Raw genomic sequence first — 57,671 nt, 5'->3', positions numbered from 1 at the left:
GTGCCTGCCGGGAAGGTAAAGTTGGTCGGATCGTAGAAGGCGCCTTCCTTGAGGCCCGGTTCCATGCCTTCCGGCAGGTTGTGAGCCGTGTAGGCGGCAAGAGCCACCTCGGTGAAGGTCAGCTTCTTGTCGGTACCGGCCACTTTCAGCTCACCGCCCTCAATCTGGATGTCGCCTTCGGAGGCTTCCATCAAATGAGCTGCGATCTTCTTTGCCTTGGCTTCGACCTTGTCGAGCGCCTTCACGATTGCAGACATGCCGACCGCTCCGGAGCGCGAGCCGTAGGTCCCCATGCCGAACTGAACCTTGTCCGTATCGCCATGTACGATGGACACTGCACTGGTATCCAGGCCGAAGCGTTCGCTGATGAGCTGGGCAAAGGTTGTCTCGTGTCCCTGGCCATGGCTGTGCGAACCGGTCAGAACTTCAATCGACCCGACGGGATTGACCCGGACCTCGGCAGATTCCCAAAGTCCGACGCCTGCACCGAGAGAACCAACGGCAGCAGACGGCGCAATGCCGCACGCCTCAATGTAGCAGGACAGACCAATACCGCGAAGTTTGCCGCGGGAGGCTGCTTCAGCCTTGCGCGCGGCAAAGCCATCATAGTCCGCAGCCTTTAGCGCAGCGTCCAGCGTGGCATCATAATCGCCTGCGTCGTAACACATGATCACCGGCGTCTGGTGCGGGAACGTTCGGATGAAGTTCTTGCGGCGGAACTCAGCTGGCGACAAGCCAACTTCGCGAGCCGCCGTTTCCATGATCCGTTCCAGAAGATAGGTCGCCTCCGGCCGGCCAGCGCCGCGATAGGCGTCCACCGGGGTGGTGTTGGTGTAGACCGTCTTCACGTTGGCATGGATCGCAGGAATGTCGTACTGCCCCGACAACAACGTTGCATAGAGGTAAGTCGGCACGGACGACGAGAACAACGACATGTATGCGCCGAGATTGGCAATAGTCTTGACCCTGAGACCCAAGATCTTGTTGTCGGCATCGAGTGCAAGTTCCGCTTCCGACCGGTGGTCACGGCCATGTGCATCCGTCAGGAACGCTTCGGTTCGGTCAGACACCCATTTGACCGGGCGGCCGACCCGCTTGGACGCCCACAGGCAGACCATCTCTTCCGGGTAGATGTAGATCTTGGAACCAAAGCCACCACCGACATCAGGTGCGATCACACGCAGCTTGTTTTCCGGGGCAACGTTATAGAAGGCCGACAAGACAAGCCGGGCCACATGCGGGTTCTGTGATGTGGTGTAGAGCGTGTAGTGCTCTTCAGCCGCATCGTAACCGGCTAGTGCCGCGCGTGGTTCCATCGCGTTCGGGACAAGACGGTTGTTATGGATCTCCATGCGCGTTACATGAGCGGCCTTTTCAAAGGCTGCGTTTGTGGCAGCCTCGTCGCCAATTTCCCAATCGTAGATCAGGTTGCCTTCGGCTTCTGGATGTATTTGCGGGGCACCTGACTCAAGCGCCGCCAGCGGATCTATAACAGCTGGCAGTTCTTCATAGTCGACGACCACCGCATCGGCAGCATCGCGTGCTTGCGCCTGCGTATCGGCCACGACCACCGCAACAGCCTGGCCCACATGGCGGACGATTTCCGGCTCAAGAGCGCGCCAACCACCCATCTTCATCGGCGAGCCATCCTTGGAATGGATCATCCAGCCGCAGATCAGGTTGCCGATACCATCGCCGACGAGTTGATCGCCAGTCAGAACGGCATCCACACCCGGCATTTCCAGCGCAGCACTAGCGTCAATGCTCTTGACCTTCGCATGAGCATGCGGCGAGCGAACGAAGGCGGCATGGCCCATACCCGGCATGGTCATATCGTCGGTGTATCTGCCTTTGCCGGTAATGAAGCGCTTGTCTTCCTTACGCAGGGCACGAGCACCAATCCCCTCAACAGCCATTTTTTCTCTCCCGAATATCTGCTCCGGTTCCGCCTGTACCGGACATCCTCCACACGCCGGACAATCCGGCTGCTGCCTGTCAGGCAACGATCTCTCAAGACCTGGCGGTCAAACCGAAGATGCCCGTTCCTCCCGGCATTGCATTCGGTTGATTGGTCTTGTCGTCCTGCTGCGCGAATTGCTCCGCGCATCATACTTTGGGAGTTCAGCCCTTGCCGTTATTCGGCAGCCTGAGCCATGCCGGCCATTTGATCGGAGGCAGCTTTGATTGCCTTGACGATGTTGTGGTAGCCGGTGCAACGGCAGATGTTGCCTTCCAACTCGTGGCGGATAGTCGTCTCATCGAGATTGCCGGCACCGTAACGATTGATCATGTCCACGGCGGTCATGATCATGCCGGGCGTGCAGAAACCGCACTGAAGTCCATGATGTTCACGGAAGGCGGCCTGAACAGGGTGCAGGCTGTCTGCCGTACCGATCCCTTCCAGCGTCACCACTTCCGCGCCATCAGCCTGGACAGCGAGCATGCTACAGGATTTGACGGCCTTGCCGTCGACATGAACGACGCAGGCCCCGCATTGCGAGGTGTCACAGCCCACGTGCGTGCCGGTCAACCCGCGCACATCCCGGATAAACGATACGAGCAGCGTGCGGTCTTCGACATCAGCCGAAACCGTCTTGCCGTTCAATACCATCGATACTTTCGACATGAATTTCTCTCCCTCATGAAAGTCCCTGGACCATGGCTTTCGAGACAGCCTGTCTGCAAACAATGACAGACAAATCCATCCGAAAATCCGGTCCAGACCAGCGAATGGAAAAACAATCCGATTAGATTGTTTCTCACTGACCCAATTTCCCGGCTTGTCACCGTGTTTTGTGCTGGGGCTCTGGCGCGTCCTGAATTGTCAGAGCCCGATCATTTCAAGTTTTATACGGCCCGGTCAACTTGCAAGTGCAAGCACCACAATCACGGCTGCGAGCAAGACAAGCCCCCAGACCATGGGACCGCCAAAAACGTTACGTCCAGCAGCGGCTTCTATATTCTGTTCCGCTTGATGGATTTTTTCCTCGACCGCATGCTCTGCGTCCTCGATGGCATGCATGACTTCGCCAGGCGTTTCCTCAATCGCGATCCGCTTGGCCTCCTCCGCCACGCCGGGATCCAGATCATCGCTCGCCGCGGCCGCTGTTTCCTGCGGCTCGGCAGGCGTTCCCACCATCTCGGAAAACTTCGTGAAGAACTCCTCCGCCATCTTCTTGGCGGTGGAATCGATCAGCCGGCTGCCGAGCTGGGCAAGCTTGCCGCCGACTTGTGCCTTGGCTTCATAGGCAAGTATGGTCTCGTCGCCCTCTTCCGTCAGCTTCACATCCGCGGAGCCTTTGGCGAAACCGGCAACTCCGCCCTTGCCTTCGCCCACGATCGTGTAACTCTCCGGAGGATTCATGTTCTCAAGGGTAACTTCCCCTTTGAACTTCGCTTTGACAGGCCCGATTTTCGACGTGACCGCAGCGGTCATTTCGGTGTCCGAGGTCTTTTCGAGGCTCTCGCAGCCAGGAATGCAGGCCCGGAGGACGTCCGGATCGTTCAAGGCTTGCCAGACGGTTTCCCGTTTGGCCGGGATCCGGTGGGAGCCGCTCATGTCCATGTATTTTCTCCCCAAGTCGCGCTTTGGCGCATTTTTTCAAAGGTCCAGTCAGCATTCAACGCGATTGGGGCGTTCGCCGCAAACACGTTTTCCCGTATGAGAGCGTGTTTCGTACAAATTTTCAATCGCTTATCTAAACAGAATTGCAGAACACAATCCCTGGAGGCTAGCGTCTGGACCCATCCACGAATGAACCGGCTGGCGCAGTCTACACCGTTCGAACGGTCTCGTCCTGACAGTTCCGGCCAGTATTGTTCAGTTGGACAGACAACCAATTTTATCCGAAGGCGACACCGGGTTCGACGGTTTTCTGAACGAACCCTTCGAGCTCGTCGGCCGGCAGGGGCTTGGCGTAGAGGTATCCTTGCAGATAGTCGCAATGAAGCTCCTGCATGATGTCTCTCTGGGCAACCGTTTCGACACCTTCGGCAGTGACATTCAGGTCCAGAGCCTGCGCAACAGCGATGATCGACTTCACGACTGCGAGCGCATCGGCATCCTGATCCATGTTCATGGTAAAGCTTCGGTCAATCTTGATTCCGTCCACGGGAAGTTTGCGCAGGTAACTGAACGAGGAATACCCCGTACCAAAATCGTCAATAACGACACGCGCACCTTTTTCACGAAGCCAGGTGAGCAAAGCCAGTGTTACCCGATCATTGCTCAAGAACAGCCCTTCCGTCACCTCGAAAACCAGTCGGTCGAGCGGCAACTTGGCTGCAGTCACCGCATCTTCGATATCCTTGTAAAGCCGATTGGTCTGAACCTGCTTGGGAGACAGGTTCACATTCAGCCGAACGTCGTCTGATATCCCGGTCAAGCTGCTGAATTCGGCGAACGATGTCTTGAACATCCATGCACCGATTTCGGTAATGAGACCACTGGCTTCGGCGGCTTCGATCATCCGTGCCGTATTGAGGAAGGTACCGTTCGGCGTGCGGAAACGCATCAGGGCTTCAAAGGATGCCAGACTTTCGTCCCGGGCCCGCATGATGGGCTGATAGCTCAGCGAGAACTTCGTCTGATTGGTGGAGCCGGTCAGGAGCGAGGCGAGCCGCAGACGCTCGAAGGCCGCTTCCTGCATCAGGGGATGAAAGACAGCATGATTCGCAACGCCCTTCTGCCGGACATCGTTGAGAGCGATCGAGGCGAAGCGCACAAGCTGTTCCGCGTTCTGGGCCTCCGCATCGGTCGACGCGAACCCCAACCGAAGCCGCAGGCTGATCTGGTTATCCTCAAGCGTGATCGGTTGCTGAAAGGCATCTTCAACGCGCGCGACCACATCCTGAATTGTGTTTTCCTGCCCGCCCTTCAAAAGGATCAGAAACTCGTCCTTTTCCTTCCGTGCAATGGTAAGCGCGCCTGGAAATGTCTGCGAAAGCCGGTGTCCAGTCCGCTTCAGAACCGCGCCTGCCTTTTCGTCACCAATCCCGTCGACTATGACCCGGAAGCGATAGATGTCGCAGTGAATGACCAGTAGCTCCGGCCCATTGGCTGCATGTCTCTGGAAGGTTTCGAGAAATCCTGAAAAAGTCGACAGGCCGGTGACACGGTCAACGTAAGCCAGGTTGCGGATATGCTCCAACAGACCTGTTTTTTCGTACCCCAGCGCCACATTGGAAACGAACAGCTGCACCACTTCGGAACCAACGAGCTCTTCGAGCAACTCCTCGCTCATGCCAAGATAGAGTGCGCCTGTCATGCCGTTCCGGGTAACAAGCGGCAACGCCACTCCATCGGGAGACGCAATCGTCGCCTGGCTTTCGACACATCTTGATACCGCGTTGCGAATGGCGTCGTCACTGATGACATCCACCGGCAAGTCGATCTTGTCTTCGAAGTTTCCGGTGGCGGCCAACACTCGAATGCTGGACTTGTCGAAAGATCCATAGTCCGGCAGCGTTTCAAGACCGCACAAAAGACTGTCGACAGGTTGCCCGGCCAGAACCGTGAAGTGCTTCAGTACGGCGGCGGCAAATTCACTCAGGGCGTTCTTTTCAACAATCGCAGCAAAATGCTCATTCAACTGTTTGAGTTTCTTGCGATTTGTCTCAAGTGACATGACCAGCTTGTAGCCGCGCAAACCGGTGACAATCGCGGTAATCAGCTTGGTGCGAGATAGCTCGGCTTTTTCCGTATAGCCGTCAATATCGAACTTCATGATCACATCGGTCTGCGGAGCATACCCGGGTTGGCCCGTACGCAGGATCAACCGCGTAAAATGATTGCCGAGTTCCGAACGGATCCAGCTCACAAGCCCAAGCCCTGCCGTGTCGCTCTCCATGACGACGTCGACCAGGGCCACGGCAATATCCGCGTTCTCCAGCAGGATTTGCCGGGCTTCCTGGGCAGAAAGAGCATGCAGCAGTTCAAACGGGCGGTTTTCGAACACACAACCGCCAACCGCTATCTTGGTGACCTCATGCACGTCGGGGTCGTCATCGACGATCAGGATCTTCCACGGCGCCTTGACAGGCTTCTTCACTTCCGGCTCGGAAGGGGCAAGAAAGTCCATTACCATCTCAATGCACCTTCTGTCCGAGCTTCTTCCGGGTGTCCTGAACAACGACCGCGGGGAACTCGATTGTGAATTCTGTTCCGGAGCCGACGTTCGATGACACGGAGATGGTTCCACTCAGGGCTTCCGTGACCAGCTGGTAACAAATCGCCATCCCTAAGCCGGATCCTCCTTTGCCAAACTTCGTTGTGAAGAACGGCTCGAATACCTTTTTCAGATTCTTCTCCGGGATGCCTACACCGAAATCCTGACATTTGAAGATAATCTTGCATTCATTCGAATTGCCATGCCCCGCATCGCTGGAATGGACAACCTGAGAAGACAACTTGATCAATCCGTTGCTCCGCCCTTCGTACCCGTGTTTCATCGCGTTTTCGACGAAATTCGAAACGAGCTGACTAACGGCCCCCGGATAACTGTCGATAGTTTCATCCGCATGGAGATCCAGTTCTATCCTGAAGGGCGTTTTCTTCAGTGTCGGCTGTAATGTCGCCAAGGTCTCGCGAATGATGTGATCAAAATTGAAAGCGCGTTTTTTCTCGCTCTGGCGATCGACAGCAACTTGCCGGAAGTTCCCCACCAACTCGCGAGCCCGCCCAAGTGTTTTCTCGATAATATGGGCCGTATCAGAAATACGCTCGATTTCGCTCTCAAGAGCTTCCTTGCTCAGCTTCTGGTCTTCCAGCTCACTGCGCAGGTAACCGGTTGAATCCTTGATGGTGGTCGCTGCCATCAGGGCATTCCCCAAAGGCGTATTCAATTCATGAGACACGCCGGCGACAAGCGCTCCCAGCGCAGCAAGGTTGTCTGCCTGAATAAGCTCTTCCTGCACCAGCTTGAGCTGTTCCGTCCGATGGGCCACCAAATCCTCGAGGTTCGTCTGATATTCTTGAATTTTTTGCAGGTCGAGATGGCGACGCTGAACCATGGACTGCAGACTGGCCGCAAGTATGCCGATCTCGTCCACGCGGCCAGGCATGAGTTCGGCTTTGGGCGGGTCCTCGATCAGTCGCGGTGTCGACAGGTAGTCCACGATTGCAGACAACGGCTGCCCGATCAGACGGCGAAAGACGGTCCTGATGACAATCGCCAGCAGCAGCAGATAGACGATGATCGCAGTGACGATAAAACCCACAGTGGAGACAATCTCATAGGAGATCGTATTCCTGTCGATCAGAATGAAGACCCGGCCGATTGCATCCTTGTGCAGAATTGTGCTTGGCGAATTGAGAGTATAGGTGAGCGCTTCAGCAGCACGTTCTCCGCTCGCAGGCTCGCCGAAATTGCCTGTGTCGGGCGTCTCGACCCAAACCTTTTCAACCACCTCAAGACTTTCCAGCCCTCGGATGAGCTGCAGGGTCGCGTCGGCGTTCACTGTCCAGATGGCACGCTCGAACGGTCGCTTCGTTGCTTGAAAAAAGGCCTCGGTTACACGAATGGCGCGGGCGTGAGACGCATCCCAGGTTATCTTGGTGAGAATGCCAATGAAAATGATACCAAGTACGGCGAAAAGACCGAGCGTATAGAGAATGAACGTCCGGGACAGGCTGGCCCGGCCCATCTCCTTGGATGAATATGGCAGCGACGTACCGCCGTTAAGTGTCAAGACGCCCACCTCAATTCATGGTGCCCGTTCCAGCTCACATCAATCCGGCAAACCCGGTTCACGTGGCTCCGGTCAAGAACGAAAACCTAACCGCCTTTACGGGCAGTCATTTCAATGCTTGATTCACAGACACATCGATATTGCCCCTCGCCTGATCAACGCCCCTCATTGCGGGTCTCATTCAATCAAAGCGCCAATGTATCTTCCATATTCGCCTGGTTTTCTAAATTTTCCATAAAAATCAATTGTAAATTGAAACAGCCTCCATTCTACGCTGCAACGGTTAGTCTTGAATCTACGAAAATATCAAATACCAATAATTTTAGCGGCAGCGCATAAGGTTTACACTCCGGACAGGCTTGTACGGAGGAAAGACTTCGCGATACTGGCGCTCAATGACTAATCGCGCGCGATCCAATCAGCCATCATCGGCTTTTGCTCCAGACCGATGGAGTGTCCAGAATGCGTAAGGGTCCAGATAGCTGCCTTTTCGACATCGGACTTAGTTGCAGCTTTCCTGGTCTGGCCATGGTGCCAGTCATGAGTCGCAGTCAAGGCGAACTGGGGCTTGCTGATCACTGTCGGAAACGGCCCAGGCTGTTGGCGCGGAAGCCTGGCTTGTTGGCGTTGGCAATGTTCTCGGAGATGGTTGCCTGACGGACAGACTGCAAAGCTTGCCCGAACCTGTTCGACCGAAACGTGCAATCGCCGGCCGCACGCAGCCCCAAAGACCGTCGCTGGGGTTCAGTTCCGCTGGCGAAACGGCCAGCCAACCGGAGTTTTGATCTGGTGCCACCAGCAAGTATACGTGACCTCAGGAACGACGGCATCAGGAAACTGGCGTAAAGGCTATACACTTTCAACGGCCAAATTCTCAGTAATTGTCCTACAAATTTAAAACGATTTGCCTCATTTCATTACGAAACGGCCAATATTTAGCGTCGCAAAAACGTTAATAGCGACGGATTAGCTTACTAGAACGTTATTTTAGATTATTATTTCTAGTATTTTAAAAAATTGCCTTGTAAGACATGCGAAGGATGCAACGCCGGTCTCACCGTTCACAATCCGTATGTGAGACCCGACTGCCCGAGTCTGTTGAATGGATAATAAGAAACGCAATTTCTTCGAACTACCGGACAAAGTCCTCACATCTCTGCCGACCGGAGCGGTCAAAGATACAGTCGAACATCTTGGCAAGAAGATCGCGCATGGTGATTATGCGACGGGCGCGATTCTTCCGCGCGAGGATGAACTCGTCGAGAGTCTCGGCGTTTCTCGGACGGTCGTTCGGGAAGCCATCAAGGTATTGTGTGGCAAGGGGCTGATACGAACGGCCCGCAGATACGGCTCCCGCGTCTGCCCGTTTGACGACTGGAACCTTCTTGATCCGGACGTCATTCGCTGGCACGACCCGGAAAGTCCGCAAACGGCGAGAATATATGCCGAAGCGACAGATCTCAGATTGATATTCGAGCCAGAGGCGGCCGCACTGGCCGCGGTCAATGCAAATCGGAACCAACGCGACACCATTCTGGCGGCCGCACGGGCCATTCACCCCCTGGATGGTCGAGCCAGCATGATTGGTGCCGACTACATGTTCCATGCCACGATCCTTCAGGCCAGTGGCAACCAGATGCTTTCCCAGCTCCAAAACCTTATTTACGCGGTCATGCTGTTTTCCTATGCCACGTCCCTGAAAACACCACCGGAAGAAAAAGTTGCCCGCCGCAATCATGTAGGCGTGGCTGAAGCCATCGATTCCGGCGACGCCGAACTGGCGCGTGGACGCATGAAAGACATGCTGGTTCTGAACAAGGCCATGGCAGACAAACTGGTCGCTTCAATGTTTCAGGAATAACACTGGCACGGGAAGCGTCCTATCGGGTGCACTGAAACCCGCGTTTCCACATTTGTTGGACAAGTGAGAATTTTCCCAGCAGATTAGGGAAAACCAACAATGACGGCCCTGCGGCCAATCAGGAAACGCCATGAGCTTTTATTCAGAAACCGAAATGTCCTCCGGCACTTATCTGGGTCGTGTCTGGCGTCCCGGCGCCAACGGACCTGCTGTCGTTACCCTGCGCGACAACAACGTCATCGACATCACCTCGAAGGCCGCCCCTACCGTAAGAGACATCTGCGAAATGCAGGATCCGGCAGCTTATGTTGACGCGGCAGAAGGCGAGAACCTCGGCCCTCTTGGCACGATTGCCGCAGCATCCTCCGACAATCCCGCCAATATCCATTTTCTTGCCCCATGCGACCTGCAGGCGGTGAAAGCCTGCGGCGTTACCTTCGCCAATTCCATGGTGGAACGCGTTATCGAGGAAAAAGCAGCCGGTGATCCCCAAAAGGCGGAAGCAATCCGTGCGCGGGTGGGCGCAACTATCGGCGACAGCCTGAGAAACCTGCGCGCCGGATCAGAAGAAGCCGCGAAGGTAAAACAGGCGCTGATCTCGGAAGGGCTCTGGAGCCAATATCTGGAAGTCGGAATCGGTCCGGACGCCGAAGTCTTTTCCAAAGCTCAGGTTCTTTCTTCCGTCGGGCCTGGTGCTGACGTCGGTCTGCATCCAGTATCCAGCTGGAACAACCCGGAGCCGGAAGTGGTGCTGACTGTCTCTTCCAAAGGCGTGATTGTCGGCGCGACGCTTGGAAACGATGTCAACCTGCGCGACGTCGAAGGCCGCTCGGCACTGCTCCTGTCCAAAGCCAAGGACAACAATGCATCCTGCTCGATCGGCCCCATGATTCGACTGTTCGATGACACCTTTTCGCTGGATGACGTACGCCAGGCGGAGTTGGATCTGACCGTCGAGGGAACTGACGGATTTGTCCTGAAGGGTCGATCTTCAATGAAGGAGATAAGCCGGGATCCTCAGGATCTGGTCCGGCAGACATTGGGCCGGCACCACCAGTACCCCGACGGCATCATGCTCTTTCTCGGCACCCTCTTTGCCCCAACCCAGGACAGGGATGTTCCGGGTGAAGGCTTTACCCACAAATTGGGCGACGTTGTCACGATCGAAAGCCCGGGCCTGGGCAGCTTGAGCAACACGGTCCGGCTTTCGACGGAATGTCCCGAATGGACTTTCGGAATAAGCTCCCTGATGCGCAACCTTGCAGAGCGTAGCCTTCTGTAGGCGGCTAAAGGTCATCAGCCCAGCGCACGGCGAAGACGCACATCAGGAAGCAGCCGAGCTTGTCAAAGCGATGGCTGGACCATTTTCGCAGGATCGACTGTCTTGTCGAACTCCTCTGCACTGACAAAGCCAAGGTCGAGGCAGGCCTGTTTCAAGGTCATATCATGCTCAAAAGCGTGATGTGCGGCATGACTGGCCTTGTCGTATCCGATGAGTGGACTGAGGGCGGTGACCAGCATCAAGGACTGATCAAGGAATTCCTTGATGCGCTTTTCGTTCGGCTCCATGCCTTCGACCAGAAACCGAGAGAAATTGGTACAGCCGTCGCCCATGATCCTGACCGACTGCATGATCGCATTGATCATCAACGGCTTGTAGACATTCATCTCAAGGTAACCGCTGGCGCCACCTATCCCGGCCACGACATCATTTCCCATAACCTGCGCTGCGATCATCGCGAGCGCCTCGCACTGTGTCGGATTGACCTTGCCCGGCATGATCGAGGACCCGGGTTCATTGGACGGTATTTTTAATTCGAAAAATCCGCACCGCGGTCCGCACGACAAAAGACGAATGTCGTTTGCTATCTTGAACAAGGAGACAGCAAGCGTCTTCAAGGTCCCGCTCAGCATGACAAGCGCATCATGCGCGCCCTGTACGGCGAACTTGTTCCCAGCCGTATAAAACGGCAAGCCGGTCAATTCAGCGATCTTTGCGGCAGACAATTCGGCGAAGCGAGGATGTGTATTGATCCCCGTCCCCACCGCAGTGCCGCCCAGCGCCAGTCCATAGACGTCGTTGAGCGCAAAACGAATACGCTCAATGTCCTGACGCAGCATTTCGGCATACCCGGAAAATTCCTGACCCAGTGTCAGAGGCGTAGCGTCCTGCATGTGGGTTCGGCCGATCTTGATGATACCGTCCCAGGCATCGGCTTTGTCCTGAAGGCTTTTCTGGAGTGTCTGAACCCCTGGCAGCAGCCGGTGTGTCACCTGGAGTGCGGCAGCCATATGCATGGCGGCTGGAAAGCTGTCATTGGACGATTGTGACAGGTTCACATGATCGTTGGGGTGAACCGGATCTTTTGTTCCCATTACGCCGCCTGCCAGTGCGATTGCGCGATTGGAAATCACCTCGTTCACATTCATGTTGGTTTGAGTGCCACTACCAGTCATCCAGACATGCAGCGGGAAGTGGTCGTCCAGTTTTCCATCACTCACTTCATCCGCGGCCCGGACAATCAAGCGCGCAAGGTCTCCAGGCAGCAGGCCCAGCTCTTCGTTTGATAGGGCGGCCGCCTTTTTCAAGATGCCATAGGCGTGCACGAGCTCAATCGGCATCAGGTCACTGCCGATTGAGAAGTACTTCAGGGAACGCTGTGTCTGCGCACCCCAGTATTTGTCTTCCGGCACATCTATCTCACCGATGCTGTCGCTTTCAGTACGCATAAGCGTCTCCTCGTCGGGTGGCTCAAGAAGCCAGCAAGGTTTCAGTCAACTCGCTATCCGGTTTTTGAAGGCCGTCGATGACGTCGAAATGATGCCGGTCTGCGTCTTCCCGATAGGTTGCCGTCGACCAGGCATCGGCAAGCAGTTTCGACTGCCGGAGAAATTCCGGTCGTTCCGAGCCTCCAACCCAGGCAACGACCGGACTGTCAATTGCAGGCTGCATAAGTGCAGCGCTCTCGGCAATCGCATCCTCTTCGCTCAACTGGAACGACTTGTTCATCACGGTGTTTCTAAGCGGACGGAGGTCGTGTAGCCCGCTAATGGATACAACTCTCTCGATCCGAGCCAGTACGTCCTCTGACAGTCGGGTGTCTTCACAAATCGTCCGCGTAACCAGGTGGCCTCCGGCGGAATGTCCGACAAGCCGGATCGGCCCGGCAACGCGAGCTGCCACCTTCGTGACCGCCGAACTGATCTGCCGTGTCATGTCTGCGATTCGCGCATCCGGAGCCAGCTCATAGGATGGCATGCACACCGTCCAGCCTTTTGCCAGGCAACCACTTGAGAAATGCGACCACGAACTTTTGTCGAATCTCAGCCAGTAGCCGCCATGCACGAAGACGACGAGACCTTTGGATTTTCTCTCAGGCCGAAACACATCGAACCGTTGACGTTCCCCCTCCCCGTAAACGACATCCAGATCCTTTTCGACCCAGCTTTTCCGGAAGGCTTCGGCATCTTGTGCCCAACGCACGATAAAATCGTCTGCACCTGCAATATGAGCAGCATTTGAATAGGCATCATCCCAGTCAGTAATCGTCATCTCGCTCATTCGAAATCCTCTAACAACCATCGAAACCGATTAGTGGCATCCTTGCACGATTTGCCTTCAAAGCGGAACGGCCTGAATGCCGTTCGCAACTTGTCAAACAGACTGTGGTCAACCTAACGTCAGAAAAAGCCAGTAACCGGGAGGCAAACTCAGATGGTGGAGCGCTGTTCCAATCGCGTGTCCAATCTTGCGCATTTTCTGACCAGAAACGCAGCACGATGGCCATCTCGACCGGCGGTTGTTCAGGATGGGACCACCTGGTCCTGGTCGCAGGTCGATTCGCGCGTTTCAGCTCTTGCGACAGGCCTCAAGGCGGAGTTTGGAGTTACCAAGGGTGATAGTCTGCTGGTGCAGGCTGAAAACTCGGTTCAGATGATCGAGATCATGCTGGCAGCTTTCCGTCTCGGGGCCATATGGGTTCCCTGCAACTTCCGACAAGCGCCTGGCGAGACCGCTTATGCAGCAGAAAAAGCAAGGGCGACGGTATTCCTGTGTGACTCAAGTTTCAGTGCCCAGGCCGATGCCGTGCGGAACGCAAGACCCCAGCTAGCAGGGTGTGTGACAATAGGGTCGAGCGATTTTGGCACCAACTACGAGGATCTCGTCTCCCGCCACTTGGGACACGCCTTTGCCAACGAGCGCGTAGACTACGACGATCCGTGCTGGTTGTTCTTCACGTCTGGCTCCACAGGTCGCCCCAAGGCTGTCGTCCTCAGTTACGGGCAAATCGGATTCGTCTGCGTCAACTACATGGCGGATCTGTTGCCAGGAACCACGGAACAGGACGCGTCGCTGGTGATAGCGCCGTTGTCGCACGGCGCTGGGCTTCAACTCATCGCACAGTTTGTGGCCGGTTCCGCACATGTGCTTCTGCCGCGAGGTGGTTTCAATCCAGCCACCGCTTTCGAGCTCATCGAAAAACACAAGATCAGCAATCTTTTCACGGTTCCGACAATCGTCAAACGCCTGGTGGAAGATCCTTCGGTCGACCGGTTCGATCACTCGAGCCTTCGCCACGTCATCTATGCGGGCGCCCCCATGTACCGGGAAGACCAGAAACTGGCGCTCCAAAAACTGGGCAACGTTCTGGTTCAATACTACGGACTTGGCGAGGTCACCGGAAACATAACTGTGTTGCGGCCACAGGATCATTTTCTGGAGGACGGGCCCGAGACACGCAGTGGCACCTGCGGCACGGAGCGCACCGGCATAGAGGTGTCGATCCAGGACGAAGACGGCAATCACCTGCCCCCCAATGAAACGGGTGAAGTCTGCGTTATCGGTGCGGCTGTCTGCGCAGGATATCTGGATGACGTCGAAGCCAACAAAAAATCATTCAGAAATGGCTGGTTCCGAACGGGTGACATCGGCCACATGGATGAACAGCGCTACCTTTTCCTGACCGGCCGTGCTTCGGACATGTATATTTCGGGTGGCTCCAACGTCTATCCGAAGGAAGTCGAGGAAATACTGCTCACACATCCGGAAATCTCCGAAGTCGCAATTCTCGGCATTCCAGACAGACAATGGGGCGAAGTCGGACTTGCCGTTTGTGTCGCAGCCCAGGGCAAAGCCCCCGACCCTCAGGCTTTGACAGACTATCTCAACGGCAAGATCGCACGTTACAAGCTGCCGGCACGCTACCTCTTTATTCCCGCGATGCCGACCAGCGCCTATGGCAAGATCACGAAGAAACTGGTGCGAGAGCATCTGACTGAGATGGGCTTGCTGTAAGACGGCAGCCCCCAAGAAAACTTGCCGATATCCAGCGATCAAGTCCCTTTGCCGAAAACCGGCTGCCACACACCAGATGCCGGGCAGTCCTTTAGAGATAGACCTCACGGATCAACTCCCCGTTCTGGAGGTTCTGGGTCGTTACGCCGAGCGGCATGAGCTGACTTCGGCCCTACTCGATCTTTCCGGTCTGACGCGTGAGGCGTTTGACTTCGTGATGCCTGCCTGCGCGATCAAGGACCGCCACGCGGCCTGGTAAAGCGACACGCATTCCTCCAAGGGTGCCATACTTGAAACAGCTATCGCAATTCTTGGCAGGAAGGACGGCGAGAGGTTCGCCCATGTACACGCCTACTGGCACGAGGAAGGCAGAGAGCTTCTTCATCACCTGTTGCCACACACGCTTTAGATAGCGCGCGCTGGCGTTATCAAGGGGTATGGTCTGCAAGGTGCAGCGTTTGAGGCTTCGCGCGCACCGGAGACCGAAATCACGCTGTTTCGCGTACAGCAAGCCGAGACCCACTCCGGCCCCATCAAGGACAACGACCTCATCACGACGCTGGCTCCATTTGCCGACCTGACAAACAGCATCCGCGAACTTGCTCTCCTGCTGGAGGGTTCGCCCTATGAAGTCCACGGCCTTGGCAGCCTTGCCGGAGCCGTCTTTCGCGAAGCAGATGCCATGACAGGTCTGATTTCCGAAAAACTGCTTTCTCCGTATGCCGGGACAACACCAAATCAGGAGCTCTGTGTTCCCATACGAGCCATCGATCAGAATTGAGGATTGCACGAAGTCATTCTTGCTGCCGGTGGAGCACCAACGCTTGTCACCTGCGAATTAGCGATCAAAAGCCGCTTAACGCATGACGACGCAGCGACATCAGCCACGAATTGAACGCGGCGGCTTGCAGAACGCCAAGAACAGTAAGAGAACATTTACCCTTGCAGAACACAATGAGAACAGGTATCATGTTCTTGATTTGTACCAGATGTTTTCTCGGTCAGGGGACGCCTACATGCTGACGCGCAAGCAGTACGAACTGCTCATGTTCATTCACGAAAGACTGAAAGAAACCGGTGTGCCGCCGTCTTTCGACGAAATGAAGGATGCGCTCGATTTGCGCTCCAAGTCAGGCATTCACCGTCTGATCACCGCACTTGAAGAACGTGGCTTCATCCGGCGCTTGCCCAACCGGGCCAGAGCTATGGAGGTCGTGCGCCTCCCCGATTCCATCGCGCCGGGCCTGGGCGCTCCCCGGCCGAGGGGCAGCTTCTCGCCCGAAGTCATAGAAGGCTCACTGGGCAAACCGGAACCTGCGAAAGTGGCGCCGGAACCCGCTATCGGTGTCACGGAAATTCCAGTCATGGGCAGAATTGCAGCCGGCGTTCCGATCGAGGCCATTCAAACCCACAGCCACTCGATCACCGTGCCTCAGGACCTGCTTGGACGCGGAGAGCATTACGCACTGGATGTGCGCGGCGATTCCATGATCGAAGCCGGCATTCTGGATGGTGACACGGTTCTGATCCGCAAGACCGACAGCGCCGACAGTGGAGATATCGTCGTCGCTCTTGTGGACGATGAGGAGGCAACCTTGAAGCGACTGCGCAAGAAAGGTGCCTCAATCGCGCTGGAAGCAGCGAACCCAGCTTATGAGACACGGATCTTCGGGCCTGGTCGTGTCCGTGTTCAGGGACGCCTCGTTGCCCTGTTTCGGCAATATTGATCCTCTACTCGTCCTCGCGCCCTTTTGCATTTGATGCATGGCCGATTTGACGCAACCCCTCCCTTGCGACCGTTCCTGGCTGATGCCAGGGACGCGGCGGATCTGGGATGGCAAACACCAGCTTTTCGATTTTCAGCTTTCCGTCAGGTGGGTTCTCCCGGGCATCGGAAAGCCTATTGGTATCGGTCTCCTGCCGAGTGGCGCTTCTTGACAACCAGATCGAAACCGCGCCGCGTGCGGAGCGCATTTTCTGGTCAAGAACAAATCCTGAGCCGCACCCCTTCGGAGCGACTAGATCGGTCACGATCAAATCGGCATACCTGCAATCCATCTGAAACGCTTCGAACGTCCTGGGCTGAGCTATCGCTAAATACGGCATAGCCTGTTCCAGCGCCTCTGATCCTTCTCCTGGTCCATATGCTCTGACGACGCAGCCATCATCATCGCATTTTCTTTGTGGCGACTTTATCTTGCGCGATAAAATCGCGTCTTCAGGAACGCCTTCGGACTGGAGCCAGAGGTCGGTCGCAAAGGACCGTCCTCTGGCAGCGTACCTCAAGGATCCGGCATCATCCCGAGCAGCTATACGAGAGCCGCTTGCAGCAATCTGGATGTCCGGAGGCCGGTCAGTGATGACAATCAGCAGCCCGGCGAGCAGTGGCAATCCGGCAAACAGACGCTTCCTTCCAGGCAGCAGCAGGCCGGCAAAAAGCGCCGACAACAGCAGACTTGCAGCCATTCCGTCGAGCCTACCCGATGTGCCACCGTCGGCATCTAGAGCGGCGGTAAAAGAGGCCACCTTCAACAGGAGCGAGACACCGAAAGACATCACTGTCAGAGGGAGCGCAGCCAGTCCGAAGGGCATCAGAACGAAGGCCAGCACCCCCATCGGCATGACAAGCAGCGAAAAGACGGGCATCCCCAGCAGGTTGCCCACGACGCCATAAGGCGCAATTCGACTGAAATGATGAGCTCCGATAATGCCGGTCGCCAATCCTGCAACCAGCGCAGTCACAAGCAGACCGGCAACCCACCTGCCAAGAAAAACGCCTGTCGCCATGCCCCATCCTGACACTTTGTCACCGGTAGATCCGAAGCGCTCTCTGTGTCGCCACAAGTCATAAACAGCAACCAGACAGATCACGGCTGCGAATGACATCTGAAAGCCCGGGAAAAACAGTCGCTCGGGTGCAATCAGGAGGAGCAGGAGGCCTGCCAGTGCCACACTGCGCAAAGTCAGACCGCGCCGACCGAACAGAATTCCGACAAAGACAATGGCAATCATCAGAAAGGATCGCTGTGTGGCGACTGCGCCACCGGAGAGGAGCAGATAGACGACCGCAGCACCAAGAGCTGAAAGTGCTGCCCACTTATGCACGGGCCACCTCAACGTCAAAATCGGAACAAGCGACAAAAGAAGCAACACGGCCCCATAGGTGCCCCCGGCGAAGAGCGCCATATGCAGCCCTGAAATTGCTAGGATGTGAGCGAGCCCGGCCGAACGCAAAACGTCTTCCTGCTGCTCACCGATGCCGCTTCGGTCGCCAACCAGCAAGGCGACGATCAACGCGGTCTCGGGTCCATCAGCAAGACTGGCTTTGATCCGTTCCGCGATATCGCTACGCAGTTTCGCAACAGCGACGCTGGGATGAAGCCAAAGTCCGCGACCTGGAACCTTCATGACCTGAGGTGGCCCGAAACTGAAACCCGTCGCACCTATCTGCTGATAAAACGCCCGGAACGAATAGTCATACCCTCCAGGAAAAACAGGGCCAGGCGGCGGAAAGAGGCGCGCATTGACACGAACGGTTTCCCCAACCTGCACCCCACTGTCAGCGGGAACACGCAAGCGCACCTTGGCCGGAAACTCGAGTTCCCTCGCCGGTTGACCATTCACGGCGGTTACCGCAAGCACGAGCCGACTACCCCGCGCCCCTGTATCCACCTCCTCAACAACGCCGGTCACATCGGCGTTTATCGGTTCAGCAAGGCGCGGCGTTGAAACATAAGCAGTGCGAAGACTGGACGTAGCCAGCCCGGCGAAGAAAGCCAGACAGAGCATGGCTGAAACCGCCACCTTTCCGCGTTGTCCTACGCGCAAGACTGCGACCGCTGCGATAATCGTCACAGACATCAACAGCATCCAGGACGGTTCCTCAGGCAACCAGACGTAAGCGCCAATTCCCGCTGCGAACGCGAAGGCAACCCACAAGAGGCCCTGGGCATCCCAAAGACGATCTGTCGCAGAATTTATTATCGAACTGGCATGGCGATTGTCGCCCGACGCCCACAAACGCCGCCTCAAACGCGCGTCAGATCCGGTAGCAGCAGGTGATAAACTTTGCCCCCGATCATCATGCCGTGCCGTTTGCGACCGGCTGTCAGTCGTATCCTGCGGACCGGTCAGTGACGTCACCCCAGCTCCCCGTTTGGTCCAAGAAAGGGCAGAAGCGCCTATTTAGCCTCGCCAAAGCCTGTGCTAAGACCGCGCCACCAACTCGGCGCGCTCCGCGCCGTCATACTGACAGAGACTTTTATAAAGCACCATGGCACAGAACATCGTCACGCGCTTCGCCCCGTCTCCGACCGGGTTCCTGCATATCGGCGGCGCCCGCACCGCGCTTTTCAACTGGCTATTCGCTCGCCATCATGGCGGCAAGATGCTGCTGCGGATCGAAGATACGGATCGGGCCCGCTCCACGCAGGAAGCAGTGGACGCGCTGATCGACGGCCTGTCCTGGCTTGGACTGGACTGGGATGGAGACCCAATCTCCCAGTTTTCCCGCGTTGAGCGCCACAAGGAAGTGGTCGAGCAAATGCTGGCAAACGGCACGGCCTACCGCTGCTACAGTACGCCGGAAGAACTCGACGCAATGCGCGAGAAAGCCCGAGCCGAGGGCAAACCTCCTCGCTATGACGGTACCTGGCGCGAACGCGACACCTCCGAAGCCCCTGCAGGTGTCGACCCTGTCATCCGTATCAAGGCGCCTCAGGACGGTGAGACCGTTGTCGATGATCTCGTGCAGGGGCGAGTCGTGATCCCGAACAAGGATCTCGACGACTTCGTTCTGATGCGGTCGGATGGCACTCCAACCTACATGCATGCCGTCGTGGTGGACGATCATGACATGGGCATCACCCATATCATCCGCGGTGTGGACCACCTGACCAATGCTGCCCGGCAGACGCTTATTTTCCAGGCTCTTGGCTGGGATGTGCCGGCAATGGCGCATATTCCTCTTATTCACGGGCCGGACGGTGCAAAACTGTCCAAGCGGCATGGCGCGACCGGCGCTGAGGCCTATCGCGAGATGGGCTATCTGCCGCAGGCCATGCGAAACTATCTGGCCCGGCTTGGCTGGAGCCACGGCGACGAGGAAATCATCTCTCTGGAAGACATGATCAAGTGGTTTGATTTCGACGCCGTCGGCCAGTCGGCTGCGCGTTTCGATTTCAAGAAACTGGAAAACCTCAACGGGCATTACATGCGTGCGACCGAGGACAGCGATTTGCTGAGCCATTGGAAGGTCTATCTCGCACATGCCGAAGGCGGCGATAAGGTTCTTTCCTGGCTTGCAGACGGCAACAACGAGGCAACTGCTCTCTCTGCGCTTCCGGGACTGAAGGAACGGGCCAAGACTCTGGTGGAGCTGACGGAAAGCGCTTCTTATCTCTGGCGTCAACGCCCGCTAGACACTGATGAAAAGGCCCGGAAAATACTGGACGACGATGCCAGAGCTATCCTGAAAGATCTCCACGGTGTTGTCGCGGGTGTCTCTGACTGGACTGCGGAACCACTGGAAACAGCGGTAAAGGCCTACGCGGAGAGCAAGGAATTGAAACTCGGCAAGGTAGCCCAGCCGTTAAGGGCCGCGTTGACGGGCCGCGGCACGTCACCCGGCATCTATGATGTTCTGATCGCTCTCGGCCGGGAAGAATCTCTGGCCAGAATTCAGGATCAGGCTGCCTGATATCAAGTGCCGCCGGGTGCACCTTACAGCAAAATCCAAGCTTCCGGCGGCTGCACTGGCGGGCGAAATACGTCTTTGACCAAAGCGTTATATCGCCCAGCTTGCGGCAGTGCAGTAAATGGGATACGCAATACGCGAAAAGTCTCCAGTGCTGGTCCGGCAACCGGAAACGGGACCCATCGCCTGAAGGGTCGAACCAGGACGGCACATCCGTTTAACGTAAAGGGGTTTCTGAATGGCCGACAACAACGCCAAGCTCAATGTCGGTGGTAACGACCACGCATTCGACGTTCTTGACGGATCCATCGGACCGTCCGTCGTGAACATCTCGTCCTTGTACAAGGACACCGGAATGTTCACCTACGACCCGGGTTTCACCTCCACCGCGTCGTGCGAATCCAAGATCACCTATATCGATGGTGATGAAGGCACCCTGCTCTATCGCGGATACCCGATCGAGCAGCTCGCAGATCACGGTGACTTTCTGGAGTCCTGCTATCTTCTGCTTTACGGCGAACTGCCGACAAAGACCCAGAAGGAAGACTTCGTCAACCGTGTGACCTATCACACGATGATCCACGAACAGATGAACCGGTTCTTCTCCGGTTTCCGCCGCGACGCTCACCCGATGGCTGTCATGGTTGGCACGGTCGGTGCGCTGTCTGCCTTCTATCACGACTCGACAGACATCACCGATCCGCACCAGCGGATGGTCGCGTCGCTGCGCATGATCGCCAAGATGCCGACCATTGCCGCAATGGCCTACAAGTACCATGTCGGTCAGCCTTTCGTTTATCCGCGCAACGACCTGAGCTATGCAGCCAACTTCCTGCATATGTGCTTTGCCGTGCCTTGCGAGGAATACAAGGTGAACCCGGTTCTGGCCCGCGCCATGGACCGCATCTTCATTCTTCATGCCGACCACGAACAGAACGCTTCGACCTCTACGGTTCGTCTGGCCGGTTCCTCCGGTGCAAATCCGTTTGCCTGCATCGCGGCCGGCATTGCCTGCCTTTGGGGTCCGGCACATGGCGGCGCCAACGAAGCTGCCCTCAACATGCTGTCGGAAATCGGCTCCGTGGATCGTATTCCGGAGTTCGTCGCCCGCGCGAAGGACAAGAACGACCCGTTCCGCCTGATGGGTTTCGGTCACCGTGTCTACAAGAATTATGATCCGCGCGCTCGGATCATGCAAAAAACGACGCACGAGGTTCTTGGCGAACTTGGCATCAAAGACGATCCGCTTCTGGACGTTGCCATGGAACTCGAAAAAATCGCGCTCAACGACGAATACTTCGTCGACAAGAAGCTCTATCCGAACATCGACTTCTACTCTGGCATCACGCTGCGAGCGCTCGGCTTCCCGACAACAATGTTCACCGTTCTGTTCGCTCTGGCCCGTACTGTTGGCTGGATCGCCCAGTGGAAAGAAATGGTGGAAGATCCGTCCCAGCGTATCGGTCGCCCGCGTCAGCTCTACACGGGTGAAAAGCTGCGCGACTACACGCCGATCGAACAGCGCCGTTAAGGCGCACGCCGGCAGTCGCCTGTAATTTTTCGCAGCTTATATCTGCGTACATGCCAAAATGAAGACGCCCTGCTTAACTGCCGGGCGTCTTTTTTGTGCCTAACTGGAACCGTGAAACACGTATAGAACGCACCCGGATTATTTGCATGTATTTGGCTAGACGCAAAGCAGCCTGAAGAAAGCTGATGTTGTTCGGCATGGGAGAAGGAAGGTCTGTTGCGTTGCGCTTCTGCTGGGTGTCTGCCTGGTCAACTGGTCTCAAACACACATGGAGAAACCGTCGATCTTCCCAGCCTCGCAGAGCTATTCCGTCTGCTTGAAGATCCAACTTCTTCCTGTCAGCAGTCAGTCAATTTAGGAAATCGTCAGGCCTTAGCCTTCATAGCCTCAAGCACCACATCTGCAGCAGCACCCCGCTGGCTATGACCATCCGGCAGTCGCATGACATCGTCTAGTCTCTGCAGATTCTCGATCTGCTTCTGACGCTCTGGACCGTTCTTCAGCAGCTCAACAAGATGGCAGGCGAGCACGTCCGGTTGCACTTCCTCATCAAGGAATTCCGGTATCGCTTTTGTCCCGAGGATAATATTCGGCAGCACGAAGGAATCGACGCTGGAAAATTTGAAGATCTGGTTGAGATCCTTGATACGCCTGAAGAACCAGTCGACCTTGTAGGCAACCACCATTGGAACGCCTGAAAGGGCAAGTTCAAGCGAGACAGTACCCGACGCGGCCAAGGCTACGTGCGCTTTCCTGAAGGCTGCCCGCTTTGCCTCAAGTCCCGTGACGATCTCGACCGGGACGGACCAACCGGCAGTTTCCTGGCGGATTTTATCTTCGGCATGCACAACAGCAGGCAAGACCACCTTGAGGCCAGGCACCTTTTTTTCAACGAGTGCAACCGTTGCCCCGAAGTCCGCCAAGAGCCTGTCGATCTCGCTTCGCCGGCTTCCTGGAAGCACGAGCAAGATCTTCTCGTCTGCGTCGACCGATGATCTTTCGCCCGCCGCGGGGCGGAGCTCGTCTGCCTTTTCACTCAAAGGGTGGCCAACGTAGTGCGTACGTGGTCCACCCAGTTTGCGGTGTACGTCTGGCTCAAAAGGCAACAGGGCCAGAAGGTCGTCTACATAGACACTCATCTTGCGGGCGCGGCCTGGACGCCAAGCCCAGACGGACGGCGAAACATAGCCTACGATGGGAATATGCGGTGCCCGTTTGCGCACGCGCTTGGCAACGTTGTGGGTGAAATCCGGACTGTCGACAATCACCAGCACATCTGGATTGGCCGCAACAATCGCATCCACGGTCTGGTAGACACGTTTGATGATCAACGGAAGTCTGGCAAGCACTGCGGTTAGTCCCATGACGGAGACATCGGACATATCGAAGAAACTCTTGAGCCCCAGAGACGTCATCCGTTCGCCGCCAACACCGCAATAACGAACCCCTGTCCCCAAACGCTCGTTGAGTGCCTTCATCAACTCCGAACCAAGCTGGTCTCCGGATTCCTCCCCGGCGACCACGCAGATCGAGGGCACCTGTCCGTTCATCACGAACGCTCGTCCGACTGATCAGGTGAAGCGCCATCGAGTTTCGATTCGTGCTCTATTCCGACAACAAAAAGACCCGCGTCATCAGCCCTTTTGAGGGTAACTTCCTTTTCGGCGATCAGGGCACCGCTCGCCTCAACAGCGATTCCCGCGAGACCTGCGGCCGCCGCCAAATCGATGGTTTTCGGCCCGACAGTAGGCAGATCCACGCGCAAGTCCTGATTTGGTTTGGCCGTCTTCACGAGAACACCGGCGCGACCCTTGGCCCGTATTCGGCCATTGCGCTTCAACTCCGCACACCGCTGCAAGACGGCATCAGTTCCTTCCGCCCCCTCAAGCGCAACAACCCTTCCTCCCACAGCAACGGCTGCCTGGCCGATATCGAGTTCGCCAAGCTTTTCACACGCCCGCAAGGCGAGTTCCGCATCCCGCCAATCCGTCTGGGTTGGCTGCACTTTTCCCAGCACCCCGCTTGAAGCCAGCAGTTGCGGCGCTACATCCTTGATCCCCACAACCCGATACCCCTCGACTTCGAACAGGCGGATCACCTTGGTCAAAAGACTGTCGTCACCACCGGCCAACGCCCTGATAATCGTCGGCAATCGCTTCAATGTACCTAAATCACCAAGGATGGACGTGAAATCGGGGCGTCTGGAAACACCACCGATCAGAAGCACGTCCTGACAGCCCGTTTTTTCCAAAAATTTGTAGAGCCGACCGATTTCGCCCCAACCAAGCTCAGCGTCGGCCTGAACGCGTGTGCGTTCGTCCGCTTCACCCTTGATGGCGATAATCTTGAAGTCACGTCCGGCATTGCTGAGAGCATCCGCGATCTGGCAGGGCAAACTGCCATTCCCCGCAATCAGGGCAAGGCGTGGTCCTGTCGCCGTATCCGCCCCGGCCATCCGTCAGTCGTCGCTGCGCGGCGTGCAGAACCGGCGGTCTTCCTTTTCAAGGATGAAGTCGGTAACCGTCTTGACCAGAGGTTGATCAGTACCTTCAGCGGCCACCGCTTCAGCCCGGCTGCGCAAGGTTCCTTCATTGCTCTCAAACAGTGCCCGATATGCTGCACGCAGGGCGTGGATCTGTTCCCGAGGAAAACCCTTGCGCTTGAGACCGACAAGGTTGAGCCCGGCAAGGCGGGCGCGATCACCGATCACGGAGCCAAAAGGAATGACGTCGAATTCGACACCAGTCATGCCCCCCACGATTGCGCCCGTTCCTATACGCGACCACTGCCTGACAGCACTCAAACCGCCTAGAATGACAAAATCATCAAGTTCGACGTGACCCGCAAGCGTGGCATTGTTGGCCAGAATCGCATGGTCACCGACCTTGCAGTCGTGGCCGACATGCGAGCTCATCATGAAAAGACAGTTATCACCGACCCTGGTATAGCCGCCGCCACCTTCCGTACCCGGGTTCATGGTCACATGTTCACGGATCTGGTTGTTGGCACCGATTTCCAAAAAGCTGACTTCACCAGAAAACTTAAGGTCTTGCGGTTTGTGGCCAATGCTTGCGAAGGGGAAAATATGCGTATTGGCCCCAACGCTTGTGTGACCCGAAACAACGACATGCGATTCCAGGACAACTCCGTCGGCGAGTTTCACGTTCGGGCCGACAATCGAATATGCCCCGATACGAACGCCCTCGCCGATCACGGCCCCGTCTTCGACTATGGCCGTTGGATGGATGTCAGTCATATATCCTCACGCATCTACCAGCATCGCGCTGACTTCTGCTTCTGCAACCTTGTTGCCATCGACTTTGGCGACAGCATCGAATTTCCAGATGTTGGAGCGTTGCTTGATCTTCTTGACGTGGAAATAAACCTGGTCACCAGGTTCCACCGGCCGGCGGAATTTCGCCTTGTCGATGGTCATGAAGTAGACCAACTGCGGCGGAGCATCGTCACCGCGCGCATGCACGCAGAGCGCGCCGGCCGTTTGAGCCATGGCCTCGATCAGAAGAACGCCCGGGAAAACCGGTCTCTCTGGAAAGTGTCCTGTAAAATGCGGTTCGTTGATGGTGACGTTCTTGATGCCGATACAGCTGTCGTCACCGTCCATCTCGATGATCTTGTCGATCAGAAGAAAAGGATACCTGTGCGGCAGGAGCTTCATGATCCTCATGATGTCTGCGCTGGCAAGTGTTTTGTTTTCTGCGTCTACCATATACCACCCCTTGGCGAATGACCGCCGCAAAGTCCTGTTTGTAATCCGTTTACGATCCGCTGCCGCGCTCTGCAAGCTTTCTGACGGCAGCGACCTCGCGGAACCACTGTTTGACCGGCTTAGCCGGTGTGCCGCCGTAGCGCCCGCCGGCAGGCAGGTCATCATTTACAACGCTTACGGCAGCCACCTGAGATCCCATACCGATGGTAACGTGACCGCGCACTCCGCTTTGCCCGCCGATGGCGACAAAATCCTCAAGCGTGCAGCTTCCGGACAAACCAACCTGGGAAACAATAACGCAGTGGCGTCCAACCACCACATTGTGGCCAATCTGAACCTGGTTATCGATCTTCGTGCCCTCGCCGATGATCGTATCCCTGTTTGCCCCACGGTCGATGGTCGTATTGGCACCGATTTCTACGTCGTCCTGAATGATCACCCGGCCGACCTGGGGAACCTTGAGGTGCCCCAGGGGCCCCATTGCATACCCAAAGCCATCCTGGCCGGAGCAAACGCCCGGATGCAGATAAACCCTGTTACCAATAACAGTATGCTGAACCGTAGTATTTGGACCTATTACGCAGTCACGGCCAATCTTCACGCCTTGCCCAATGACAGCATTGGCACGAATGACCGTACCTGCACCGATTTCTGCACCGGCTGCGATCACAACGCCCGCTTCCACGGTGACATTGTCTTCAAGCGAAGCGGCCGGATCAATTACCGCCCGTTCTGAAATCACCGCAGGGCCTGCGTCTACCGGCACCATGGCTGCGGGGTAAAGTTTGGCAAGCACCTTTGCCCAGGAACGGTAGGCATCTGCACAGACAAGAACGGCAACGCCCTCAGGCACCTTGTCCTTGTGCTTCCTGTTAACCAGGCAAGCTGCTGCCGTGGTGCCATCCAGTTTCTTGAGATAAGCAGTGTTGTCGAAAAAGACCAGGGCGCCGGGCGTAGCATCTTCCAGCGGCGCGACACCCGTTATCATCAACTCAGGTTCGCCGCGAGCGATCTCCGCATCCGCCCAGGACGCGATATCTGAAAGAGAGACCGGAGCCGGAGATTCAAAAAAATTTGGCTCGGACATGATATTATCCTTCTTGCCAGCCAACAAAAACGGCCGCCGAACGGATCGGCGGCCGTTTTCTATCCTATGTGACCGCAGTTTAGAAGCGCGTACCGCCGCTCAACCGGAAAATCTGCGTTTTGTCAGAGTCGTTCTTGACAATCGGGTATGCAAAGTCTGCCCGCAGAGGTCCGAACGGAGAGTTCCAGCGGATACCTGCACCAACCGACGCACGGACGTTGAAGTCGTTCGAGTCGATCTGACCACCATTGTTATCCACGAGGCTCACGAGGCTGCTGTCTGCATCCCACAAGGAACCAGCATCGGCAAACACCGCACCACTCAGGCCGAATTCCTTGGGAATGACCGGGAATGGGAACATCGTTTCCGCTGTTGCAGCGAAGTAGAAGCGGCCACCGATTGCATCTTCAGTCGTGGCGTCACGAGGACCGATACCCTGGTTTTCGAAACCACGCACCAGGTTCCCGCCCAGCATGAACTGCTCGGACACACGCAAGCGCTCGTCACCAAGGGCCATGATGTTACCACCACGCACCGACAGGCTTCCGATGAGACCGTAATCAGCCAGGATTTCCTTGTAGGCACGTGCCTGGACTTCGGTCTTGATGTAGAAGCTGTCACCACCCAGACCAGCGATTTCCTGACCGAAGGACGCATAGATACCGTCGGACGGATCCAGGACACGGTCCAGCGTATTGTAACGCAGCTCGTAACCAACCAGGGACGTCAGATAGGTACCGAGGGAGTCACAGACCGCCAGGGAAAGGCTTGCAGTGTCACAGTTGTTGATGTCGGTCGAGTTGTTGTCCGGATCGGAGTTCTGCTCCTGGAAGATGTTGTAGAACAGACGGACAGTCAGCTCATCTTCCCGTAACGGCAACGTGAAGCCGAAACCACCACCGGTCTTCTCCTGATCGAAGGAGCGATAGTCGTTGGCATCATCCACCTTGCGGTAGAGATCAAGATCCAGCGCGACACGACGCCCCATGAAGAACGGCTCCACAAAGCGGAATTCGTAAGACTGCGTGTCCGTGCCGCCACCAACAGCAAGCTTCACGAACTGGCCGCGGCCCAGAAAGTTCTTCTCGGTGAGCGAAATGTCGCCAATGACACCGTCGACGGTCGAATAACCAACACCGAAAGAGATTTCGCCGGTCGGCTTTTCCTCGACACGAACGTTCACAACCACGCGGTCGGGCGCACTGCCCTGCTGTGTGGTGATCGAGACCCTTTCGAAGAAACCAAGGTTACGCAGACGACGTTCAGCCTTATCGATAAGCGCACGGTTGAACGCATCCCCTTCGGCAATGTCGAACTCGCGGCGAATAACATACTCACGTGTGCGGTCATTGCCGATCACGTTGATCCGCTCGATATAGGCGCGCGGACCTTCTTCGATGTAGTAGATCAGCGAAATCGTGTTGTTGTCGTAGTCGCGAGCACCCCGCGGACGGACACGGGCAAAGGCATAGCCTTCTTCCGAGACACGCAGCGTGATGTCTTCGACAGACTGTTCGACACGCAGAGAATTGAAAGTCTGGCCACTCTTGGTACGTACAAGGCGGCGAAGATCTTCAGGATCAACGTCAGGGATCGTGGAAACGATCTCAACGTCACCAATCTCGTATTTCTCACCCTCTTCCACAGTGAAGGTCACGTAGAAGATGTTTTGCTCGCGATCGAGATCCGCACTCGTGGAGACAATACGGAAATCCGCATAGCCTTTCTTGTTGTAATACTGACGCAGCAGCTCCTCATCCGCGGCCAGACGGTCCGGATCGTAGGTGTCCGTGCTGCGAAGCCAGCTCAGAAGGCCGCTTTCCCGGGTACGGATAACATCGCGCAGCCGGCCATCGCTGAATGCGGAGTTGCCAATGAAGCTGATACGCTCAACGCCAGTCTTGGCACCTTCGTTGATCTCGAACACAAGATCGACACGGTTCTGACCACGATCAATGATCTGCGGCTCGACGGACGCGCCATAGCGACCGGAGCGGCGATAAGCTTCAAGAATGTTCTGAACGTCGGCCTGAACCTTCGCACGGGACAGCATCGAACGAGGCTGCGAGCGTACGGCCGTTTCCAACGCACCGTCCTTGATCTTCCGGTTACCTTCGAAAGACACCTGATTGATGATCGGGTTTTCTGTAACCGTCACAACGACAACGCTACCACGCGGGGTGATGTCGACCGTTGCAAAAAGCCCGGTTGCGTAGAGCGCCTTTAGAGACTCATCGACATCGAACGCACTGTACGAACGCCCGGGAACGATGGTCATGTAACTGACAACGGTTTCGTCCTCGACACGGGTATTGCCACGCACGTCAATGCTTCTGGCAACGGCCGCCTGAGCCTGTGAAACCAGGGACACCGGCCCGAAAGCTTTCGGCAAAACAGTCCCGATCGAAAATACGGCCACCGCCAACAGTACGGCCCGTGTAAGTCTCTGCAATCGCTGCATTATTGCGCTATGCCTTTATTTTTAATACCCCTTCCGGGAATCCGCACTCACCCCAGCAGATTCTCGGAACCGACGAGTGTTTTATAGGTTTTTACCGATAACGCAACAGCCCTTCCGGGCGGAAAGCGATTTAGTCTGAAGACGTTGCGTCAATGTCACGGGTGTCATGAATTGGTCCCCACAAGCCGCATGATATCTTTCCAGGTGACGAACACCATCAGCATGAGAACAAGCCCCAGTCCGATCCTGAAACCGACGTCCTGCACCCTGTCGCTAAGCGGTTTGCCACGCAGGGCTTCGGCAGCGAAGTAGACGAGGTGCCCGCCGTCAAGAATCGGCACCGGAGCCAGATTGATCAGACCGATGCTGACGGAGAGAACGGCCGCAAGCGAAATAAGCGGCATGAACCCGAGGTCTGCGACTTGACCAGAGATCTGGGCGACGCGGATCGGGCCGCCGAGCTGATCGGCCGATTGCCGCTGAGAGATGATACCCCCGATATAGCTCACGGTGCTTTCAATAATGCGCCAGGTTTCCGCAGTGCCTTCAACAAGAGCTTCGCCGAGACCGTATTTGATGTGAACGAGATGGGACGGATCGGAAACACCACGGAGACTGATATCGCCGGCCACCTGTCTCTCGCCAAAAAAGACTTCTTTCTCTTTTGCGTCAGGCGTAACCGTCAAGTTGACATCCTTGCCGGCACGCTCGACTTCAAAGACAAGAGGCGTATTGGCATTCATCAGGACGATCTGTCGCATTTCACCGAAAGTCTGAATCGGCCTGCCGTCAATTTCCTTCACGACATCACCAGCAAGAAGGCCATCGCGTTCAGCAGCCCCACCGGGCATCACCTGTTCGACGACAGGTTCGAAGCCCTGTTTGCCCGAAGTGACGAAAAGTGCCGTGAAAATAACGATTGCGAGGAGGAAATTGGCAATGGGACCGGCGGCGACCACAGCCATGCGCTGCCAGACAGGCTTGGCGACAAACGCGGTTTTCCGTTCTTCCTCGCTCATTTGCGCAATGGCTTCCCGGCTTGGAACACTTGCCGCATTGTCGTCGCCGGCAAATTTGACGTAGCCGCCAAGCGGAATCCAGCACAGTTTCCAACGGGTCCCTTTCTGGTCGTTAAAACCGAAAAGCTCCCGCCCGAAGCCGACAGAAAAGGCGTCAACCTTCACATTGCACCAGCGAGCCACTGCGAAATGGCCCAATTCGTGGAAGAAGACCACGATTGTCAGCACGAATAGAAAGGGAATGATCGTGCCGGCTATCAAGGAATAGGCGGAAGCAAGAAGATCCATGAAGTGTGTCCGATCCTGCGCAGCTAGGATTATTTTGAAGCTTTGTACTAAAAAGAAAATTACGGCGTGTTAATGGTCGCAAACCAAATTTCCAGAACCGTCAACACGCCATATGCCGCGCCTCTATCCATTCAGCGGTCTTTCGCCGCACTTCGGTATCGAGAGCAAGAACGTCTTCCACACCGGCGGCCTCGCTCAACAGCCCTCCTGCCCCCATGGCTTCAAGCACCGTCTCGATGGCGGCCGGAATATCCATGAAACCGATGCGTCCGGTCAGAAAAGCCTCCACGGCAATTTCGTCCGCGGCATTGAGGGCCGCCGGCGCCATTCCCCCTGCCCTCATGGCCTCCAGTGCCAGATGCAACGCCGGGAACCGGTCGAGATCGGGAGCTTCAAAAGTAAGTGTGCCAAGTTCGGCAAGGTCCAGACGTTTCACCGGAACGTTCATCCGCCGCGGAAACGCGAGACAATGGGCAATCGGTGTGCGCATGTCCGGACTGCCGAGTTGCGCCAGCAACGAACCGTCTTTGTATTGCACAAGACCGTGAACAGTTGATTGCGGATGGACGAGCACACCGAGCTGATCATGAGAAACCGGAAAAAGATGAGAAGCTTCAATCACCTCGAAGCCTTTGTTCATCATGGTGGCACTATCGATGGTGATGCGCGCGCCCATGTCCCAGTTCGGATGCTTGAGCGCCTGCTGCGGCGTCACCCTTTTCATGCCGTCTTTCGAAAGCGTCCTGAACGGCCCACCCGAGGCTGTGAGAATTACCTTTTCGACCATATCGGCCTTGTCGGTTTCAAACACCTGAAACACAGCGTTGTGTTCGCTGTCGACGGGTAAAAGCTCCGCCCCGGTTGCCCGGATCTTTTTCATGAACAAGTCGCCCGCGCAAACAAGGCATTCCTTGTTGGCAAGTGCAATGCGGCGTCCAGCGCGAATAGCGGCCATGGTCGGCTTTAGTCCAGCCGCGCCCACTATGGCACCGACGACAATATCCGTGTCCCGGTCGACCGCCTCCAGAACGGCAGCCTCCCCGGCTCCGGTCTTGATCCCGCTGCCTGAAAGCCGATCCCTGAGTTCCGGATAGCAAGTTTCGTCAGCAAGGATCGCCGAACTTGCTTTCAGCGTTTTCGCCATGTTGGCGAGAGCCGCGGCATTCCGGTTCGAAACCAGCGCCACAACCTCATAGCTGTCCGGATTTCTTTCAATAAGATCCGCCAGGCTCTGGCCGATGGACCCGGTGGCGCCGAGAACGGTTATCCGGGTTTTCGCGCCAGGGTCGCGTGCTGCTAAGGCAGCTGCCATGCCTGTTACTCCAAATTTAGGTCAGACCGAGACCGGCAAGCGGATCAGCGAGACTGCCCCCTGCCGCCAGGCCAATGAGCACGGCGAAGATCGCAGCAGCGACCAACCCGTCGATCCGGTCCATGATGCCGCCATGTCCTGGAATAAGCCGGCTGGAATCCTTGACGTCGAAACGCCGTTTGATAGCTGATTCCAGAAGATCTCCGGCTTGAGAGACAACCGAAAGACCGGCGGCCAGCAATGCCCACAACACAAGATGCTGTGCATTGGCGACAAGGGCGACACCCGTGCCAAACAGCGTCGCAAGCACCAGTCCGCCAATAGCACCAGACCAGGTCTTTTTAGGTGATACACGCGGCATGAGCTTGGGGCCACCCAATGCACGACCGGTAAAATACGCGAAGATGTCCGTGGCCCAGACCACGAACACCAGGAAAAATGCCACAAGAAGTCCTTCGCTGCCTTCGCGAAGCGCAAGCAGCGAAAACAGGGCAAGCCCGCTATAGACAATCCCCTCTATCGCCCATCGGCCAGTCTTCGAAAAGCCGCTGACGGCATAGGCGATGAAAGCGCCCAGCACCATAGCCACCAGCCCAGGCCCTGGATGTCCGGCGACGCACAGGATTGCAATTGCAAAAAGCGTGACGAACCCGGTCAGGGCCCCTACCGACTTTGCCGGGGTTCCTGTGATCGAAAACCATTCCCAGAGAAACAGACCGGACGCGACCAGCGTCAGTGCAGCGAAGGGAAGACCGCCAAGATACGTTATCAGCAGAACAAGCGGACCCAAAACGAGAGCCGAAAGGAACCTGAGGCGAAGGTCGGATAGTTTTTTCGGGTGCTGGTCGGGTTCTGCCATTGCTCGAGCCGGAGGTCAGTTTGCCTTGGCGTCAAGGCCGCCATACCGGCGCTCGCGGCTGCAGAAGCAGCTCAAAGCCTTGTCGAAGGCCGCTTCATCGAAGTCCGGCCAGTAAAGATCGCAAAAGTAGAATTCCGAATAGGCGGCCTGCCACAGAAGGAAATTGGACAGGCGCATTTCCCCGCTCGTGCGGATGATAAGATCCGGATCCGGCAATCCGGATGTGTCAAGCGCTGCGGTAATCGATTCCTCGGTTATGTCAGCCGGCTGAATTTCGCCCGATTGAACCTTAGCTGCCAGCTCCTGTGCCGCCCGAACGATTTCCGACCGCGAACCATAGTTGAAGGCAACCACAAGGTTCAGACCAGTGTTGTGACGGGTCAGGTCTTCAGCTTCGTTGAGAAGTGCGAGGATGCCCGGCTCCAGGTCGCTACGCCCGCCAATGATACGGATGCGCACATTGGCTTCGTGAAGCTCACTGAGATCACGCTGTACGAACCGGCGAAGCAGCCCCATCAGGAAGGACACTTCGGTCTGCGGGCGGTTCCAGTTTTCAGAGGAAAAGCTGTAGATCGTAATGGTTTCGATGCCGACCTGACCGGCATGACGGATAACCTTGCGCAGCGCGCCAAGTCCCTGCCGGTGCCCCTCAGTTCGCGGCAAACCGCGCGCGGTTGCCCACCGCCCGTTGCCATCCATGATGAAGGCAACATGACGGGGCATTTTCGCACCGGTTTCATCTGCAGCAGGTGCATGCAGGTTGCGGTCCGGGCTGACGCTCATATGCTCCCCCAACTCACCCTTCCCTGGCCGATCAAACCTGGGAAATTTCCTGCTCTTTTTTCTCCAGCATGGTGTCGACTTCCGCGATCATCTGATCGGTCAGCTTCTGCACCTCATCGGAGGCGACGCGGCTGTCGTCCTGAGAAATGTCACCGTCTTTTTCCGCCTTCTTGGCGGTGTCCATGCCATCGCGGCGGACGTGACGGATGGAAACTTTCGCCTGTTCAGCGTATTTGTGAGCCACCTTGATCAATTCCTGGCGGCGTTCCTGGTTCAGCTCGGGAATCGGCAGACGCAGCAGCATGCCGTCCACAACCGGGTTCAGACCCAGATTGGATTCCCGGATCGCCTTTTCGACGGCCGACACCATGCTCTTGTCCCAGACCTGAACTGCAAGCATACGAGGTTCGGGAACGGAAACGGTGGCCACCTGGTTGATCGGCATGGACTGGCCATAGGCTTCAACAGTAATCGGATCCATCATGGACGACGACGCGCGGCCGGTACGCAGTCCTGCAAATTCTGTTTTCAGAACCGACAGCGCTCCCTGCATGCGGCGCTTCAGATCATCAAGGTCCACACCTTCTACCGACATTGTTTCCTCACTGTTGTTTTGTGCTTGGCTGAATAGAGTCTCGGCGCGCGCCAACATGGCATAAACGCACCGAAACACAAGAGCTTGAACCGGGATTGGTTCTTAAAACTTTCAGTCACCCACGACAGTGTAGGTGCCGGTTTCCTGAAGCACGCTGACGAGAGCGCCGGGAGAATGAATGGAAAACACAATGACAGGAATGGAATTGTCACGCGCCAGGGCAATGGCCGTGGTGTCCATGACTTTCAGGTTACGGGTTATGATTTCCTCGTAACCGAGCGTCTCGTAGCGCTCTGCGTTCGGGTTGACCTTCGGGTCATCGGAATAGACGCCATCCACCTGTGTGCCCTTCAGGAAAGCGTCGCATTTCATTTCCGCGGCCCGAAGAGCCGCGCCGCTGTCCGTGGTGAAAAAGGGGTTTCCCGTGCCGCCTGCAAAAATGATCACATCGCCGTCTTCCATGTAGCGGTCGGCGACACGCTGCGAGAAGGTCTCGCAGATCGACGGCACCGAGACGGCAGACAGAACACGCGCGTTGACTTTCAGGCGGCGCAGGGCATCAGCCAGCGTGAGGCTGTTCATGATGGTTGCAAGCATGCCCATGTGGTCGCCGGTCACACGATTGCCGCCCTTGGCGGCAACGGCAACACCGCGGAAGATGTTGCCTCCGCCGACGACAACGCCGACCTGGGCTCCCAGAGCCACTGCGTCGGCGATTTCCTTTGCGATCCTTTGCACAATGGCCGGGTCAATTCCAAACGCCTGCGACCCCATCAGGGCCTCGCCGGAGAGTTTCAGAAGGATCCGTTTCCAGCGCAAGGAATTCGTCATGGGTGCACCCTTTAAAAATTGTCTTTCTAAAAAAAAAGCGCCGGACTTGCCGGCGCTTTTTCTTGAGCTTACTGCCCGGTGGCTGCTGCCACCTCTGCGGCGAAGTCTTGCTCTTCCTTCTCGATCCCTTCGCCTAAGGCGAAGCGGACAAAGCCGGTAAGTTTGACTTCGGCGCCGATTTCTTTCGCGAGCGCCTCTACGGCCTGCTCAACCGTCAGATCCGGGTTGATCACGAAGGCCTGCTTCACGAGGGTAACTTCCTCGTAGAACTTGCGCAAACGGCCTTCCACCATTTTTTCAATGATGTTGTCCGGCTTGCCGGATTCGCGTGCCTGTTCGGAGAAGACGGACTTCTCACGCTCGACAACTGCCGGATCCAGCTGTTCGGTATTCAGCGACAGCGGGCTGGTTGCCGCAACGTGCATGGCAATCTGACGGCCGAGACCATTCAGCTTGTCCTTGTCACCTGCAGATTCCAGAGCCACCAGAACGCCGATCTTGCCGAGACCATCAGCAACGGAACTGTGAACGTAGGTCGCAACAACGCCCTCATTCACGGCCAGAACCGCGGTGCGGCGCAGCGTCATGTTTTCGCCGATCGTGGCGATTGCGTCCGTGATCGCGTCTGCAACCGGCTTACCGCCGAGATTTGCAGTCGAAACGGCTTCAACGGAACCATCGGTGCCGACAGCAACCTTGGCAACGTTCGAGACCAGCTCCTGGAACCCTTCGTTGCGCGCAACGAAGTCGGTTTCGGAGTTCAGCTCGATCACGGCAGCTTTAGTGCCTTCAGAAGCAACACCAACCAGACCTTCAGCGGCCACACGGTCCGCCTTCTTGGCAGCCTTGGCCAGACCTTTGGTACGCAGCCAGTCAACAGCTGCTTCCATATCGCCGCCCGCTTCAGTGAGGGCGGTCTTGCAGTCCATCATGCCAGCGCCGGATTTCTCGCGGAGCTCTTTTACCATCGCAGCGGTAATGCTCATCGATTGCCTCGTGCATGGGGGTTTCAGATAAAACACGGTTTAGCCGATGGCCTTCCGCGTCTTTATGACGAGGCTGCAACAAACTGCAGCCCGCCTTGCGAATTTCAACAGTATTCTGCCGCGGCGAACCGCGGCAGGAGAGGCTTAAGCCTCGGCAGCTGTTGCTTCAGCCGGAGCTTCCTCGGAAGCCGTGGCAAGAACTTCTTCAACCGGAGCTTCTTCCGCTTCGCCGATGTCCATGCCGGAAGCACCCTGTGCACGGGAGATACCGTCGATGGCAGCACGTGCGATCAGGTCGCAGTACAGCGACAGGGCGCGGCCTGCATCGTCGTTACCCGGCACCGGATAGGTAATGCCTTCCGGATTGGAGTTGGAATCGAGGATCGCAGCAACCGGAATACCCAGACGACGGGCTTCCTGAATGGCGATGGCTTCACGGTTGGTGTCGATCACGAAGATCAGATCCGGGATACCGCCCATGTCCTTGATACCGCCAAGGTTCCGCTCGAGCTTTTCACGCTCACGGTCCATGAACAGGCGCTCTTTCTTTGTCAGAGCGTTAGCAGCATCGGAAGACAGGGTTTCTTCCAGCTTGCGCAGGCGCTGGATTGACTGGGAGATGGTCTTCCAGTTCGTCAGCATGCCGCCGAGCCAACGTGCGTTGACATAATACTGAGCGGAGTTGCGCGCTGCAGAAGCAACGGCTTCCTGAGCCTGACGCTTGGTACCTACGATCAGAACGCGACCACCACCGGCAACCGTGTCGGACACGGCCTTGAGTGCCTGGTGAAACAGCGGAACGGTCTGTGACAGGTCCATGATATGAACATCGTTGCGTACACCAAAGATGTACTGACCCATACGCGGGTTCCAACGGTGTTTCTGGTGACCAAAGTGAACGCCAGCTTCCAGCAGCTGACGCATGGTGAAATCGGGCAATGCCATGGCCCTTATCTCCTGAGTTTTCCGGTTTGACCTCCGCAAGAGGATGTGGACCGTAGAGATTTCCCTTCGGCCACCGGAAGGATACCGATAAGCTCGGTTTCCGCCCCTTGCGTGTGGAATGCGCGCCTTATAGTTGGCTGGAAAGTTTATTTCAAGGCCTAAGGGCCGGTTTTCTTGCCGGTTTTGCACCTTTGCAGACCTTTGCCTGCATCGCCTGCATCCTACCTTCGGTTCAGCTCTATTTCTTGACTTCGATTTTCTCCAAAACCGCCTGCGACCACTTTTGCGACCAACCGCCGAACGGCGCCAGCAGTTCAAACAGTTCCAACCCAAGGTCTGTCAACAGGTAGCCACTGCCGTCATGCTTTACCAATGCGCATTCCTTCAGTTCTTTCAATCGCTTATTGAGAACCGTTGGCGACACACCTTCGCAAAGATCCTGCAACTGTCGGAAAGTGAGGCTGCCTTCCGAGAGCTGCCAGATGATTCCCAGTGCCCAGCTGCGCCCGAGCAGATCGAACAACGCCATGATAGGTTTGCCGGACTTTGATCCACGCACCGGCAGCCCAGGCCTGGGTATGGAAGTTGCCATGTATTTTCCTTGCTATTATTTATGTAGCAGTGGTATCGCTACTGAATATGTAGCAAACCAAGGATCACCTGTCATGCTGCTTCTGCCGATCGCTGCCGCCGTCGGCGCTTCAACCGGTTGGGCAACGGGCATTGTTCTTGCCCAGACACCAGCAAGGCTTCTAGGAGCGTTCGAATTCACGCGAATCCAATTGACCGCCTGCGCGGCACTTGTCTCTGCGCTCTGCGCCACCCTTGGAGACTGGTCGTCCATCCCCTGGCAGCACTGGCCCGCTTTCGTTCTGAGCACGACTTTCGGCATCCTCGCCGGAAATCTCGCCATGGTTGAATGCCTGCGCCTGGGAGGACCGAGGCGGACGGAACTGATGTTGTCGCTGAAGGGACCTGTTGTCGCCGTGATGGCATTCTTCTGGTTCGGTGAAACCCTCGGCACTTGGGATATTATTGGTGGTCTTGTCGTTCTTTCCGGTCTGCTGCTGGCAGTCCAGTTTGGCAGCAATGAAAACTCGGACTGCGATCGGCTCAACGGCCAACTCTGGGCCGTTGTTCTGCTGGGTCTTGTTGCGGTTCTGTGTCAGGGGTTCGGTTTTCTGGCGGTAAAGCCCGCTATGGCGGAAGGCATGAGCCCCCCTCGCCGTTTCCGCGGTCCGGCTTCTTGGTGCCGCCTTTATCATATCCGTGATCGCGCTGTGGCCCACCCGGGCTTTCAAACCCAAGAGCCAACTGACCGTTCCGCTTCTTGGACAGACGATCCTTCCTGGCGTCATTGGCTACATCATTTCGACATCGCTGCTGCTTTACGCCTTCAATAATTTCCACGCCGGCCTGGCTGCCATCCTGGGGTCGCTGTCTCCGATCCTTGTCTTGCCGATCCTCTGGCTTAAGGAAAAACAGGCGCCAAAACCTCTGGCCACGCTTGGCGCCTTTGCAGTGATCGGCGGGACGGCAATCATTGCGCTGCTCTGACGGTAAGGACAGAATCAGTCCGCGCATGTATGGATAGGCTTCCGCTACTTTTCACGGAGCCTCGTCTTGACCACCAAAGGCATCAACCACCTCGGCCTCACCGTCCAGGACCTGGACCAGACCACCGCCTTTTTTACCGAGCTGCTCGGCTGGAACCTGCTGGCGCGCGATGACAGCTATCCGCGCACCACCGTCTCGGACGGCACAGCGCGTTTCACTCTCTGGCAAGCCGACCGCTCGCGGCCCACGACGAAGTTCGATCGCAAGACCAATATCGGCCTGCACCACGTGGCGTTGGAAGTTGAAAGCGAGAAAAAGCTTCTTGACCTTGCAGCCAAAATTCGCACGTGGCCGGGCATTACAATTGAATTTGAGCCTGAGCCCCTCGGCGGCGGCCCGCGCAAGCACATGATGTTCACAGAGCCGGGCGGCATCCGGCTGGAGATTATCTGGCCAGCCGGAACTTAGGCGTAAACAAGCCTATGCAACCTGAACGTCGGTGACGCCCGGCACCGCCTTCAACGCCCCGGCGATTTCCGGAGAGAGACGGAAACGTCCTGGAAGCTTGACTTCGACTTCCCGTGCACCGTTTTCAAGAAGAACAATCACCGTCACATCGCCTTCCCCCCTCACCTGCAGCTGCTTGGCAAGGCTCGGGATCGGCCGCTCGTCACGGACGAAGACACGCATGCTTTTCTGAAGACGCGCTGCCATCTGATCAATCGGATCGACCTGCTCGATCCTGAGAGACGGTTCGTCGTCGCGCATGTCAGCCCCGACAAGCACCACCACAGACCGACCCGCCTGCAGGGCGTCGCGGAACTGTTCAAGCTTCTCACGAAAGAGCAGCGCTTCATACTGGCCTGTCGCGTCGGAAAGACGGGCGATCCCCATGCGATTTCCGGTCTTGGTCTTGCGTTCCTGCATGGAAACCACTGTGCCGGCAAGGCGGCCATGGGAAGCCCCCTTCTTGACGGCCTCCGAAAACTGGCTCCAGGGCTGAACCCGCATCTTCTCCAGCACGGATGCATATTCGTCTATCGGGTGGGCAGACAGATAAAAGCCGATGGCGGAATGCTCGCGCTGAAGCTTTTCCTCGTTGGTCCAGCCATGAACATCGTCGAGCTGCAAGGGTTCTTCACTGTCGCTGCTGCCGAAAAGTTCGTCCTGACCGAGCGTCCTGTTTTCTTCCGTACGCTGCGCCAGCCCCATGATCCGGTCCAGACCTTCAAAGACCCGCGCCCGGTTCGGCTCCAACTCGTCAAAGGCGCCGGCCGCCACCAGGTTTTCAAGCGTGCGCTTGTTGAGAGCTTTGGGTGAAATTCGCCGCGCAAAATCACCAAGGCTCTTGAACGGCTTGTCGCCGCGAACCTCAACAATATGCTCTACAGCTTGCTCGCCGACACCCTTGATGGCCCCCATGGCGTAAAGGATCTTGCCATCGGCCACGTCGAAGTAGACCTGCCCCCGGTTGATGGAAGGCGGCTCGATCTCGATCTTCATGCGCCGGGCTTCTTGCCGGTAGTCTCCCAGCTTTTCGGTGTTCCCCAAATCCAGCGTCATGGAAGCTGCCATGAACTCGACCGGGTGGTTCGCCTTCAGCCAGGCGGTATGATAGGAGACCAGCGCATAAGCTGCGGCGTGCGACTTGTTGAAGCCGTAGTTGGCGAACTTCGCCACAAGGTCGAAGATTGTACCGGCATGGCTCTTGTTGATGCCGCGCTCAACTGCACCATCGACAAAGCGCGCCCGTTGAACTTCCATTTCCGCGGCGATCTTCTTACCCATGGCGCGGCGCAGAAGGTCAGCTTCACCGAGAGAGTAGCCGGACAGAACCTGCGCGATCTGCATCACCTGCTCCTGGTAGACGATAATGCCGTTCGTCTCCATCAGGATAGGTTCGAGCAGCGGGTGCAGACAGTCCGCGTCCTGCTCGCCGTGCTTCACCGCGTTGTAGACCGGAATGTTCTCCATGGGTCCGGGGCGATAGAGCGCCACCAACGCAATGATGTCTTCAAACCGGTCCGGCTTCATGCCGGCAATCGCGCGGCGCATGCCCTGACTTTCCAGCTGGAACACGCCGAATGTTTCACCCCGGGCTAGCAGCTGGTAAGTTTTTTCGTCGTCAATCGGCAACGCCGCAACGTCGACGTCGATACCGCGCCGCTCGATCAGCTTCACCGCCGTATCGATAACCGTCAACGTCTTCAGGCCGAGGAAGTCGAACTTAACAAGCCCGGCATCTTCCACCATCTTCATGTTGAACTGGGCGACCGGCATGTCAGAGCGCGGGTCTCGGTAGAGCGGCACCAGCTGTTCCAGAGGTCTGTCGCCAATGACGACCCCCGCGGCGTGCGTCGAGGCGTGCCGGTAAAGGCCCTCGAGCTTCTGAGCCATGCCCAGCAGGCGCTCGACGATTTCCTCTTCCTTCGCCGCTTCGCGCAGACGCGGCTCTTCTTCGATCGCCTGACCGAGCGTTACCGGATTTGCGGGGTTGGCAGGCACGAGCTTGCAGAGGCGGTCAACCTGGCCATAGGGCATCTGCAGAACGCGTCCGACATCGCGCAACACCGCGCGGGCCTGAAGCGACCCGAAGGTGATGATCTGGGCAACCTGCTGGCGGCCATATTTTTCCTGCACATACCGAATCACTTCTTCACGCCGTGTCTGGCAGAAGTCGATGTCGAAGTCAGGCATCGACACGCGTTCAGGATTGAGGAAGCGTTCGAACAGCAGCGAAAACCGCATGGGATCGAGGTCAGTGATGGTCAAGGACCATGCGACCAGCGACCCCGCACCTGAACCACGGCCCGGCCCGACCGGAATGCCCTGCCCCTTGGCCCACTTGATGAAGTCCGCAACGATCAGGAAGTAGCCGGGAAACTTCATGCGCTCGATGATGCCGGTCTCGTAGTCGAGACGATCCCAGTAGTCCTTCTCCTCAAGCCCCGGCGCCAATCCATGTGCATCGAGACGCGCACGCAATCCCTCACGGGCCTGGCGGATCAGTTCCTCTGCTTCTGCCTTTTCAGCTTCTTCCGCATCCGCATCGGCTCCTGCAAAGCGAGGCAGGATTGGCGCGCGCTTCAACGGGCGGAAGCTGCAGCGACGGGCGATCTCGACTGTGGACTCCAACGCTTCCGGCAAATCCGCGAAAAGCGCGCACATTTCCGCACGGCTCTTGAAATAATGCTCAGGCGTCAGGCGTCTGCGGTCGTCCTCGATCAGCACCCTGCCCTCGGAAATGCAGATCAGCGCATCATGAGCCTCATAATCTTCCCGCTTGGGAAAGAAAGCTTCGTTGGTGGCGACCAGCGGCAGCCCTTGTTCGTAGGCCAGATCCAGAAACGCATCTTCCGTCTTGCGTTCTGCTTCCATGCCATGGCGCTGAATTTCGACATAGCAGCGGCCTGGGAACCGGTCGGCGAGCGTCTCAAGGCGGCTTTTTGCAAGATCCTTCCGTGCGGCAAGGAGCGCAGCACCAATTGGCCCGCCAACCCCACCGGTCAAAACAATCAGCCCTTCGGACTTTGAAAGAAGATAGCCAATAGAAACATGTGGCCTCAGACCAGTTTCCGTATCGAGGAACGCGCGAGAGCTCAGCTCCATCAGATTGCCGTAACCGGCTTCTGTCATGGCAAGCAGAATGACATCGGAAAGCGCAGGCTCGCCCCGCCGCCCACTCTCCAGTCCGTCGTCAAAAAACACAGAAAGCTGGCAAGCGGCGATAGGCTGAATACCGGCTCCCCAAGCTTTGGTCGCAAATTCCTGCGCGCCAAAAAGATTGTTGGTGTCGGTAATCGCCAAAGCCGGCTGATCATCTGCTTTGGCAAGGTCAAGAAGTTTCTTGATCGGCAAGGCGCCTTCCAGAAGCGACAAGGCGGAATGCACGCGAAGATGAACGTAACCGGGACCGCCTGAACCGTCGCCGGCACCTTCTACCGAACCGGAAGACCGGGAAATATTGGGATCTGTACCAGACATGGCGGCTCTCTTAGCATCTTCCAGAATCAGCGCTCAAGTGAAGCGTGTTCAGGATTGCCTGTCGAGACGCCAGGAGAGTTGTTCCCGCTGTTCTTTGCCCCAAGGCCTGCCCGCCCCATCGGCGGCGTAGGACCCGGTTCAGAAAGGAGTCGAACCGGCATTAGCTGCCGGCACGAGACTCACACAGCCGGAAAGGATCAACCGACGGAGAGCAACACATCGCCCCAGACGGCAAGCGTCGTGCAGAAACAAACCATTGCACCGAAAGCGGCAAAATCACGAGCGACATGGATCATCATCACACCCTCCAACCTTGGCTCATTGCGTAATTGGAGTATGTTCCATATTTGTTCTCTTTGCAAGCCCTTTTTGTTCCTCTTGCCATCAGACAAATCAAATTTGCTAAAAACTGAGAGTTTTTGCTTTGTTCTTCATCGCAGCTACACCTGAAGACAGCCAGGCACAGCCACAGTGGAAACTTTTGGCTTCAGAGAACTGTTTGGGAAAACTAGAGGTCCTTGACGAGACCATCGGCGAGCGTGATTGCCCTGTCCATGCGGCCCGCCAGTTCCAGGTTGTGGGTCGCAAACAGCGTTGCAACGCCAGACGCCCGCACCAAAGCCTGCAACGCGTCAAACACATAACCCGCTGTATTGGGATCCAGGTTTCCCGTAGGCTCATCCAGAAGGAGGATCCGCGGCGCATTCGCAACCGCGCGCGCAACGGCAACCCGCTGCTGCTCCCCACCGGAAAGCTCGGACGGGCGGTGGCTGCCACGATCCCCAAGACGCATGTATTTCAGAAGCTCGTCCGCACGCTCTGCGGCCATCTTACGCGAAAGACCGCGGATCATTTGCGGCATCATCACGTTCTCCTGCGCGGTGAACTCCGGCAGCAGGTGATGGAACTGATAGACGAAACCGATGTCGTTGCGCCGGATGGCAGTACGATCGTCATCCGACAGATCGGAGCAATTGACCGGCCCCAGAAATACATCGCCCTCGTCCGGACGCTCCAGCAAGCCAGCGATATGCAACAGGGTTGACTTGCCGGTCCCGGATGGCGCCACCAGGGCAACCATCTCACCTGCCTCTATGCGCAACTCTGCACCATTCAATATATGAAGTTCGCGGTTCCCCTCTTCAAAACTGCGGGTAATACCCGACAGTTGGAGGGCGGCTGGTGCCAGTCCGGGTGTCTGGCTGGGGTCAACGGCCATGTTCATCTCCCGTCTCCCTATTCATATCTGAGGGCTTCGACGGGGTCGAGCCTTGCCGCCCGCCAGGCCGGATAGACTGTCGCCAGCAGCGACAGAACAAGCGCCATGATGAGCACAGTGGTCGTCTCGCCTGAATCGATTTCCGCGGGCAACTGGGACAGGAAATAAAGTGTCGGGTCGAAAAGTTCGGTTCTCGTCAGCCAGGAAACGAACTGACGGATAGATTCAATGTTGAGGCACACCAGAAGCCCCAGAAAGAACCCTGCGAACGTTCCGACGAACCCGATGCTGGCCCCGGTAATCAGGAAAATGCGCATGATCGACCCGCGCGTTGCACCCATGGTCCTCAGGATCGCAATGTCCTTGCCCTTGTCTTTCACCAGCATGATCATGCCGGAAATGATATTGAGCGCCGCCACCAGAACAATCAGCGTCAGGATGATGAACATCACATTGCGCTCGACTTCCAGTGCCGAAAAGAACGTCACATTGCGCTGGCGCCAATCGGTCACAAACGTCGGACGGTCCGCGGTTTCCTCGATCATGCTCTTCATGGCACCGACCTTGTCCGGGTCCGCCACATAAACTTCGATACCGGTCGCCTTACCGTCCATGTTGAAATAGGCCTGCGCCTCTTCCAGCGGCATGAACAGGAAGGTCGCGTCATATTCGCTCATGCCGATTTCGAAGATGGCGGTGACCGGATAAGCCTTCAGCCGCGGTGTCACACCCATCGGGGTCACACTGCCGCGCGGCGAAATGATCGTGACATTGTCTCCGAGGGTGACCCCGAGTTGCTGCGCCATGCGCGAGCCGATTGCAATCCCTTCGCCTTTGTCGAAACCATCCAGCGAACCCAGGCGGACATTATTCGCGATCAGCGGCACCTGGCGCAGATCGCTTTCATGAAGACCGCGCACCAGCGCTCCGAAATTTCCCGCGGGCCCGGAGACCAGCGCCTGCCCTTCGACGAAGGGCATCGCGCTGATGACATCCGGCACGCCCTTGAGCCGGCCGGAGACGGCATCGTAGTCCGTCAGAGGCTGATCGATGGGCTGAACCAGCATATGCCCGTTGATCCCAAGGATCTTGCCGAGTAGTTCGGTGCGGAAACCGTTCATCACGGCCATCACGATAATCAGCGTCGCAACGCCAAGCATGATGCCGGCGAACGAAAAGCCTGCAATAACGGATATGAAAGTCTCGCGCCGCCTGGACCGCAGATAGCGACCTGCGATCATCCATTCAAATGCGGAAAAGGCACGTGTTGGAGCTGCCGGTTTGCGACCGTCGTCAATGTCCGCCGTCTCTACCGCTGTCATTGTCCATCCAGTTCAGCACAGCCCCAAAATTCAGCACAGCCGCCCACCGAAGCACTGCAGGCAGACCGGCTGGCCGCAACTTCCGCTGCGACCGAATCCCCGCACAGAGGATCACCGGACTTGGTTAGTCCGTCAATGCCGCCGTCAGCTTGTTCAAGGTGGCTTCCGGAGAAAGCATTTCCTTTTCCCCAGTTGCCCGGTCCTTGACCTCCAGCAATCCGTCTTTCAGGCCGCGCGGTCCGGCAACGACCTGGAACGGCAAGCCGATCAGATCCATCGTCGCGAACTTGGCGCCTGCACGCGTGTCCGTGTCGTCGTAAAGAACCTCGATGCCGGCAGCTTCAAACTTGGCATAGAGATCTTCACACACCGGATCCGTCAGCTCGTCACCCGGCTTCAGGTTGACCAGCCCCACATGGAACGGTGCGACGGATTTCGGCCAGACGATTCCATTCTCGTCATGATTGGCTTCGATCAAGGCACCAAGAAGGCGCGACACACCCACACCGTAAGAGCCCATGTGGACCGGCACTTCCGTGCCTTCTGCAGTCGCGACCTTGGCCCCCATAGCGTCGGAATATTTGGTGCCGAAGTAGAAAATATGGCCCACTTCGATACCGCGTGCCGAAACCCGGGTTTCCTCAGGCAACGCGCCGAATGCGGCTTCGTCGTGCATTTCGTCCGTCGCCGCATAGGGAGACGTCCACTCGGTCACGATCGGCGTCAGATCTGAGAAGAAATCCGTGTCTTCCCCAGGCGTCGGCAGCTCCAGCAGCGACTTGTCGCAGAACACTTCGCTCTCGCCGGTGTCGGCCAGAATGATGAACTCATGGCTCATGTCGCCACCAATGGGGCCTGTGTCGGCCTTCATCGGAATCGCCTTCAGCCCCATCCGGGCGAATGTGCGCAGGTAGGCGACAAACATCCGGTTATAGGCATGACGAGCCGATTCCTTGTCCAGATCGAACGAATAGGCATCCTTCATAAGGAACTCGCGACCACGCATGACACCGAAGCGCGGGCGCACTTCGTCGCGGAACTTCCACTGAATGTGATAGAGGTTCAGCGGCAGGTCCTTGTAGGAACGCACGTACCCGCGGAAGATGTCCGTGATCATTTCTTCGTTGGTCGGCCCGAACAGCATGTCCCGCTCATGACGATCGGTGATGCGCAGCATTTCCTTGCCATAGGCATCGTAGCGACCACTTTCCCGCCACAGGTCCGCCGACTGGATGGTCGGCATCAGCAGTTGAATGGCCCCTGCCCTGGCCTGTTCTTCTTCCACGATCCGCTCGATCTTGCGCAGGACCTTCAACCCATGCGGCAACCAGGAATAGATTCCGGCAGACTGCTGGCGAATCATGCCGGCACGCAGCATCAGCCGGTGGGACACGATTTCCGCTTCCTTGGGTGTTTCTTTCAAAATGGGCAGGAAGTAACGGGAAAGACGCATGAATGTTCTCTCAATCTAGGGCATCGCCTGTTTTGTGCGCAGTCAAAGCGCAAGCAGCCACCAAATACAAGTCCTTTGCGCAGGCAGGGCTGCCTTATACAGAAATGACGGCAAAAAAGCGCACGAACGCAGGCATTGGCTGCGATTTGCCGTCTAATTTTTAGACAGTTTTGGAACCAGCAACTTGGCCCCAATTACCGCCAAGGAAATAGGCAAGCAAAAAAAATAGCCTGTGCACGACAAATAGGTGACAAGACTGAATCTATCCGCTAGTTTCCCTTTCAATAAGAAAAAGATGCCTTGGCAGAAATGCCAAGAGGCTCAAGGACATCGCGGTCTGAGTCTTGGGAGGAAGGACCCTTAGGCGCACCTTCTGGGTTGCAGCCGCCCAGCCATACGGGAATACCGGATGGTAAGGGTACAGGGTCGAATTTAGACGCGGAACTTTTCAAAGGCAGAGCTTGGCTCTGCCTTTTTTCTTTGCAGCTACGCTGCCGGTTTTCTTTGCTCTGAACTTCGATACTCATAGAGCCCGGTTCGAGACATCCGGACAGCGCCTCGTCAGTCGGACGGGTGGCTATAGCTGCCTGCGGGCGGGTTCAGGAACGGGATATCGTCGAGCCCAAATCCTGAACTGCGCAAACCGAGATACCCGACAAAGACCACCGTCGTCACGACGGTGGTCAGGATGATGACCCGACTGAAATTGGGACGCTCCGGAGCGCTTGGCTCGGAGCCAGGAACAATCTCGCCTGCTTCCTCCTGCGTCCGGTGCAACCCGAACGGCAGCATGGCGAACAGGAAAATCCACCAGAGTATGAAATAGATGGCCATGCCAAACGGGATCGACATGAATTAAGCCTCTTCCAGTTCGGTCAAGGTTCCGAGAAAGTCCTTGGGATGGAGAAACAGAACAGGCTTTCCGTGCGCACCGATCTTCGGTTCACCATCGCCAAGCACCCTGGCACCATCTGCCAGCAGCTTGTCGCGGGCGGCAATGATGTCATCGACCTCGTAGCAGACGTGATGAATGCCGCCGGATGGGTTCTTTTCCAGAAACTTCGCAATGGGAGAATTCTCTCCGAGCGGTTCGAGCAGCTCGATCTTGGTGTTCGGCAGGTGGATAAACACCGTGCTGACGCCGTGATCCGGTTGCTCTTCCTTGGCTGAAACCTCAGCCCCGAGCGTATCCCGGTAAACTGCCGTTGCCGATTCGATATCCGAAACCGCAATGGCGACATGATTGAGCCGTCCGATCATTTGAGAAACCTCCGCTGTCGGCGGCCACCCGGGCCGCCGAGATGACTATAGTTGGGTCACCATCACCTTGCAGAGCGTCTTTTTGCCCCAGACCTTCTGGATCTCGGATCGAGCTGCACGGCGCGCGGCCTCTGCAACCAGATCCTTGTCCTTTCGCCGACCCTTCGGGATGCTGGTGACAGCCCCTCTTACGGCCTTGATGACGATATCCTCCATCGGATCACCTTCATCATCGGTGTCCGGCAAGCCCAGCAGTGCCACATTGGGATCGTCCAGAAGATCCCCTGCCCGGTTGACCACCAGTGCAATGACGGCAGCGCCTGCGAACGACAGTTTACGCCGTTCTCTTACGCCGGTGACTTCCGGATCGTCCAGGATGTCGCCATCTTTCACCAGAATACCCGATGGAGCCTCATCGATGATTGCGGCACGGCCCGCGCTCAGACGGATGATGTCCCCGTTCTTGCCGCGCACCACCTCAGGCACACCAAGGTCCTTTGCAAGCGCAGCGTGGGCCGCAAGATGCAACGGTTCACCGTGAACGGGAAGCACGACTTTCGGCTGGAGCAACTTGTAAAGCTGCTCGAGTTCGCCTCTGCGGGGGTGACCGGACACATGCACAAGCGCGTCGCGGTCGGTGATAATGTTGACATCTTTGTCAGCGAGATTGTTCAGCACCTCAGCAACGGCTTTCTCGTTGCCGGGAATCGTGCGCGAGGAAAAGATGACCATATCGCCCTTTGACAACGCGATATTACGGTGCTCTCCGGCCGCGATCCTGGCAAGTGCGGCACGCGCCTCCCCCTGGGAGCCGGTGCACAAGAGCACCGTCTTTTCGCGGGGCAGATAGCCGTAAGCCTCTTCATCGTGGAACGACTTCAGCCCATCCAGATATCCCAGCTCGCCGGCAACCTCGATCACCCGATGCATCGAGCGGCCGACAATCACCATGTCGCGGTCGTTGGCAGCAGCTGCTTCCGCAATGGCGCGAATACGCGCCACGTTGGACGCAAATGTGGTGACGGCAATGCGCTTGCTGGCCTTGGCCATCACTTTCTTCAGCTCGACGGAAACATCAGCCTCGCTTGGGCTAACCCCTTCGCGGATAGCATTGGTGCTGTCGCAGACAAGCGCCATCACGCCTTCCCGCCCAAGCTCTGCAAGCCGATCGAGATCGATCGGAAGCCCGACGCCGGGCGTGCGGTCAATCTTCCAGTCGCCGGTATGCAGCACCATTCCGGCCGGTGTGCGGATCGCCAGAGCACAAGGTTCGGGGATGGAGTGCGCCATCGCTACAAATTCGACATCGAATGGACCGATCTTGTGGCGCTCGCCCTGCTTGACAACCGTCACCGGCACTTCTTCCGCACCCGGCTCGCTTTCCGTCTTGGCGGCGAGCAGCCCGGCAGTGAAGGCCGTCGCATAGACCGGCACCTTCAGGTAAGGCCAAAGGTGCAGGATGCCACCGTAATGGTCCTCATGCGCATGGGTGATCACCATGCCGGCGATATTGTCGACTTCATCTTCCAGAAACTTGATATCCGGGACGACCACATCGATACCCGGGAGCTCCGGTCCGGCAAAACTCACGCCGCAATCGACGATGAGCCATGTCCGGTCGTCCTCCGGCCCGTAGCCGTACAGACCGAGGTTCATGCCGATTTCGCCAACCCCGCCCAATGGCAGAAACACGATATCGTTGTTGTTGTTCTTGTTCTTGGCCGAAGCCATGAATTACTCCTTTAAACGTCAGATCGGGCAACGGCCCGGCGCTCAGGCACCAGGCAGAAACACATCACCCGCATAAATCGTACGCTCGCCGCCACCGTCCTGCTTCAAGACCAGGTATCCGCGTGCGTCCAGATCGGCAAAAGTGCCGGTAATCTCTTCCTGGGCGGTTCGAACCGTTATGGTCTTGCCCAGATGCGCCGCCCGTTTCAGCCAGGCAAGGCGAATTTCATTGAACCCATCTGGTTGCTGCCAGCGGGACAGATTGTCCGCAACCGTCTCTGCCAGACAGTCGAGCAGCCGCTGAGCTTTAACCTGATAGCCCAGGCTCCTCAGATCTGTCGCCTGGTACAGAGACAACGGCGGGTGGGAAACACAATTCACACCGAAACCGAGGACAACCGCCTGGCGTCCATCCGCCAGTGTTTCAGCCTCCAGCAGTATGCCGGACAGCTTCGCCTCCTCAACAAGCAGATCGTTCGGCCACTTCAGACTTACCAGTTGCAGTGTACCGGCAGCTTTGTCAACGGCTTCAGCGAGCGCAACAGCGGCAGCAAGCGGCAATTCGCCAATCCGTTCGGCCGGTTTGGGGTCGATCAAAAGCAAACTTGCGAACAGATTGCCCTTCGGTGAGGACCAGTCACGTCCCCTTCGGCCACGCCCGGAGGTCTGTTCTTCTGCCCGGATCCACAATTTCCCGGCGTCGCCTTGCCGGGCACGGTCAAAACACAGCGAATTTGTGGAACCCACAGTTTCGAGTTCCACAACGCGAAAGTCCGGCGCACCGGGCGCCGGACGTTCAGATCCATACAGCATCATAAGGTCGGTCAGAAGAGCGACTGCGCAGCAGTGCTTGCCGCACCGACGATCTGCCCTGGTGCCAGCCAGAAGAAGATCACGAACAGGCTCGACAGACCAAGAACAACGCGAAGCTCCATCGGCATGGCCTCGAAGGCTTCAGCCGGTTCATCGAAGAACATCACCTTGACGATACGCAGGTAATAATAGGCCCCTACAACAGACGCGACCACACCGACAATGGCCAGCGGGAACAGCCCCGCCTCGACTGCCGCGCTGAAGACATACCACTTGCCGAAGAAACCGACCAACGGTGGGATACCGGCGAGCGAGAACATCAAGAGGCCCAGCAGTATAGCCATCGGAAGATTGGTCTGAGACAGGCCGGCCAGATCGTTGATCTCTTCGACCATGCCATCCTTGCGGCGCATGGACAGGATGCAGGCGAACACGCCAAGCGTCATGCCCATGTAGGCGATCATGTAGAAGATCACGCCTTCTACACCCGTCTGGGTGCCGGCGGCCAGGCCAACCAGGGCGTAACCCATGTGACCAATGGACGAATAGGCCATCAGTCGCTTCAGGTTGTGCTGCCCAATAGCAGCAAACGCACCAAGCACCATGGACGCAATCGACACGAACACGATGATCTGCTGCCAGTCACTCGTAACCGGCTGGAAGCCCTCGATCACGATGCGGACCAGCATGCCCATCGCAGCGACTTTGGGCGCAGCCGCCAGGAAGGCAGTGACTGGAGTTGGCGCACCTTCATAGACATCCGGCGTCCACATGTGGAACGGCACCACGGAAATCTTGAAGGCAATACCGGCAAGAATGAACGTCAGGCCAATCACGAGACCGATAGACGCTCCGTCGTGCGCCAACGCTTCTGCAATGCCATCGAAAGCGATCTGACCGGTAAAGCCATAGACCAGTGACATACCGTAGAGCAGCATGCCCGAAGACAGAGCGCCCAGAACGAAATACTTCAGACCGGCTTCCGTCGAGCGAACGCTGTCACGGTTGATGGCGGCAACGACGTAGAGTGCGAGACTCTGCAGCTCCAGACCGAGATAAAGCGCAATCATGTCGTTGGCCGACAACATCAGCATCATGCCGAGCGTCGCCAGTACGATCAGGATCGGATATTCGAAATGGTCGAAGGACTGGCTCTTGGCATAGGCCCAGGACATGGCGATGGCAAAGAACGAACCCGCCAGCACCAGCAATTTGAGCAGGTAGGCGAAATCGTCCAGGATGAAGGAACCGCCGAAGGTTTCACCATAGGCCGGCACGAACAGAAGCACCAGGAAGGTGCCGCCGAGCAGGCCCATTGCTCCGCCGAAGACGGCGTAGCTGACACGCTTGCCGCCAAAGGCGCCGATCATCAGCAGCACCATGGCTCCGAGGGCCAGGATGATCTCCGGCAGAACCGGCTTGAGATCTGGCAATAGGGTCAATTCAGACATAGCTCTGTCTCGTCCTCGAAACCTAGTGGGCCACGGCGGCGGATGCTGCGTGCTGGACTATGCCAGCCGCGTCGAGCGCCGCGGTGTATTGATTGATGAGATTGTCGACTGCTCCCTGTGTCACATCCAGGATCGCCATCGGATAGAACCCGAAGAAGATAGTCAGGATGATCATGGGAACCAGGATGACCTTTTCCCGCAGGTTGAGGTCGAGGATCGACTTGAGGCTTTCCTTTTCCAGCGCGCCGAAAACGACGCGGCGGTACAGGAAAAGCGCATAGGCGGCAGACAGGATAACACCCGTGGTCGCAAAGAACGCCACCCAGGTATTGACCTGGAACGCCCCCATCAGCGTCAGGATTTCACCAACGAATCCGGATGTTCCCGGAAGACCGACGTTGGCCATCGTGAAGATCAGGAACGCGACCGCATACTTGGGCATCCGGTTCACCAGACCGCCATAGGCCGTGATGTCACGCGTGTGCATCCGGTCATAGATGACGCCCACACAAAGGAACAGCGCACCGGAGACAATGCCGTGGGAAAGCATCTGGAAGATACCACCCTGCACGCCCTGCTCTGTCATCGTGAAGATGCCCATGGTGACGTAGCCCATGTGAGCGACCGATGAATAGGCGATCAGTTTCTTGATGTCCTCCTGGGCGAGTGCCACGAGAGACGTGTAGATGATCGCCACCACAGACAGCGTGAACACGAAGGGTGCAAACATGTCGGAGGCAAGCGGGAACATCGGCAGCGAGAAGCGCAGCAAGCCGTAACCGCCAAGCTTCAGGAGCACGCCAGCCAGAATGACGGACCCGGCAGTAGGTGCTTCCACGTGCGCGTCCGGCAACCAGGTATGCACCGGCCACATCGGCATCTTCACGGCAAAGCTCGCGAAGAAAGCCAGCCAGAGCCAAGTCTGCATTCCACCCGGGAACTGATGCACCAGCAACTCTTCAATGTTGGTGGTGCCGGCGTTCCAGTACATCGCCATGATGGCGATCAGCATCAGAACGGAGCCGAGCAGCGTATAGAGGAAGAACTTGTAGGACGCGTAGACCCTGCGTGGACCGCCCCACACACCGATGATCAGGAACATCGGAATAAGGCCGGCTTCGAAGAAGACGTAGAACACGACCAGATCCATCGCGCAGAAGACGCCGATCATCAGCGTTTCCAGAACGAGGAACGCGATCATGTATTCCTTTACCCGCTTCTGTACGCTGTCCCAGGAGGCCAGGATGCAGAACGGCATCAGGAAGGTGGTCAGGATCACGAAGAGGACGGAAATACCGTCAACGCCCATGCGGTAGCTGATGTTGCTACCCAGCCATTCGCGGTGCTCCAGGAACTGGAAACCGGAGTTCTCGTAGTCGAAATTGCCCCAGATGAACAGTGACAGAAGAAAGGTCACCGACGTGGTCACCAGAGCGACCATACGGATGTTCTTCTTGCTGCCCTCGTCATTTCCCGGAACCAGGAGAATGAAGAGCACGCCCAGCAGCGGCAAGAACGTCGTGAGTGACAGAATTGGCCAGTCAATCATTAGTGTGCACCCCCGCCGGTGCCCGCACCGGTGAACATCGACCAGGTGATAAGCGCAGCCACACCGATCAGCATCGCAAATGCATAGTGATAGAGATATCCGGTCTGCAGTCTGACGACCCAGTCGGTCAGGTTCTGGACACGGGCGGCAACACCGTTCGGGCCGTAACCGTCGATCACGGTTCCATCGCCCTTCTTCCAGAGGACCCGGCCGAGCCACATGGCAGGACGGACAAAGATGAAGTTATAGAGCTCGTCGAAGTACCACTTGTTGAGCAGGAACTGATAGAGGCCGGAATGGCGCTCCGCCAGCTGCTTCGGCATCTCCGGAGAGCGGACATAGAACTGGTAGGCAACCAGGAAGCCCAGAACCATCATCACGAACGGCGAGACCGTCACCCAGCCGGGTACGTCATGCATGGCATGCAACACATGGTTGGTTTCACCTGTGAACAGCGCGCCCTTCCAGAACTCCGCATAGCCCTCGCCATAGAACGAACCGTAGAAGACCATGCCGGCAAGTGCGGCGCCGATGGACAGGATGAACAGCGGCACGGTCATCACCAGCGGCGATTCATGCACGTGTTTCATAACATCGACAGAAGCACGCGGCTTGCCGTGGAAGGTCATGAAGGTCAAACGCCAGGAGTAGAACGACGTCAGTGCAGCAGCGATCACGGTCATCCAGAAGCCGTAAAGCGCCATCGGATTGGCGTGTTCGCCCGTGGAGCCTGCAAAGGCCACCTCGATGATCGCATCCTTGGAAATGAAGCCTGCGAAACCGATATGGGTGAACGGAATGCCGACACCCGTCAGGGCGAGCGTCCCGATCATCATCGTCCAGTAGGTAATCGGAATATGCTTCCGCAGCCCACCCATCTTGCGCATGTCCTGCTCGTCGGAAACGGAGTGAATGACCGAACCGGCGCATAGGAACAGGAGCGCCTTGAAGAAGGCGTGCGTGAACAGGTGGAAGATACCGATTGAGTAAGCCCCTACCCCAAGCGCGACGAACATGTACCCGAGCTGAGAACAGGTCGAATAGGCAATCACGCGCTTGATGTCGTTCTGCACCAGACCGATGGTCGCGGCGAAAAAGGCCGTCGTTGCACCGAAGAACACGATCACTGTCAGCGCGGTGTGCGAGAGTTCCATCAGCGGCGACAAGCGTGCCACCATGAAGACACCCGCGGTCACCATGGTTGCCGCGTGGATAAGCGCCGACACCGGCGTCGGGCCTTCCATGGCGTCCGGCAGCCAGGTGTGCAGCAGGAACTGAGCCGACTTGCCCATGGCGCCCATGAAGAGCAGCAGGCAGACGACCGTCATCGCGGCATGCGGATCAAGATGATAACCAAGGAACGTCATCACCTCGCCGTGCTCCTGAATGAAGGACGGCGCATCGTTGAAGATGGTCGTGAAATCGATGCTCTGGAACAGATAGAAAACGCCGAAAATGCCAAGCGCAAATCCGAAGTCACCAACGCGGTTGACGACGAATGCCTTCATCGCGGCCGCGTTTGCAGATGGCTTCTGGTACCAGAAGCCGATCAGGAGATAAGAGGCAAGGCCCACCCCTTCCCAGCCGAAGAACATCTGCAGCAGGTTATCGGCTGTTACCAGCGACAGCATCGCGAACGTAAACAGCGACAGATAGGCAAAGAAACGCGGGCGATGCGGGTCGTGATGCATATAGCCAATCGAATAGACGTGCACCACCGCGGAGACCGTAGTCACCACGATCAGCATCACGGCAGTCAATGTATCGACCCGGATGGACCAGGATACCTTGAGGTCACCGGCATTGATCCAGCGGAACAGATCAACGACCTGCAATTCGGAACCGCCGAGCCAGAACCCGAAGAAGGTGATCCAGGACAGCAGTGCTGCAACGATCAGCAGACCACTGGTAATATATTCACTGGCCTTGGCTCCGATAGCGCGGCCAAAAAGACCGGCGATCAGGAAGCCGATCAGCGGCAGGAACAGGATTGCGGAATACATCAGCTCCTACCCTTTCATCACGTTGACGTCTTCCACGGCGATGGAGCCGCGGTTCCGGTGGAAGACCACCAGGATCGCAAGGCCGATGGCGGCCTCTGCGGCAGCCACGGTAAGAACCAGCATGGTGAAGATCTGGCCCATCATGTCGCCGAGGAACGACGAGAAGGCGACAAAGTTGATGTTCACCGACAGCAAAAGCAGTTCGATAGACATCAAGATAACAATCACGTTTTTCCTGTTCAGGAAGATCCCGAAGATCCCGATTGTGAACAGGATCGCCGCGACCGACAGATAGTGCGACAGACCGATTTCCATGGGCGCCTCGCCGTGCTCCCCTCGTTTACCCAAACCGGAAACAGCACGGAGGAGCGTGCCGGTTCCCGGACTTTCTCGAAAACGCAACGTGGTTGCGTCAGATACCCTTGCCCGTTTCCACCTTGCGGACCTCGATAGAGGTTTCGCGATTGCGCGCAACCTGGTCCGGAATGCTTTGACGTTTGACATTTGGCTTGTGGCGCAGGGTCAGGACAATTGCCCCGATCATGGCCACCAGAAGAACCAGGCCAGCGACCTGGAAGAAGTAGATGTACTTGGTGTAGAGCACCGATCCGATTGCCTGGATGTTGCTCACCTCGCTCAGCGCGGGCATTGGTTCAGCCCCATGGCCGAGAACACCCGGTGCGATGACCCAGGCACCGAGGCCCATCAGCAGCTCGACCAGCAGAATCACACCGACCAGCGTGCCGATAGGCAGATACTGCAGGAAGCCCTGTCGTAATTCGACAAAGTCCACATCCAGCATCATGACGACGAACAGGAACAGCACCGCTACCGCGCCGACATAGACGACCACCAGCAGAAGGGCCAGGTATTCGGCACCCAGCAGAATGAAAAGACCTGCGGAATTCACAAACGCCAGGATCAGGAAAAGAACCGACGTCACCGGATTGCGCGACGCGATCACCATGAATGCTGACGCCAGTGTGACGCCGGCAAACAGGTAGAAAAAGAGGGCTTTCAGGATCATTTCGAAGACCTGCCTGTCGTGTGGCCTTGCGGCCGGAAGTACTGTGCCCGACCGGATTGCCGGGCTAGAATCCATTGGTGTGTATGCTCCTAACGGTAAGGAGCATCCATTTCAATGTTGCGGGCAATTTCGCGTTCCCAACGGTCGCCATTCGCAAGCAGCTTTTCCTTGTCGTAGTAAAGCTCTTCACGGGTTTCCGCAGCGAATTCGAAATTGGGGCCCTCGACGATCGCGTCCACCGGGCAGGCTTCCTGACAGAAGCCGCAATAGATGCATTTGACCATGTCGATGTCGTACCGCGTGGTGCGGCGCGTGCCATCGTTGCGGCGCGGACCGGCCTCGATGGTGATCGCCTGTGCCGGGCAAATCGCTTCGCACAGTTTGCAGGCGATGCAGCGCTCTTCGCCGTTCGGATAACGGCGCAGGGCATGTTCCCCGCGGAAACGCGGGCTCACCGGGCCCTTTTCAAACGGATAATTGACCGTTGGTTTCGGCTTGAAGAAGTAGCGCATCGCCAGAACGAAGGCAGACACGAACTCCTGCAGAAACAGCGATTTGACGGCTTGACTAAGTCCCATCGCTTTTAGCCTCTCTTTCCTCAACCAGCCAGTTGACTGGCGGCCCAATAGCCGATGATCGGGAAACCGAACACCGGAACTCCAAAAACCAGTGCGCCCAGGAGCGCCTTGTGTCTGGCTGCGACACCACCGTCGCCGCCAGCTTGTCTGTTCTTCGTCTCAGCCGCCTGAAGCATCCCCTTCAGGATCTTCCAATCGAGCCAGCCGACATAAAGTCCGACGGCGGCGCCGATTGCACCGGCGAGCGAGATGGTCACGCTGAGCCCGGTGCCCAGCCCATGATCATCAGGACTGCGGCAACGACCACGACCATGGCGAGCGACAGCGGCAGGAACACTTTCCAGCCCAGGCGCATCAGTTGGTCATAGCGGTAGCGCGGAACCATTGCCTTCACCATGGCGAACATGAAGAAGCCAAGGAGACACTTCAGAAGGAACCAGACGATGCCCGGAACCCAGGTAAAGGGTGCGAAGTCGAATGGCGGCAGCCATCCCCCCATGAAGAAGATGCTCATCAGGGCGCACATCAGGCAGATGGCGACATATTCTCCGAGCATGAACATCATGTACGGGGTCGAGCCGTATTCCACCATGAAGCCGGCAACCAGTTCCGATTCCGCTTCCGCAAGATCAAATGGCGGACGGTTGGTTTCAGCCAGCGCGGAGATGAAGAACACCACGAACATCGGGAACAGCGGCAACCAGTACCAATTCAGCAACGACAGCCACGGCACGCCGAGCATGTTGGCAAGACCGGTTT

49 protein-coding genes and 1 pseudogene (2 of these 50 running past the window's edge) are annotated in these 57,671 nt (G+C 57.0%); 9 read left to right on the top strand and 41 right to left on the bottom strand.

The annotated features are described in order from the left end of the window. The 6 genes from AC2A6O_RS24935 to AC2A6O_RS24910 all read right to left on the bottom strand — a co-directional run. A protein-coding gene (locus AC2A6O_RS24935) for a xanthine dehydrogenase family protein molybdopterin-binding subunit (protein WP_498931120.1) crosses the window boundary here: on the bottom strand, positions 1 to 1,916 show its 5' portion. Its footprint begins 445 nt before the window's first position; the window shows 1,916 of its 2,361 coding nt (coding positions 1–1,916); it begins with the start codon at positions 1,914 to 1,916; its stop codon lies beyond the left edge, outside the window. Positions 1,917 to 2,134: 218 nt separating this feature from the next. Then, entirely contained in the window at positions 2,135 to 2,626 is a 492-nt protein-coding gene (locus AC2A6O_RS24930) for a (2Fe-2S)-binding protein (RefSeq protein ID WP_148586773.1), read from the bottom strand. Between the two features lie 234 nt (positions 2,627 to 2,860). Next, positions 2,861 to 3,565, bottom strand: a complete 705-nt coding sequence (locus AC2A6O_RS24925; protein ID WP_148586772.1) for an SRPBCC family protein — start codon at positions 3,563 to 3,565, stop codon at positions 2,861 to 2,863. Positions 3,566 to 3,842: 277 nt separating this feature from the next. Then, a complete protein-coding gene (locus AC2A6O_RS24920) occupies positions 3,843 to 6,080 on the bottom strand; it encodes a bifunctional diguanylate cyclase/phosphodiesterase (RefSeq protein ID WP_498931117.1) in 2,238 nt (745 codons plus the stop codon). Positions 6,081 to 6,087: 7 nt separating this feature from the next. Continuing rightward, positions 6,088 to 7,458, bottom strand: coding sequence for a sensor histidine kinase (locus AC2A6O_RS24915; RefSeq protein WP_498931115.1), 1,371 nt, complete (start codon positions 7,456 to 7,458; stop codon positions 6,088 to 6,090). 806 nt (positions 7,459 to 8,264) lie between these two features. Next, the gene (locus AC2A6O_RS24910; RefSeq protein WP_498931241.1) at positions 8,265 to 8,519 is read right to left on the bottom strand and encodes a flagellar basal body protein; all 255 of its coding nucleotides are present in this window, start codon (positions 8,517 to 8,519) and stop codon (positions 8,265 to 8,267) included. Between the two features lie 272 nt (positions 8,520 to 8,791). Between AC2A6O_RS24910 and AC2A6O_RS24905 the strand changes: the two genes are divergently transcribed. Together AC2A6O_RS24905 and AC2A6O_RS24900 are read left to right on the top strand one after the other, a co-directional pair. Further along, positions 8,792 to 9,550 (top strand): FadR/GntR family transcriptional regulator, encoded by a 759-nt coding sequence (locus AC2A6O_RS24905; RefSeq protein WP_148586770.1) that lies wholly within the window; start codon positions 8,792 to 8,794, stop codon positions 9,548 to 9,550. 130 nt (positions 9,551 to 9,680) lie between these two features. Further along, entirely contained in the window at positions 9,681 to 10,832 is a 1,152-nt protein-coding gene (locus tag AC2A6O_RS24900) for a fumarylacetoacetate hydrolase family protein (protein WP_498931113.1), read from the top strand. 62 nt (positions 10,833 to 10,894) lie between these two features. On the opposite strand, the gene fumC is transcribed toward AC2A6O_RS24900, so the two are convergent. After that, on the bottom strand, positions 10,895 to 12,280 hold the full coding sequence (fumC, locus tag AC2A6O_RS24895) for a class II fumarate hydratase (protein ID WP_498931111.1): 1,386 nt from the start codon (positions 12,278 to 12,280) through the stop codon (positions 10,895 to 10,897). Positions 12,281 to 12,302: 22 nt separating this feature from the next. Continuing rightward, on the bottom strand, positions 12,303 to 13,112 hold the full coding sequence (locus AC2A6O_RS24890; RefSeq protein ID WP_498931109.1) for a hormone-sensitive lipase: 810 nt from the start codon (positions 13,110 to 13,112) through the stop codon (positions 12,303 to 12,305). Positions 13,113 to 13,265: 153 nt separating this feature from the next. Here AC2A6O_RS24890 and AC2A6O_RS24885 point away from each other — a divergent pair, with 153 nt between their 5' ends. Next, positions 13,266 to 14,846 (top strand): acyl-CoA synthetase, encoded by a 1,581-nt coding sequence (locus AC2A6O_RS24885; RefSeq protein ID WP_498931107.1) that lies wholly within the window; start codon positions 13,266 to 13,268, stop codon positions 14,844 to 14,846. Between the two features lie 172 nt (positions 14,847 to 15,018). Here AC2A6O_RS24885 and AC2A6O_RS24880 read toward each other — a convergent pair whose 3' ends face one another. Beyond that, a complete protein-coding gene (locus AC2A6O_RS24880; RefSeq protein WP_498931105.1) occupies positions 15,019 to 15,636 on the bottom strand; it encodes a hypothetical protein in 618 nt (205 codons plus the stop codon). 226 nt (positions 15,637 to 15,862) lie between these two features. Here AC2A6O_RS24880 and lexA point away from each other — a divergent pair, with 226 nt between their 5' ends. Further along, a complete protein-coding gene (lexA, locus tag AC2A6O_RS24875; RefSeq protein ID WP_498931103.1) occupies positions 15,863 to 16,573 on the top strand; it encodes a transcriptional repressor LexA in 711 nt (236 codons plus the stop codon). Positions 16,574 to 16,577: 4 nt separating this feature from the next. Here lexA and AC2A6O_RS24870 read toward each other — a convergent pair whose 3' ends face one another. After that, complete coding sequence (locus tag AC2A6O_RS24870; protein WP_498931101.1) at positions 16,578 to 18,707, bottom strand: ComEC/Rec2 family competence protein; 2,130 nt, start codon at positions 18,705 to 18,707, stop codon at positions 16,578 to 16,580. 412 nt (positions 18,708 to 19,119) lie between these two features. Here AC2A6O_RS24870 and gltX point away from each other — a divergent pair, with 412 nt between their 5' ends. Together gltX and gltA are read left to right on the top strand one after the other, a co-directional pair. Beyond that, positions 19,120 to 20,544, top strand: coding sequence for a glutamate--tRNA ligase (gltX, locus tag AC2A6O_RS24865; protein ID WP_498931099.1), 1,425 nt, complete (start codon positions 19,120 to 19,122; stop codon positions 20,542 to 20,544). Between the two features lie 235 nt (positions 20,545 to 20,779). Further along, positions 20,780 to 22,072 (top strand): citrate synthase, encoded by a 1,293-nt coding sequence (gene gltA, locus AC2A6O_RS24860; RefSeq protein ID WP_148586763.1) that lies wholly within the window; start codon positions 20,780 to 20,782, stop codon positions 22,070 to 22,072. 365 nt (positions 22,073 to 22,437) lie between these two features. Here gltA and lpxB read toward each other — a convergent pair whose 3' ends face one another. The 15 genes from lpxB to AC2A6O_RS24785 all read right to left on the bottom strand — a co-directional run bounded on the left by lpxB (position 22,438) and on the right by AC2A6O_RS24785 (position 37,494). Beyond that, entirely contained in the window at positions 22,438 to 23,622 is a 1,185-nt protein-coding gene (gene lpxB, locus AC2A6O_RS24855) for a lipid-A-disaccharide synthase (protein WP_498931097.1), read from the bottom strand. Continuing rightward, positions 23,622 to 24,527, bottom strand: coding sequence for an LpxI family protein (locus tag AC2A6O_RS24850; RefSeq protein ID WP_148586761.1), 906 nt, complete (start codon positions 24,525 to 24,527; stop codon positions 23,622 to 23,624). The genes lpxB and AC2A6O_RS24850 overlap by 1 nt, the downstream gene beginning before the upstream one ends. 3 nt (positions 24,528 to 24,530) lie before the next feature. Further along, positions 24,531 to 25,328: an acyl-ACP--UDP-N-acetylglucosamine O-acyltransferase gene (lpxA, locus tag AC2A6O_RS24845; RefSeq protein ID WP_498931095.1), complete on the bottom strand. Its 798-nt coding sequence runs from the start codon at positions 25,326 to 25,328 to the stop codon at positions 24,531 to 24,533. A gap of 6 nt (positions 25,329 to 25,334) precedes the next feature. Next, complete coding sequence (gene fabZ / locus AC2A6O_RS24840) at positions 25,335 to 25,799, bottom strand: 3-hydroxyacyl-ACP dehydratase FabZ (protein WP_148586759.1); 465 nt, start codon at positions 25,797 to 25,799, stop codon at positions 25,335 to 25,337. Positions 25,800 to 25,848: 49 nt separating this feature from the next. Further along, positions 25,849 to 26,886, bottom strand: coding sequence for a UDP-3-O-(3-hydroxymyristoyl)glucosamine N-acyltransferase (gene lpxD, locus AC2A6O_RS24835; RefSeq protein ID WP_498931093.1), 1,038 nt, complete (start codon positions 26,884 to 26,886; stop codon positions 25,849 to 25,851). 79 nt (positions 26,887 to 26,965) lie between these two features. Then, positions 26,966 to 29,209: an outer membrane protein assembly factor BamA gene (gene bamA, locus AC2A6O_RS24830; protein WP_209001303.1), complete on the bottom strand. Its 2,244-nt coding sequence runs from the start codon at positions 29,207 to 29,209 to the stop codon at positions 26,966 to 26,968. A 302-nt stretch (positions 29,210 to 29,511) separates the two neighbouring features. Further along, positions 29,512 to 30,654 (bottom strand): RIP metalloprotease RseP, encoded by a 1,143-nt coding sequence (gene rseP, locus AC2A6O_RS24825; RefSeq protein WP_498931091.1) that lies wholly within the window; start codon positions 30,652 to 30,654, stop codon positions 29,512 to 29,514. Positions 30,655 to 30,754: 100 nt separating this feature from the next. Beyond that, complete coding sequence (locus tag AC2A6O_RS24820) at positions 30,755 to 31,966, bottom strand: 1-deoxy-D-xylulose-5-phosphate reductoisomerase (RefSeq protein ID WP_498931089.1); 1,212 nt, start codon at positions 31,964 to 31,966, stop codon at positions 30,755 to 30,757. 16 nt (positions 31,967 to 31,982) lie between these two features. Then, positions 31,983 to 32,825 carry a phosphatidate cytidylyltransferase gene (locus AC2A6O_RS24815; protein ID WP_498931087.1) on the bottom strand — a complete coding sequence of 281 codons (843 nt, stop codon included), beginning with the start codon at positions 32,823 to 32,825 and terminating at the stop codon, positions 31,983 to 31,985. Between the two features lie 15 nt (positions 32,826 to 32,840). Continuing rightward, complete coding sequence (locus tag AC2A6O_RS24810; protein WP_148586753.1) at positions 32,841 to 33,608, bottom strand: isoprenyl transferase; 768 nt, start codon at positions 33,606 to 33,608, stop codon at positions 32,841 to 32,843. Positions 33,609 to 33,639: 31 nt separating this feature from the next. Next, positions 33,640 to 34,203, bottom strand: a complete 564-nt coding sequence (frr, locus tag AC2A6O_RS24805; RefSeq protein ID WP_148586752.1) for a ribosome recycling factor — start codon at positions 34,201 to 34,203, stop codon at positions 33,640 to 33,642. A 111-nt stretch (positions 34,204 to 34,314) separates the two neighbouring features. Then, positions 34,315 to 35,034 (bottom strand): UMP kinase, encoded by a 720-nt coding sequence (gene pyrH, locus AC2A6O_RS24800; RefSeq protein WP_148586751.1) that lies wholly within the window; start codon positions 35,032 to 35,034, stop codon positions 34,315 to 34,317. 68 nt (positions 35,035 to 35,102) lie between these two features. Further along, the gene (gene tsf / locus AC2A6O_RS24795) at positions 35,103 to 36,020 is read right to left on the bottom strand and encodes a translation elongation factor Ts (protein WP_148586750.1); all 918 of its coding nucleotides are present in this window, start codon (positions 36,018 to 36,020) and stop codon (positions 35,103 to 35,105) included. A 144-nt stretch (positions 36,021 to 36,164) separates the two neighbouring features. Beyond that, a complete protein-coding gene (rpsB, locus tag AC2A6O_RS24790) occupies positions 36,165 to 36,965 on the bottom strand; it encodes a 30S ribosomal protein S2 (protein WP_148586749.1) in 801 nt (266 codons plus the stop codon). A 238-nt stretch (positions 36,966 to 37,203) separates the two neighbouring features. After that, a complete protein-coding gene (locus tag AC2A6O_RS24785) occupies positions 37,204 to 37,494 on the bottom strand; it encodes a winged helix-turn-helix transcriptional regulator (RefSeq protein ID WP_286192755.1) in 291 nt (96 codons plus the stop codon). On the opposite strand from AC2A6O_RS24785, the pseudogene AC2A6O_RS24780 reads away from it, so the two are divergent. The 3 genes and pseudogenes from AC2A6O_RS24780 to AC2A6O_RS24770 form a co-directional block, all read left to right on the top strand. Continuing rightward, a pseudogene (locus AC2A6O_RS24780) lies at positions 37,448 to 37,981 on the top strand (EamA family transporter); the annotation flags it as partial. The gene AC2A6O_RS24785 and the pseudogene AC2A6O_RS24780 sit on opposite strands and share 47 nt — an antisense overlap. 253 nt (positions 37,982 to 38,234) lie before the next feature. Further along, a complete protein-coding gene (locus tag AC2A6O_RS24775; RefSeq protein ID WP_498931083.1) occupies positions 38,235 to 38,522 on the top strand; it encodes an EamA family transporter in 288 nt (95 codons plus the stop codon). A 66-nt stretch (positions 38,523 to 38,588) separates the two neighbouring features. Next, positions 38,589 to 38,990, top strand: a complete 402-nt coding sequence (locus AC2A6O_RS24770; RefSeq protein WP_498931081.1) for a VOC family protein — start codon at positions 38,589 to 38,591, stop codon at positions 38,988 to 38,990. A gap of 12 nt (positions 38,991 to 39,002) precedes the next feature. On the opposite strand, the gene dnaE is transcribed toward AC2A6O_RS24770, so the two are convergent. From dnaE to nuoH, 16 genes are all read right to left on the bottom strand, one after another. Beyond that, positions 39,003 to 42,506, bottom strand: coding sequence for a DNA polymerase III subunit alpha (dnaE, locus tag AC2A6O_RS24765; protein ID WP_498931079.1), 3,504 nt, complete (start codon positions 42,504 to 42,506; stop codon positions 39,003 to 39,005). Positions 42,507 to 43,014: 508 nt separating this feature from the next. Beyond that, positions 43,015 to 43,731: an ABC transporter ATP-binding protein gene (locus tag AC2A6O_RS24760; protein WP_498931077.1), complete on the bottom strand. Its 717-nt coding sequence runs from the start codon at positions 43,729 to 43,731 to the stop codon at positions 43,015 to 43,017. Between the two features lie 11 nt (positions 43,732 to 43,742). Beyond that, positions 43,743 to 45,047 (bottom strand): lipoprotein-releasing ABC transporter permease subunit, encoded by a 1,305-nt coding sequence (locus AC2A6O_RS24755; protein WP_148586744.1) that lies wholly within the window; start codon positions 45,045 to 45,047, stop codon positions 43,743 to 43,745. Between the two features lie 124 nt (positions 45,048 to 45,171). Then, on the bottom strand, positions 45,172 to 46,500 hold the full coding sequence (gene proS / locus AC2A6O_RS24750) for a proline--tRNA ligase (protein ID WP_498931075.1): 1,329 nt from the start codon (positions 46,498 to 46,500) through the stop codon (positions 45,172 to 45,174). A gap of 561 nt (positions 46,501 to 47,061) precedes the next feature. Further along, complete coding sequence (locus tag AC2A6O_RS24745) at positions 47,062 to 47,352, bottom strand: DUF1467 family protein (RefSeq protein WP_148586742.1); 291 nt, start codon at positions 47,350 to 47,352, stop codon at positions 47,062 to 47,064. A 3-nt stretch (positions 47,353 to 47,355) separates the two neighbouring features. Continuing rightward, a complete protein-coding gene (gene mce / locus AC2A6O_RS24740; RefSeq protein WP_148586741.1) occupies positions 47,356 to 47,760 on the bottom strand; it encodes a methylmalonyl-CoA epimerase in 405 nt (134 codons plus the stop codon). A 45-nt stretch (positions 47,761 to 47,805) separates the two neighbouring features. Beyond that, positions 47,806 to 49,491: a ribonuclease J gene (locus tag AC2A6O_RS24735; RefSeq protein WP_498931072.1), complete on the bottom strand. Its 1,686-nt coding sequence runs from the start codon at positions 49,489 to 49,491 to the stop codon at positions 47,806 to 47,808. A gap of 42 nt (positions 49,492 to 49,533) precedes the next feature. Further along, positions 49,534 to 50,238: a biotin--[acetyl-CoA-carboxylase] ligase gene (locus AC2A6O_RS24730; protein WP_498931070.1), complete on the bottom strand. Its 705-nt coding sequence runs from the start codon at positions 50,236 to 50,238 to the stop codon at positions 49,534 to 49,536. A gap of 77 nt (positions 50,239 to 50,315) precedes the next feature. Next, the gene (gene nuoN / locus AC2A6O_RS24725) at positions 50,316 to 51,755 is read right to left on the bottom strand and encodes an NADH-quinone oxidoreductase subunit NuoN (protein WP_498931068.1); all 1,440 of its coding nucleotides are present in this window, start codon (positions 51,753 to 51,755) and stop codon (positions 50,316 to 50,318) included. Between the two features lie 22 nt (positions 51,756 to 51,777). Continuing rightward, the gene (locus AC2A6O_RS24720; protein ID WP_148586737.1) at positions 51,778 to 53,304 is read right to left on the bottom strand and encodes an NADH-quinone oxidoreductase subunit M; all 1,527 of its coding nucleotides are present in this window, start codon (positions 53,302 to 53,304) and stop codon (positions 51,778 to 51,780) included. Further along, positions 53,304 to 55,307, bottom strand: coding sequence for an NADH-quinone oxidoreductase subunit L (gene nuoL, locus AC2A6O_RS24715; RefSeq protein ID WP_498931066.1), 2,004 nt, complete (start codon positions 55,305 to 55,307; stop codon positions 53,304 to 53,306). The genes AC2A6O_RS24720 and nuoL overlap by 1 nt, the downstream gene beginning before the upstream one ends. A gap of 6 nt (positions 55,308 to 55,313) precedes the next feature. After that, the gene (nuoK, locus tag AC2A6O_RS24710; RefSeq protein WP_006934707.1) at positions 55,314 to 55,622 is read right to left on the bottom strand and encodes an NADH-quinone oxidoreductase subunit NuoK; all 309 of its coding nucleotides are present in this window, start codon (positions 55,620 to 55,622) and stop codon (positions 55,314 to 55,316) included. Positions 55,623 to 55,719: 97 nt separating this feature from the next. Beyond that, positions 55,720 to 56,334, bottom strand: coding sequence for an NADH-quinone oxidoreductase subunit J (locus tag AC2A6O_RS24705; protein WP_148587343.1), 615 nt, complete (start codon positions 56,332 to 56,334; stop codon positions 55,720 to 55,722). An 89-nt stretch (positions 56,335 to 56,423) separates the two neighbouring features. Continuing rightward, positions 56,424 to 56,912 (bottom strand): NADH-quinone oxidoreductase subunit NuoI, encoded by a 489-nt coding sequence (gene nuoI / locus AC2A6O_RS24700; protein ID WP_148586735.1) that lies wholly within the window; start codon positions 56,910 to 56,912, stop codon positions 56,424 to 56,426. A 20-nt stretch (positions 56,913 to 56,932) separates the two neighbouring features. Beyond that, positions 56,933 to 57,169: a hypothetical protein gene (locus AC2A6O_RS24695; RefSeq protein WP_006934710.1), complete on the bottom strand. Its 237-nt coding sequence runs from the start codon at positions 57,167 to 57,169 to the stop codon at positions 56,933 to 56,935. After that, on the bottom strand, positions 57,166 to 57,671 hold the 3' portion of the coding sequence (nuoH, locus tag AC2A6O_RS24690) for an NADH-quinone oxidoreductase subunit NuoH (protein ID WP_498931063.1). It continues 553 nt past the right edge of the window; the window shows 506 of its 1,059 coding nt (coding positions 554–1,059); its start codon lies beyond the right edge, outside the window — the gene reads right to left on this strand; its stop codon occupies positions 57,166 to 57,168. The genes AC2A6O_RS24695 and nuoH overlap by 4 nt, the downstream gene beginning before the upstream one ends.

This window comes from Labrenzia sp. ATLA3 (genome assembly GCF_057180185.1).
The sequence above is the reverse complement of the archived record's forward strand: the minus strand, read 5'-3'. Positions and strand labels throughout refer to the sequence as shown.

Coding starts and splice junctions, on each gene's coding strand:
- AC2A6O_RS24930 (WP_148586773.1), bottom strand. CDS start 2,626: ATGTCGAAAGTATCGATGGTATTGAACGGCAAGACGGTTTCGGCTGAT.
- AC2A6O_RS24925 (WP_148586772.1), bottom strand. CDS start 3,565: ATGGACATGAGCGGCTCCCACCGGATCCCGGCCAAACGGGAAACCGTC.
- AC2A6O_RS24920 (WP_498931117.1), bottom strand. CDS start 6,080: ATGGACTTTCTTGCCCCTTCCGAGCCGGAAGTGAAGAAGCCTGTCAAG.
- AC2A6O_RS24910 (WP_498931241.1), bottom strand. CDS start 8,519: ATGCCGTCGTTCCTGAGGTCACGTATACTTGCTGGTGGCACCAGATCA.
- AC2A6O_RS24905 (WP_148586770.1), top strand. CDS start 8,792: ATGGATAATAAGAAACGCAATTTCTTCGAACTACCGGACAAAGTCCTC.
- AC2A6O_RS24900 (WP_498931113.1), top strand. CDS start 9,681: ATGAGCTTTTATTCAGAAACCGAAATGTCCTCCGGCACTTATCTGGGT.
- fumC (WP_498931111.1), bottom strand. CDS start 12,280: ATGCGTACTGAAAGCGACAGCATCGGTGAGATAGATGTGCCGGAAGAC.
- AC2A6O_RS24890 (WP_498931109.1), bottom strand. CDS start 13,112: ATGAGCGAGATGACGATTACTGACTGGGATGATGCCTATTCAAATGCT.
- AC2A6O_RS24885 (WP_498931107.1), top strand. CDS start 13,266: ATGGTGGAGCGCTGTTCCAATCGCGTGTCCAATCTTGCGCATTTTCTG.
- lexA (WP_498931103.1), top strand. CDS start 15,863: ATGCTGACGCGCAAGCAGTACGAACTGCTCATGTTCATTCACGAAAGA.
- AC2A6O_RS24870 (WP_498931101.1), bottom strand. CDS start 18,707: ATGTCTGTGACGATTATCGCAGCGGTCGCAGTCTTGCGCGTAGGACAA.
- gltX (WP_498931099.1), top strand. CDS start 19,120: ATGGCACAGAACATCGTCACGCGCTTCGCCCCGTCTCCGACCGGGTTC.
- gltA (WP_148586763.1), top strand. CDS start 20,780: ATGGCCGACAACAACGCCAAGCTCAATGTCGGTGGTAACGACCACGCA.
- lpxB (WP_498931097.1), bottom strand. CDS start 23,622: ATGAACGGACAGGTGCCCTCGATCTGCGTGGTCGCCGGGGAGGAATCC.
- AC2A6O_RS24850 (WP_148586761.1), bottom strand. CDS start 24,527: ATGGCCGGGGCGGATACGGCGACAGGACCACGCCTTGCCCTGATTGCG.
- lpxA (WP_498931095.1), bottom strand. CDS start 25,328: ATGACTGACATCCATCCAACGGCCATAGTCGAAGACGGGGCCGTGATC.
- fabZ (WP_148586759.1), bottom strand. CDS start 25,799: ATGGTAGACGCAGAAAACAAAACACTTGCCAGCGCAGACATCATGAGG.
- lpxD (WP_498931093.1), bottom strand. CDS start 26,886: ATGTCCGAGCCAAATTTTTTTGAATCTCCGGCTCCGGTCTCTCTTTCA.
- rseP (WP_498931091.1), bottom strand. CDS start 30,654: ATGGATCTTCTTGCTTCCGCCTATTCCTTGATAGCCGGCACGATCATT.
- AC2A6O_RS24820 (WP_498931089.1), bottom strand. CDS start 31,966: ATGGCAGCTGCCTTAGCAGCACGCGACCCTGGCGCGAAAACCCGGATA.
- AC2A6O_RS24815 (WP_498931087.1), bottom strand. CDS start 32,825: ATGGCAGAACCCGACCAGCACCCGAAAAAACTATCCGACCTTCGCCTC.
- AC2A6O_RS24810 (WP_148586753.1), bottom strand. CDS start 33,608: ATGAGCGTCAGCCCGGACCGCAACCTGCATGCACCTGCTGCAGATGAA.
- frr (WP_148586752.1), bottom strand. CDS start 34,203: ATGTCGGTAGAAGGTGTGGACCTTGATGATCTGAAGCGCCGCATGCAG.
- pyrH (WP_148586751.1), bottom strand. CDS start 35,034: ATGACGAATTCCTTGCGCTGGAAACGGATCCTTCTGAAACTCTCCGGC.
- tsf (WP_148586750.1), bottom strand. CDS start 36,020: ATGAGCATTACCGCTGCGATGGTAAAAGAGCTCCGCGAGAAATCCGGC.
- rpsB (WP_148586749.1), bottom strand. CDS start 36,965: ATGGCATTGCCCGATTTCACCATGCGTCAGCTGCTGGAAGCTGGCGTT.
- AC2A6O_RS24785 (WP_286192755.1), bottom strand. CDS start 37,494: ATGGCGTTGTTCGATCTGCTCGGGCGCAGCTGGGCACTGGGAATCATC.
- dnaE (WP_498931079.1), bottom strand. CDS start 42,506: ATGTCTGGTACAGATCCCAATATTTCCCGGTCTTCCGGTTCGGTAGAA.
- AC2A6O_RS24760 (WP_498931077.1), bottom strand. CDS start 43,731: ATGAACATGGCCGTTGACCCCAGCCAGACACCCGGACTGGCACCAGCC.
- AC2A6O_RS24755 (WP_148586744.1), bottom strand. CDS start 45,047: ATGACAGCGGTAGAGACGGCGGACATTGACGACGGTCGCAAACCGGCA.
- proS (WP_498931075.1), bottom strand. CDS start 46,500: ATGCGTCTTTCCCGTTACTTCCTGCCCATTTTGAAAGAAACACCCAAG.
- AC2A6O_RS24745 (WP_148586742.1), bottom strand. CDS start 47,352: ATGTCGATCCCGTTTGGCATGGCCATCTATTTCATACTCTGGTGGATT.
- mce (WP_148586741.1), bottom strand. CDS start 47,760: ATGATCGGACGGCTCAATCATGTCGCCATTGCGGTTTCGGATATCGAA.
- AC2A6O_RS24735 (WP_498931072.1), bottom strand. CDS start 49,491: ATGGCTTCGGCCAAGAACAAGAACAACAACAACGATATCGTGTTTCTG.
- nuoN (WP_498931068.1), bottom strand. CDS start 51,755: ATGTCTGAATTGACCCTATTGCCAGATCTCAAGCCGGTTCTGCCGGAG.
- AC2A6O_RS24720 (WP_148586737.1), bottom strand. CDS start 53,304: ATGATTGACTGGCCAATTCTGTCACTCACGACGTTCTTGCCGCTGCTG.
- nuoL (WP_498931066.1), bottom strand. CDS start 55,307: ATGTATTCCGCAATCCTGTTCCTGCCGCTGATCGGCTTCCTGATCGCC.
- nuoK (WP_006934707.1), bottom strand. CDS start 55,622: ATGGAAATCGGTCTGTCGCACTATCTGTCGGTCGCGGCGATCCTGTTC.
- AC2A6O_RS24705 (WP_148587343.1), bottom strand. CDS start 56,334: ATGATCCTGAAAGCCCTCTTTTTCTACCTGTTTGCCGGCGTCACACTG.
- nuoI (WP_148586735.1), bottom strand. CDS start 56,912: ATGGGACTTAGTCAAGCCGTCAAATCGCTGTTTCTGCAGGAGTTCGTG.